This window comes from Hyphococcus luteus, from assembly GCF_002943565.1.
GTDB classification, from domain to species: domain Bacteria; phylum Pseudomonadota; class Alphaproteobacteria; order Caulobacterales; family Parvularculaceae; genus Hyphococcus; species Hyphococcus luteus.
Genome location: NZ_PJCH01000001.1, coordinates 286,411 through 344,081 on the forward strand (window position 1 = coordinate 286,411; position 57,671 = coordinate 344,081).

At 60.2% G+C, this 57,671-nt stretch carries 44 protein-coding genes and 1 tRNA gene (2 of these 45 only partly in view); 21 read left to right on the forward strand and 24 right to left on the reverse strand.

The genetic code is table 11. From position 1 onward, the window contains the following. The 9 genes from CW354_RS01240 to CW354_RS01280 form a co-directional block, all read left to right on the forward strand. On the forward strand, positions 1–624 hold the 3' portion of the coding sequence (locus tag CW354_RS01240) for an outer membrane lipoprotein-sorting protein (RefSeq protein ID WP_104828226.1). 168 nt of this gene lie to the left of the window's left edge; the window shows 624 of its 792 coding nt (coding positions 169–792); its start codon lies beyond the left edge, outside the window; the stop codon is at positions 622–624. Between the two features lie 19 nt (positions 625–643). Beyond that, on the forward strand, positions 644–2,098 hold the full coding sequence (locus CW354_RS01245; protein ID WP_104828227.1) for a hypothetical protein: 1,455 nt from the start codon (positions 644–646) through the stop codon (positions 2,096–2,098). A 42-nt stretch (positions 2,099–2,140) separates the two neighbouring features. Beyond that, positions 2,141–3,415, forward strand: coding sequence for an NAD(P)/FAD-dependent oxidoreductase (locus tag CW354_RS01250; protein ID WP_104828228.1), 1,275 nt, complete (start codon positions 2,141–2,143; stop codon positions 3,413–3,415). A 2-nt stretch (positions 3,416–3,417) separates the two neighbouring features. Continuing rightward, complete coding sequence (locus CW354_RS01255; protein WP_104828229.1) at positions 3,418–3,834, forward strand: ferritin-like domain-containing protein; 417 nt, start codon at positions 3,418–3,420, stop codon at positions 3,832–3,834. A 185-nt stretch (positions 3,835–4,019) separates the two neighbouring features. Beyond that, positions 4,020–4,403 carry a rhodanese-like domain-containing protein gene (locus CW354_RS01260; protein ID WP_104828230.1) on the forward strand — a complete coding sequence of 128 codons (384 nt, stop codon included), beginning with the start codon at positions 4,020–4,022 and terminating at the stop codon, positions 4,401–4,403. Positions 4,404–4,516: 113 nt separating this feature from the next. Next, entirely contained in the window at positions 4,517–5,929 is a 1,413-nt protein-coding gene (locus CW354_RS01265) for a cytochrome ubiquinol oxidase subunit I (protein WP_104828231.1), read from the forward strand. Next, positions 5,922–6,923, forward strand: a complete 1,002-nt coding sequence (gene cydB, locus CW354_RS01270; RefSeq protein WP_104828232.1) for a cytochrome d ubiquinol oxidase subunit II — start codon at positions 5,922–5,924, stop codon at positions 6,921–6,923. Before CW354_RS01265 ends, cydB begins: the two co-directional genes overlap by 8 nt. Further along, positions 6,923–7,054 carry a DUF2474 family protein gene (locus tag CW354_RS01275; RefSeq protein ID WP_104828233.1) on the forward strand — a complete coding sequence of 44 codons (132 nt, stop codon included), beginning with the start codon at positions 6,923–6,925 and terminating at the stop codon, positions 7,052–7,054. Before cydB ends, CW354_RS01275 begins: the two co-directional genes overlap by 1 nt. A gap of 106 nt (positions 7,055–7,160) precedes the next feature. Then, the gene (locus CW354_RS01280) at positions 7,161–8,264 is read left to right on the forward strand and encodes a dipeptidase (protein WP_104828234.1); all 1,104 of its coding nucleotides are present in this window, start codon (positions 7,161–7,163) and stop codon (positions 8,262–8,264) included. A gap of 86 nt (positions 8,265–8,350) precedes the next feature. Here CW354_RS01280 and CW354_RS01285 read toward each other — a convergent pair whose 3' ends face one another. Further along, positions 8,351–10,687 (reverse strand): TonB-dependent receptor, encoded by a 2,337-nt coding sequence (locus CW354_RS01285; protein ID WP_165793466.1) that lies wholly within the window; start codon positions 10,685–10,687, stop codon positions 8,351–8,353. Between the two features lie 182 nt (positions 10,688–10,869). Here CW354_RS01285 and CW354_RS01290 point away from each other — a divergent pair, with 182 nt between their 5' ends. Continuing rightward, positions 10,870–11,568: a TetR/AcrR family transcriptional regulator gene (locus CW354_RS01290; protein ID WP_165793467.1), complete on the forward strand. Its 699-nt coding sequence runs from the start codon at positions 10,870–10,872 to the stop codon at positions 11,566–11,568. A 45-nt stretch (positions 11,569–11,613) separates the two neighbouring features. Here CW354_RS01290 and CW354_RS23270 read toward each other — a convergent pair. The 5 genes from CW354_RS23270 to CW354_RS01310 form a co-directional block, all read right to left on the reverse strand. Further along, a tRNA-Sec gene (locus CW354_RS23270) sits at positions 11,614–11,709 on the reverse strand. After that, positions 11,710–13,662 (reverse strand): selenocysteine-specific translation elongation factor, encoded by a 1,953-nt coding sequence (gene selB / locus CW354_RS01295; RefSeq protein WP_104828237.1) that lies wholly within the window; start codon positions 13,660–13,662, stop codon positions 11,710–11,712. It lies immediately after the preceding tRNA gene. Then, a complete protein-coding gene (selA, locus tag CW354_RS01300; protein ID WP_423793519.1) occupies positions 13,659–15,047 on the reverse strand; it encodes an L-seryl-tRNA(Sec) selenium transferase in 1,389 nt (462 codons plus the stop codon). The genes selB and selA overlap by 4 nt, the downstream gene beginning before the upstream one ends. A gap of 59 nt (positions 15,048–15,106) precedes the next feature. Next, positions 15,107–16,048 (reverse strand): NAD(P)/FAD-dependent oxidoreductase, encoded by a 942-nt coding sequence (locus CW354_RS01305; protein WP_104828239.1) that lies wholly within the window; start codon positions 16,046–16,048, stop codon positions 15,107–15,109. A 335-nt stretch (positions 16,049–16,383) separates the two neighbouring features. Continuing rightward, complete coding sequence (locus tag CW354_RS01310) at positions 16,384–18,042, reverse strand: UGSC family (seleno)protein (protein ID WP_341476475.1); 1,659 nt, start codon at positions 18,040–18,042, stop codon at positions 16,384–16,386. A 627-nt stretch (positions 18,043–18,669) separates the two neighbouring features. On the opposite strand from CW354_RS01310, the gene CW354_RS01320 reads away from it, so the two are divergent. Beyond that, positions 18,670–21,759 carry a TonB-dependent receptor plug domain-containing protein gene (locus CW354_RS01320; RefSeq protein ID WP_104828242.1) on the forward strand — a complete coding sequence of 1,030 codons (3,090 nt, stop codon included), beginning with the start codon at positions 18,670–18,672 and terminating at the stop codon, positions 21,757–21,759. Here CW354_RS01320 and CW354_RS01325 read toward each other — a convergent pair. The 3 genes from CW354_RS01325 to CW354_RS01335 are packed head-to-tail and all read right to left on the reverse strand — an operon-like array spanning position 21,756 to position 22,820. Continuing rightward, the gene (locus CW354_RS01325) at positions 21,756–21,968 is read right to left on the reverse strand and encodes a hypothetical protein (RefSeq protein WP_104828243.1); all 213 of its coding nucleotides are present in this window, start codon (positions 21,966–21,968) and stop codon (positions 21,756–21,758) included. The genes CW354_RS01320 and CW354_RS01325 overlap by 4 nt on opposite strands. A gap of 12 nt (positions 21,969–21,980) precedes the next feature. Beyond that, the gene (locus tag CW354_RS01330; RefSeq protein WP_133162108.1) at positions 21,981–22,505 is read right to left on the reverse strand and encodes a hypothetical protein; all 525 of its coding nucleotides are present in this window, start codon (positions 22,503–22,505) and stop codon (positions 21,981–21,983) included. 57 nt (positions 22,506–22,562) lie between these two features. Next, positions 22,563–22,820: a hypothetical protein gene (locus tag CW354_RS01335; RefSeq protein ID WP_104828245.1), complete on the reverse strand. Its 258-nt coding sequence runs from the start codon at positions 22,818–22,820 to the stop codon at positions 22,563–22,565. A gap of 25 nt (positions 22,821–22,845) precedes the next feature. Here CW354_RS01335 and CW354_RS01340 point away from each other — a divergent pair, with 25 nt between their 5' ends. Continuing rightward, complete coding sequence (locus tag CW354_RS01340) at positions 22,846–23,280, forward strand: MarR family winged helix-turn-helix transcriptional regulator (protein ID WP_133162109.1); 435 nt, start codon at positions 22,846–22,848, stop codon at positions 23,278–23,280. 100 nt (positions 23,281–23,380) lie between these two features. Next, positions 23,381–25,012: a thiamine pyrophosphate-requiring protein gene (locus CW354_RS01345; RefSeq protein ID WP_104828247.1), complete on the forward strand. Its 1,632-nt coding sequence runs from the start codon at positions 23,381–23,383 to the stop codon at positions 25,010–25,012. 8 nt (positions 25,013–25,020) lie between these two features. Here the strand turns inward: CW354_RS01345 and CW354_RS01350 are convergent, their stop codons facing one another. Beyond that, a complete protein-coding gene (locus CW354_RS01350; RefSeq protein WP_104828248.1) occupies positions 25,021–26,568 on the reverse strand; it encodes an acetolactate synthase large subunit in 1,548 nt (515 codons plus the stop codon). A 256-nt stretch (positions 26,569–26,824) separates the two neighbouring features. Here CW354_RS01350 and CW354_RS01360 point away from each other — a divergent pair, with 256 nt between their 5' ends. From CW354_RS01360 to CW354_RS01370, 3 genes are all read left to right on the forward strand, one after another. Beyond that, on the forward strand, positions 26,825–28,708 hold the full coding sequence (locus CW354_RS01360) for a PHA/PHB synthase family protein (RefSeq protein ID WP_104828250.1): 1,884 nt from the start codon (positions 26,825–26,827) through the stop codon (positions 28,706–28,708). A gap of 85 nt (positions 28,709–28,793) precedes the next feature. Continuing rightward, positions 28,794–30,194, forward strand: a complete 1,401-nt coding sequence (locus CW354_RS01365; RefSeq protein WP_104828251.1) for a bifunctional enoyl-CoA hydratase/phosphate acetyltransferase — start codon at positions 28,794–28,796, stop codon at positions 30,192–30,194. After that, on the forward strand, positions 30,191–31,369 hold the full coding sequence (locus tag CW354_RS01370; protein ID WP_207764607.1) for an acetate/propionate family kinase: 1,179 nt from the start codon (positions 30,191–30,193) through the stop codon (positions 31,367–31,369). The genes CW354_RS01365 and CW354_RS01370 overlap by 4 nt, the downstream gene beginning before the upstream one ends. A gap of 3 nt (positions 31,370–31,372) precedes the next feature. Here the strand turns inward: CW354_RS01370 and polX are convergent, their stop codons facing one another. From polX to CW354_RS01395, 5 genes are all read right to left on the reverse strand, one after another. After that, positions 31,373–33,088 carry a DNA polymerase/3'-5' exonuclease PolX gene (gene polX / locus CW354_RS01375; protein ID WP_207764608.1) on the reverse strand — a complete coding sequence of 572 codons (1,716 nt, stop codon included), beginning with the start codon at positions 33,086–33,088 and terminating at the stop codon, positions 31,373–31,375. A 99-nt stretch (positions 33,089–33,187) separates the two neighbouring features. Beyond that, positions 33,188–35,182 (reverse strand): tetratricopeptide repeat-containing sulfotransferase family protein, encoded by a 1,995-nt coding sequence (locus CW354_RS01380; protein WP_104828253.1) that lies wholly within the window; start codon positions 35,180–35,182, stop codon positions 33,188–33,190. Positions 35,183–35,264: 82 nt separating this feature from the next. After that, positions 35,265–37,811, reverse strand: a complete 2,547-nt coding sequence (locus CW354_RS01385; protein WP_104828475.1) for a TonB-dependent receptor — start codon at positions 37,809–37,811, stop codon at positions 35,265–35,267. Positions 37,812–38,182: 371 nt separating this feature from the next. Then, positions 38,183–41,245: a TonB-dependent receptor plug domain-containing protein gene (locus tag CW354_RS01390; RefSeq protein ID WP_133162110.1), complete on the reverse strand. Its 3,063-nt coding sequence runs from the start codon at positions 41,243–41,245 to the stop codon at positions 38,183–38,185. 80 nt (positions 41,246–41,325) lie between these two features. After that, positions 41,326–42,966, reverse strand: a complete 1,641-nt coding sequence (locus tag CW354_RS01395; protein WP_165793468.1) for an arylsulfatase — start codon at positions 42,964–42,966, stop codon at positions 41,326–41,328. Between the two features lie 386 nt (positions 42,967–43,352). On the opposite strand from CW354_RS01395, the gene CW354_RS01400 reads away from it, so the two are divergent. From CW354_RS01400 to CW354_RS01410, 3 genes are all read left to right on the forward strand, one after another. Continuing rightward, positions 43,353–43,964, forward strand: coding sequence for a TetR/AcrR family transcriptional regulator (locus CW354_RS01400; protein WP_104828256.1), 612 nt, complete (start codon positions 43,353–43,355; stop codon positions 43,962–43,964). Between the two features lie 670 nt (positions 43,965–44,634). Next, on the forward strand, positions 44,635–45,516 hold the full coding sequence (locus tag CW354_RS01405; protein WP_104828257.1) for a methylenetetrahydrofolate reductase: 882 nt from the start codon (positions 44,635–44,637) through the stop codon (positions 45,514–45,516). 93 nt (positions 45,517–45,609) lie between these two features. Further along, positions 45,610–45,984 (forward strand): c-type cytochrome, encoded by a 375-nt coding sequence (locus tag CW354_RS01410; RefSeq protein ID WP_104828258.1) that lies wholly within the window; start codon positions 45,610–45,612, stop codon positions 45,982–45,984. A gap of 10 nt (positions 45,985–45,994) precedes the next feature. On the opposite strand, the gene CW354_RS01415 is transcribed toward CW354_RS01410, so the two are convergent. The 9 genes from CW354_RS01415 to CW354_RS01455 all read right to left on the reverse strand — a co-directional run bounded on the left by CW354_RS01415 (position 45,995) and on the right by CW354_RS01455 (position 56,241). Then, positions 45,995–46,900: a VOC family protein gene (locus CW354_RS01415; protein WP_104828259.1), complete on the reverse strand. Its 906-nt coding sequence runs from the start codon at positions 46,898–46,900 to the stop codon at positions 45,995–45,997. A gap of 32 nt (positions 46,901–46,932) precedes the next feature. Then, positions 46,933–48,870 (reverse strand): outer membrane protein assembly factor BamB family protein, encoded by a 1,938-nt coding sequence (locus CW354_RS01420; protein WP_104828260.1) that lies wholly within the window; start codon positions 48,868–48,870, stop codon positions 46,933–46,935. 243 nt (positions 48,871–49,113) lie between these two features. Then, positions 49,114–49,371 (reverse strand): hypothetical protein, encoded by a 258-nt coding sequence (locus CW354_RS22850; protein ID WP_133162111.1) that lies wholly within the window; start codon positions 49,369–49,371, stop codon positions 49,114–49,116. Positions 49,372–49,590: 219 nt separating this feature from the next. Continuing rightward, positions 49,591–50,406, reverse strand: coding sequence for an alpha/beta fold hydrolase (locus CW354_RS01430; protein WP_104828262.1), 816 nt, complete (start codon positions 50,404–50,406; stop codon positions 49,591–49,593). Positions 50,407–50,450: 44 nt separating this feature from the next. Continuing rightward, positions 50,451–50,984, reverse strand: a complete 534-nt coding sequence (locus tag CW354_RS01435; protein ID WP_104828263.1) for a VOC family protein — start codon at positions 50,982–50,984, stop codon at positions 50,451–50,453. A gap of 50 nt (positions 50,985–51,034) precedes the next feature. Beyond that, on the reverse strand, positions 51,035–51,637 hold the full coding sequence (gene wrbA, locus CW354_RS01440; RefSeq protein WP_104828476.1) for an NAD(P)H:quinone oxidoreductase: 603 nt from the start codon (positions 51,635–51,637) through the stop codon (positions 51,035–51,037). 39 nt (positions 51,638–51,676) lie between these two features. Then, the gene (locus CW354_RS01445) at positions 51,677–53,935 is read right to left on the reverse strand and encodes a TonB-dependent receptor (protein WP_104828264.1); all 2,259 of its coding nucleotides are present in this window, start codon (positions 53,933–53,935) and stop codon (positions 51,677–51,679) included. A gap of 184 nt (positions 53,936–54,119) precedes the next feature. Further along, on the reverse strand, positions 54,120–54,935 hold the full coding sequence (locus CW354_RS01450) for an IclR family transcriptional regulator domain-containing protein (RefSeq protein ID WP_104828477.1): 816 nt from the start codon (positions 54,933–54,935) through the stop codon (positions 54,120–54,122). Between the two features lie 157 nt (positions 54,936–55,092). Next, on the reverse strand, positions 55,093–56,241 hold the full coding sequence (locus tag CW354_RS01455) for a CaiB/BaiF CoA transferase family protein (protein ID WP_104828265.1): 1,149 nt from the start codon (positions 56,239–56,241) through the stop codon (positions 55,093–55,095). A 271-nt stretch (positions 56,242–56,512) separates the two neighbouring features. Here CW354_RS01455 and CW354_RS01460 point away from each other — a divergent pair, with 271 nt between their 5' ends. Further along, complete coding sequence (locus CW354_RS01460) at positions 56,513–57,292, forward strand: citryl-CoA lyase (RefSeq protein ID WP_104828266.1); 780 nt, start codon at positions 56,513–56,515, stop codon at positions 57,290–57,292. A 19-nt stretch (positions 57,293–57,311) separates the two neighbouring features. Continuing rightward, on the forward strand, positions 57,312–57,671 hold the 5' portion of the coding sequence (locus CW354_RS01465) for a uroporphyrinogen decarboxylase family protein (protein WP_104828267.1). The gene runs 663 nt beyond the window's last position; 360 of the gene's 1,023 nt are visible here — the first part of the coding sequence; the start codon lies at positions 57,312–57,314; its stop codon lies off the right edge, out of view.

Here is a 57,671-nt window from a genome sequence, read left to right on the forward strand (position 1 = left end):
CGCGAACGCACGCGCGACTTCGTCATCCTCAGGAAAGACATCGGCGATGTCGACAACGGCGAGCAGCGTTTCTACGTCTTCTTCGAACGCCCGGCCGATGTGAACAAGACGGCTTTCCTGGTCTGGAAACAGCCGCACGCCGACGATGATCGCTGGCTCTACCTGCCGGCGCTCGACCTCGTCAAACGCATCGCGCCGTCCGACGAGCGCACCAGTTTTGTCGGTTCGCACTTCTTCTATGAGGACGTTTCCGGCCGCAATCCGGACGAGGACAATCATGTTCTCGAAGAAGAGACGGACGATTATTATGTCGTGCGCTCGACGCCGAAAGACGCGTCGGATGTTGAATTTTCCAGCTACAAAAACTGGATCCACAAGGCGAGTTTCATCCCGGTGAAGACCGAATATTACGATGAAAACGGCGAGGCCTACCGCACCTATACGGCGCTCGGCGTTGAAACCATCGACGGCCATCCGACCGTGGTGAAATCCTCCATGGCCGATGAGCGCATCGGCGGCGTCACGGAGATGACCTATTCCGAAGTCGCTTACGACACCGGCTTGCCGGAAGACATCTTCACCGAGCGTTATCTGCGCAACCCGCCGCGGCGCGAGCTGCGGTAAAATAAAGAGGGTGGCGGCGATGAAGTCTCAAGCGACATTATTGGCGGTCCTCATGAGCCTTGCGTCCGCCCATGCGCAAGAGCCGCCGCCCCTGCCCGCCGGTCTCGGATCATCCAGCGCCGAAACGCAGGACGATAAAGACGAAGAGCAATCAGGCGCGCCGGCATTGCCGTCAGGGCTTGGCGAGTCGCAGGCGCCGGCTCTCCCCGCCGGCCTTTCCGGCGAAGAGCAGAGCGAAACGCAACTTGCCGAGCCTGACGAGCCTTTCGAGGCGCCTTTCGGGCTCACCGGCTTCATTGAAGCGCGCGCCGGCGTGCGCATTGTCAGCGATCCTTACGAGAAACAGCTTTCCATCGGCGAGGTGCGCGCCCAGCTTGGCCGGGACATTGAGACCCGCCATGCGACCTTCCACGTCGTCGGCGATCTCTATTATGACCAGGTGGAAGACGTCAGCGACGTCAATCTCGAGACCGGGCGCGGTTTCTTCGACCTTCGCGAAGCCAATGTCCTGGTTCGCCCCCTCGATTTCCTCGATATCAAGGCGGGCCGCCAGATCCTGACCTGGGGCGTCGGCGATCTTGTTTTCATCAACGACCTTTTCCCGAAGGATTATCGTTCCTTCTTCATCGGCCGCGATGATGAATATCTGAAAGCCCCGTCCGACGCCGTCCGCGCTTCCGTCTTCAACGACATCGCCAATGTCGAATTCGTTTACACGCCGCGCTTCGACGCTGACCGCTCCATCACGGGCGAGCGCCTTTCCTATTACAATCCGGCGCTCGGTCGCATCGCCGGGCGCGACGCCGTCATCAACGCCATGACGCCGGACGACTGGTTTTCGGACGATGAATTCGCCGCGCGCGCCTATCGCAACATCGCCGGCTTTGAAGCCGCGCTTTACGGCTATATGGGATACTGGAAGACGCCCGAAGGACAGACTCCTCTCGGAACGCCTTTCCACCCGAAGCTTTCGGTGTTCGGCGGAAGCCTTCGCGGCCCCGTCAAAGGCGGCATCCTGACCGCCGAATTCGGCCGCTATTTCAGCGGCGACGATAAAGACGGCGACAATCCTTTTATTCGCAATGGCGAAACCCGTTTTCTGGTTGGGTATGAGAAGGAAATCGCAAACGAACTCACAGCCGCCATCCAGTACAACGGAGAGGTCATCTCCGATTACGCCGCGCTCAAAAGCTCCCTCCCCCCTGGGGCGTCGGCGCCGGACCGGATGCGCCATGTGGTGACGCTGCGACTGACAAAGCTCATGCTCAACCAGAATCTGACCCTCTCCGGATTCAATTTCTGGAGCCCGAACGAAAAAGACGGTTATTTCCGTTTCCGCGCTTCTTACAAGCTGACCGACGCCTGGCTGGCTGAAGCCGGCGGCAATATTTTTTACGGCGCGGACAACAACACGTTTTTCGGCCAGTTTGAAAACAACACCAATCTCTTCGTCGGCATACGGCGAAATTTTTAAACGCCCGGCGTCCCGCCGAGGCGACCATACAAGGAGGAAATCATGGCGCATATAGTCGTACTCGGCGGAGGCCTCGGCGGCGTTATTATGGCCTATGAGGCGCGGGCGGCCGCCCGCAAGGAAGACAAGGTCACCGTCATCTCCGACAAGCCGACCTTCGATTTCACGCCGTCAAACCCCTGGGTCGGCGTCGGCTGGCGCGAGCCGGACCAGATCAAGGTCGAGCTCGAAAAACCGCTCGCAAAAAAGAATATCGACTTCATTCCCGTCGCCGCGGCGAAAGTCCGGCCGGAAGAAAACGCTGTCGAGCTGACCGACGGCAGGAAAGTAGTTTACGATTATCTCGTGATCGCCACGGGACCGGAACTCGCCTTCGATGAGATCGAAGGACTCGGCCCCCATGGCGGACACACCCAGTCGATCTGCACCACCCCGCATTCAAAGCTCGCTCACGACGCGTTCGAAGCGTTTGTGAAAAACCCCGGCCCGATTGTGGTTGGCGCGGTTCAGGGCGCCTCCTGTTTCGGCCCGGCCTATGAATACGCCTTCATTCTCGACCGTGAACTCAGGAAACGGAAAATCCGCGACAAGGTGCCCATGACCTTCGTCACGTCGGAACCTTATATCGGCCATCTCGGGCTCGACGGCGTCGGCGACACCAAGACGCTGCTCGAATCGCAGCTTCGCGAACAGCACATCAAATGGATCACCAACGCAAAGATCAAGAAAGTCGACGCGGACAAGGTCTTTGTCGAAGAAGTGGACGAGAGCGGCGCGCATAAAGCAGACCACGAACTCGCCGCCGATTATTCCATGTTGCTGCCCGCCTTTCGCGGGATCGAAGCGGTGCGCGACGTGGAAGGCCTCGTTAATCCGCGCGGCTTCATCATTGTCGACAAACATCAGCGCAATCCGACTTTCAAAAACATCTTTTCCGTAGGCGTTTGCGTCGCCATCCCTCCCATCGGCCCGACGGCGGTTCCCGTCGGCGTGCCGAAAACCGGCTTCATGATCGAATCCATGACCGCCGCCACGGCGGAAAATATCGGCAAGCTCCTTCGCGGCGAGGAACCTGCGAGCGAAGCGACCTGGAACGCCATGTGCCTCGCCGATTTCGGCGACGGCGGCGTCGCCTTCGTCGCCATGCCGCAAATCCCGCCGCGCAATGTCAACTGGGCCGCGGACGGCAAGTGGGTTCATCTCGCCAAGGTCGCCTTCGAGAGATACTTTCTCGGCAAGGTCCGGAGCGGCAATACGGAGCCCTATTACGAAAAGGCGGTTCTGAAACTGCTGGGACTTGAAAAACTGAAAGCCTGACCATGACGCACGCCCTGACGATCGCGGCGATGACCGAAGCGATCGAGGATGAATATAAGGCGCAGGCCGCTTATGAGGCCGTCATTGAAAAATTCGGCCTGGTGCGCCCGTTTATCAATATCGTCGACGCGGAAGCGCGCCATGCAGACGCCCTGCGCCGGCAATTCGAAAGACTTGGCGCCAGCCCGCCGGCAGATCAATGGAAAGGCAAAGCGCGCGCGCCGGCGACCTTGCGGGAAGCTTGCGAACAGGCGGTCGCCGGCGAGGTTGAAAACGCCGCCATGTATGACCGCCTGCTCGCGCAAGTCGAAGATCAGGCCGTGCGCCAGGTGCTTTTCAATTTGAAAGACGCCTCGCAGAGCCGCCACTTGCCGGCTTTTCGCAGAGCCCTTGCGCGGGAAGCCTCACGACACCGCTGACGCCGGATCGCCGGCGCAGCTTTTCTTGCGTTACCTGCGACATTCCGCTCGCCGCAAATCGCCCTTATGGCCGCTATGCGGCTTGCTTAATATTCGTTTTTTCGTATATTCCAATTTATAGATATATTACATGCGCGCCGCTTCTTTTTAACGGCGCGGCCCCGAGCACAGCAGGAGCGAAAATCATGGCTGAAACGAAAGCAAACCCAGCGCAGGCTGTTCTGCACGAATTGGAGCCCAAAGAGGTGCTCGCGCTTTTGGAAAAACACGAGTGCCTCCTCATCGATGTCCGTGAGCCGGGCGAATTTGAAGCCGAGCGCATTCCCGACGCGATGTTATATCCCCTGTCCGAATTTGACGCGTCGGCGATCCCTTTTGACGGCAAGCGCCGCATCATCTTGCAATGCGGCACCGGAAAACGCTCTGCAAAAGCCGCCGGACTCGCCCATCAAGCGGGGATTAGCGACGTAACGCATCTGAAGGGCGGCTTGCAGGCCTGGAAAGCGGCCGGCATGCCCGTGATCGCGTACGACCCTTCCACCGGCCAATCGCGCGAACGCTCCGCCTAACGCGAATTGACGCAAATTGACGGGGCTCCCTTGAAACGAAGCTCCAGAAAGCGCAGGAAGGACGTCGTCACGCGTATCAAGTGAAGACGCCCGCCCAGCGGGATTAAGGACGCATGATGGAACTCGACGCTCATCTGCTCGCGCGCATTCAGTTTGCGTTCACCGTCAGTTTTCACATTATCTTTCCAGCGTTCACCATCGGCCTCGCCAGCTATCTCGCCGTGCTTGAAGGGCTGTGGCTCAAAACCAAGAACGAAACCTATCTGACGGTTTATAAATTCTGGCTCACCATTTTCGCTGTCGCGTTCGCCATGGGCGTCGTCTCCGGCATCGTCATGAGCTATCAGTTCGGCACCAATTGGGGACCGTTCGCGGAGAAAACCGGACCGGTGCTCGGACCGCTTCTCGCTTACGAGGTGCTGACGGCGTTTTTTCTCGAGGCGGGTTTTCTCGGCGTCATGCTGTTCGGCCTCAACCGGGTCGGGCCGAAACTGCATTTCACGGCGACCTTGCTCGTCGCCATCGGCACGCTCATTTCCGCCTTCTGGATTCTTTCCGCCAACAGCTGGATGCAGACCCCCGCCGGCTACATGATCGAAGACGGGCGTTATGTCCCCGCCGACTGGCTTGAGGTCATCTTCAATCCCTCTTTCCCTTACCGGTTCATCCATATGGTGCTCGCCGCCTATCTGACGACGGCCTTTGTCGTCGGCGCGGTCGGCGCCTGGCACCTTCTGAAAGACAAGACCAACCGACCGGCGCGCGTCATGTTCGCCATGGCGGTGATGATGGCGGCGGTCGTGGCGCCGACGCAGCTTTTTGTCGGCGACATGCACGGGCTCAACACGCAAGAGCATCAGCCCATGAAAGTCGCCGCCATGGAAGGCCATTTCGAAACGCAGCAAGGCGCGCCGCTGATCCTGTTCGGCCTGCCCGATCTTGAGGACGCTGAAACGAAATACGCGGTCGGCGTGCCCAAGCTCGGCAGCCTTATCCTCGAACACGACCCGAACGGCGAAGTCACCGGGCTTGACGCCTTCCCCCGCGAAGACTGGCCGAACGTCCCGCTCATCTTCTGGTGCTTCCGGATCATGGTCGGCATCGGCGTCTTGATGATCGCCTTCGGCCTTACAGGCGCCGTCAATGCGCTGCGCAAAAAGCTTTTCGACGCGCATTGGCATCATTACTGGGCGGTCGCCATGGGCCCGCTCGGCTTTATCGCCATTCTGGCGGGCTGGTTCGTCACGGAAGTCGGTCGCCAGCCTTATGTGGTTTACGGCCTTATGCGCACAAGCGAAGCAGCCTCGCCTATCGGCGCCCCGGGCGTCGCCGGATCGCTGCTCGGTTTTCTCATTGTCTATTTGATCGTTTTCTCGGCCGGCGCATTTTACATCCTGCGCTTGATGCGCCGCACGCCGGACGCGGATCCCGAAAAACCGCTTAAGGAAGGACCGTTGCGCCCCAGCCATTTGGCCGATGAGCTTGGCGATGGCGGCGAACAAACCTCAGGAGCAGACAATGTTTGATCTGCCGACAATCTGGGCCGCCCTTATCTGCATCGCGCTTCTCTCTTATGTCGTGCTGGACGGCTTCGACCTCGGCATCGGCATTCTCTTTCCGCTCGGCCGCAACAAAGACGAGCGCGACGTCATGATGAACTCTGTCGCGCCGGTCTGGGACGGCAATGAGACCTGGCTGGTGCTTGGCGGCGGCGGCCTCTTTGCGGCCTTCCCCCTCGCCTATTCCGTCCTTCTCACCGCCTTTTACGCGCCGGTGATCGCCATGCTGCTGGCGCTTATCCTGCGCGGCGTCGCTTTCGAATTCCGCTTCCGGACCGAGCGCGGGCGCAAATATTGGGACTGGGCGTTCATTGGCGGATCGACCGCCGCCGCATTCTTTCAAGGCGTCATGGTCGGCGCCTTCGTGCAAGGCGTCGTTGTCGAAAACGGCGCCTATGCAGGCGGCTGGTTCGACTGGCTTTCGCCGTTCAGCCTGCTTTGCGGCGTCGGGCTCGTCGCCGGCTATGCGCTGCTCGGCGCGTCCTGGCTGGTGATCAAGACCGAAGGTGACATACAAACACGCATGCGCGCCCTGCAGCTGCCGCTTGGCGCCGCCGTCATTCTCCTCATCGGGCTGATCAGTTTCGGCACGATTTTCGAAAGCGAATGGGTGCGCGAACGCTGGTTCAATATCGGCTCCTATTTCTTCCTGTGGATCATTCCCGTCGCCACCGCCCTCGTTTCCGGGGCCTTTTTCCTCGCCGTGCGGGCGAAAAAGGAAATCACGCCCTTCGTCCTCGCTCTCGGCCTTTTCGGCATGTCCTTCGCCGGACTTGCGGCGAGCCTGTCGCCCTACATGATCCCGCCGGCGATTTCTTATTATGAAGCGGCCAACGCCGATTCGAGTCTCGCCTTCATGCTTGTCGGCGCGCTCATTCTTCTGCCGGTGATCCTCGGCTATACCGGCTACGCCTACTGGGTCTTCCGCGGCAAGGTGAAAGTGGGAGAAGGGTACCACTGATGCGCGCCGGCGATGACAGCCCCTTATGGAAAAAGCTTGGCTGGTTTGTTCTTTTATGGATCGCCGGCGTCAGCGCCGTCATGCTGATCGCTTCAATCCTGAAACTCGCCATGGCCGGCGTCGCTTCATAACGCCGCTTTCGTCAAAGGCGCTTTCCGCCGTTGTTCGCTGGCGGGAGTCTGCCTTTCTGATATACTCTGCAGATTGGAATTCAGCAGCACGAGTGAAAGCGCAGCAATGGCGACCCGACGCAATTTTCTTTTAGGCGCAAGCACCACGCTCATGCTGACGGCATGCGGCAAACAGCCGGAAGCCGATACAGCCCTCATAAAAAAAGCAGAGGCCCTGATTACCGCACGCCCTTCGCTTGACCTGCACGCCCATCCGGGACGCACTTTTGTTCGCGGCTCAAGCCATCTCGCGCCAGCGCTTAAAGCCTATGCGCTGGCTGGCGCTTTCGAAGACCGCGCCATCGCCGACATGCGCAAAGGCGGCGTCAGTGCGGCGGTGTTCTGCGCCGTGTCGGATTTCCAAATCCTCGATCTCGCCGGAGACGGGCTTGCCTCCGCCCGCGCCTTTAAAAAAGGCGAAGCCCTGGCGAGCTACCGCACGCAAATCAGCCATTTGAACGCCCTTTTTGATGACAGGGAAGTCGCCAGAATCCTGGCGCCCGCCGATGTGATGCAGGCGAAAAAGGAGAACAGGGTCGGCGCGCTGCTTGGCGTTGAAGGCGGCGATTTCCTTGAAGGCAGCGCGGAGCGCGTCGGCGAAGCATACGCGGACGGCGTGCGGTGCATCAATCCGCTGCATTATCACACGAACGAACTCGGCGACATCATGACGGAAAATCCTGTTCATGACGGACTGACGCAAGCCGGCGCCGCGGTCATCAAAGCGATGAACGCCAACGGCGTCATGATCGACGTCGCCCACGCCTCCGAAAAGACCGCCTTCGGCATTCTGGACGCCTCTGAAAAGCCGGTTCTTTGTTCTCACACGCATATCCGGACGCCGAACTTCGCGTTCCCCCGTTTCATCAGCCTTGACCTTGCAAAACAAATCGCCGCGGCGGGCGGCGTGATCGGGGCATGGCCGGCGGGCATCGGCATTTCGGATCTGACGGGATATGTCGACAGGATTTTCGAACTGATCGACGCGGTCGGCGTCGACCATGTCGGGCTCGGCTCCGATATGGACGCCAATTACAAGCCGGTCTGGGACAATTACAGTCAGTTCCCGGAGATTGTCGCCCTGATGCTGGATCGCGGCCTCAGCGAAGAGGAGGCCGCGAAAATCATCGGCGGCAACGGGTTGCGCGTTTTCCAAGCGGCAAGCGCCTGAACCCCGCTCTTTGCCGCGCACGCATCGAGAAGACGTGCAAGAAGGTCTCGCACATCAGGTCAGAAAACCTGATGTGCGAAAGTTTTTTAGAAATTCACCGCAACGCCGACGCCATAGGTCCGCCCGATATTCGGGTGGTTCACATAGGTGTTGAAGAAGTCCCGGAAGTCATCAATGAGACCGTCTTCATCGGTGAGGTTGCGGCCCCAGAAATAGAGCTCGAGCATTTCATTATTGGTGATGACGCCAACGCGGCCATTGAGCTGCGTCATCTCGTCGATATAGCCGAACGGAATGGTCGCCATGCTCGGCAATGTCGTGGTTTTGACGTTGTCAGCCGTGGTGAAATATCCGCCCGTATGGGTCAGATCGGCGCGCAGCAAGAAAGTGCTGTTGAGCGAGGGAATCTCTTGCGTGAAAACGCCGCCGATAGCCGCCGTGAATTCCGGCGCATTGACGAGCCGGTTGCCGGAAGCGTCTGAGCCGCCGCTGCCGCCGCCCGGAAATTCGTCGAATTCCGCATCGAGCAAGCCCGCCGAGCCGTAAAAGACAAGATTATCCGTCGCTTCAAGATTGAACTCAGCCTCAACGCCTTTGGTCTTCACCTTGGCCGCGTTGGTGATGCGGATCGATGTATTCCCGCCGCCAAGATCGACGAACTGGTTGACCTGGTAATCTTCATAATTGGAGAGGAAGGCGGCGAGATTGAGCGTGAAACGACCGTCCCAGAACGCGCCCTTGAACCCAACCTCGTAACTGTCGACCGTCTCTTTGCCGAACTCCAGGCCGGTGTTGGCGGCCAGTTCGTTGGCGTTGATGTAGTCGAGATTGAAACCGCCGCTCTTATAACCGGAAGAATATTTGGCGTAGACATTGGCCTCATCCATCACGGCGTAGCTGAGACTCACTGCAGGCGAGAAAAATTTGTCCGTCCGGTCATTGATCAATGGCGAAGGAACGCCCGTCATCGGGTCGGGGTTTGTCGACCCGATTCCGAAGAGTCCTGAATTCCTGCCGTCGAGCAGCCAGTTCACATCCTTGTTCTCAACACTGTAGCGCCCCCCAAAACCGAGAGTGAGGCGGTCGGTGATATCGAAACTGCCATTGATATAGCCGGCAAAGCTTTCCGTCTTCACTCTGCCGCTGTTGTAAACCCTCGATCCTTCAGGGCCGAACCCGACAAACGCAGAAATAAACGCAAGATCAGCAGGGGTCAGGTTGTTGGGGTCGAGCATCAAAAGCGGCGCGACGCTTGGCGCGACAACCGGGGCGATAAAACTTTCATGGAAGCTGTCGCCCAGAAAAACGTCCCGCTGCGTGTCCGAGTCCTGATTGTAATAGTAAAAGCCGAGCATATAGGTCAGGCGTTCGCCGGGAGGCGAAATCGCCTGGAACTCCTGGGTGAACTGTTCGAATTTGTCGCTGTATTCGATCGAAACCACCGAAACCGGCGAGTAGTCCGTCGCGTTGGTGTAAAAAGCGTCAGTGTTGCGGTAGCCGCTGATGGATTTGAGCGTAAACCCATTATCGAGGTTGTATTCCAGATCCATCATGCCGCCGTATATGTCGCGGTTTTCCGAAGGATCAAATTCAAACGCGACGCGTCGCGGCTCCGGCGCGACAGGAACGGGCCCGATGCCGAGCATATCCGTCAGAGGTTCGCCGACAAGAATCTTGTTGTCCGTGTTCAGCCCGTCAAAGGCGAAATTGGCTTCGAAATTATCGGTCGGCGTTATGCGCAGCTGCGCGCGATAAGCCCATACATCCTTGGTGTCGAGCTTGTTTCCGGTCGTAATGTTATCGATATAGCCGTCGCGATCAGTTTTCGCGATGGAGAATTTCGCCGCCGCCATCTGGCCCAGCGGCACATTGACGATGCCTTTGAACTCTCGGTAATCGTAATTGCCGATATCGGCCGTCACGCGGGCGGAAAACTCGTCCGCAGGCTTTTTCGTCACAAGGCTGACAGCGCCGGCGACCGTGTTTTTCCCAAAGAGCATGCCCTGCGGCCCGCGCAGAACTTCGACGCGTTCAAGATCCAGCAACTCCTGGTTCACCGCCGGCGACTGGCCCATGTAAACGCCGTCGACATAGACGCCGACCCGGCTGTCAAAGCCGATATTGCGCGAGTTCGAGCCGACGCCGCGTATGGTGATCACCGACCGGAAATCATTGTGGCCTGAAATCTGGACGTTGGGGATATATTCCGACAATTCGGAAAGTTCGCGAACGCCGGTCTGGTCGACGTCGTCAGCGCCAAATACGGAAATAGCGATAGGAACTTCCGACAGTTTCTCAGCACGCTTGGTCGCAGTGACGATAATTTCATCGCCCCCTCTGGCTTGCGCGTATGCTTGCGACTGCCCGGCCAGCGCCGTAAGCGCCATACAACTGACCGTCAGGAAGATCTTGGATTTTTTCATGCCCCGCCTCGAAAAACTGTTTTTATGAAATCGGCCCCTGTCGAGCCTTGCCTCGCGAATGTTAATTCGCTTAACTTTCATTTGTCAACGGAGCAAAACACTGGCCTAATCCCTTCCCGGACCTTGTAAAAAACCGGTCTACGGAAAGTCGGATGGGCCCGTAGAATGAGGGGAGCGATTTGTTGGACGCCGCGCTGACAAGGCCGGAAGAGATCCAGAAGAAATCCGGCTACCATCATGGCAATCTCAGGAGCGCGATTTTCGACGCGGTCGCGCAGCTTATCGGGGAACGAAAATCGCTGGCGTTCCATTTAAAAGACGTGGCCGCCCTCGTCGGCACGTCGCAACCGGCGATCTACAAACATTTTGAAAACAAGCAATCGCTTCTCGTCGAAACCGCTGTCGCAGGTTACGGGATACAAAAAAAATTTCGCGATTATGCGCTCGATATTTCAGGCCCCTCGCCGCTTCAGCAACTTCTGGCTGTCGGCTACGCCTATGTGCATTTCTCGCGGACCTATCCCGGTTATTTCCTCTTGATGAAAAATCTCGAGACGGACGAAATTCTCTCTTCTCCGCAATATCAGCGTCAGCGAGACGAAACGCTGCATCTCGTAAGAAGTCTTATTGCGGAATGCATGGAAACCGGGCTTTTTCACAAGACCGACCTCAATCTCGTCATGACCTCGCTGCAATCAACGGCGCTGGGCCTCGCCAACATGTATCTTTTAAACCAGCTGGAAGTCGTCGCCCGCGATCTTCACAAAGACAAACATCTGGTTTCCCGCATTTTCAAAGTCAGCATTGAAAGCTTTCTGACCCCCGAAGGAAAACGGCATATCCGCAACGCCGGCGCAAACCCTTTTGAAGACACCGATTAAAAGTCGATTGTTCTCTGCGATCCGGGGCGATCCTCACACGAAAAGTGGCGGAAGAGAGTGGGTGTCGAACCCACCTGAGACTGGCTGACAGCCCCACCCGGATTTGAAGTCCGGACGTTCCACCGGGAACGTTTCTCTTCCTCACGAGGCCGCGCCGGCGAGGCGCGCATCCCCGACAAAGCGTTGAAGCCGCTGCGAGTCGATATGGCGAAGGTCGCCCCGCCGCAAGGTCACGCCCTGACGGTCGAAATAGTCGAGGATCTGGATTGAAAGCTTGCGCCCGTTCTCCAGCCTGTCCCGCAAGGCGGCGGCGGCGAAAAAACCGTCCGGCGCCGTGCGCGCAATCTCTTCAATAATGACGGCGACTTCATCGACAGCCTCGCGCAGGAAAAAATGATCAGCGACGATTTCAACCGCCTCGCCCTGACGCGCCATGGTTTTCAGCACCCGGCGCGCATCATCTTCTTTCAGATGCAAGAGCTCGGCCATCTCGTTGACGCGCGGCGGACGAAAGCGCTCAGCGCCTTTCAAATGGGGCAGCATGCGCGCGCGCAGCGCCGCGTCGCGCCCGCCGAGTTTGAGCTTGTGGTCGGGCAGACGCAGCGCCCCGCCATGAAGAGAAAGAACGCCCTCTTCCGCCAGCGCGTCGATGACGCTTGCCGCGACCGGCGCCGGCATGCGCGGCTCCAACATTTCGGCCAGGCGCTTCGCCGTCACGCCCTTCTCGCCGGGATTGTTTTCGTGAAAGGCTTCGAGCGCGCGCCGGGCGCTGTCGCGCAAGGAGCCCCATGTCTTTTTGGAAATGAGAATCGTCTCCGCCCCCTGACCGATGCTCACATGGGAGAGATTTTCCAGCGCCTTGTCCAAAGCCTCCTCGCTCAGCGCATGATCGCGGGCGAAAACCGTCCGGACCACATAAAAAGGCTTGCACGCCATCAGAGCGCTGAGACGGTCGACCGGATCGGCGCGCTCCAGCGCATCCAGTTTTGCGAGCCGCTCCGGCGTTTTGCGGCGGCGCTGCGGCGCCCTTAGATCGACAAAGCGTCCCCCCCCCATGGTGCGCGCGCCGGACGTGTCGCGCAGGATGAAAAAATCGCCGGCGCCGGCGGCGATCGGCCTATCCAGCACGAGCTGCACGCGGCCCTCCCCGCCAGGCGCAATCGGCTCCTCCTGAAGCAGCGCGACGCGCGCGCTTGCTTCAGCGGCGCCGTGATGCACGCGCGCGGGCGTCCAGTGCTTTAAGCTTCTCGGTTCGTTATCCAGAAGGTTCAGCCGGCAATCGATCCGGTCCGACGGCGCATGCAGCAACGGATCGAGAACGACATCGCCGCGCGCGATGGCGTCGCGGCTGATGGCGTCGCCCGTCAGGTTCAGCGCGCAGCGCTCGCCGCAGCGGCCGGTTTCAGCGGGACGGTTTTGCGCATGAATAGACCGCACGCGCGCGGAAAACCCCTGCGGGCTGACCGTCACCCTATCGCCGACTGAAACCGAGCCGCTCATCACCGGGCCGGTCACGACTGTGCCCACGCCGGAGATCGTGAAACAGCGGTCGACGGCGAGCCGGAAACGGCCTTGCGCGGCGCGCGGCGCCCCATGAGCGGCGAGGTTTTGCAACGCTGCGCGCACCGCCTCGACGCCCTCGCCCGTTTGGGTTGAGACCGGCAGGATCGGCGCCGACGCGAACGCGGTCGGGGCCAGCACGTCGCGCACTTCCCCGATCATCGCCGCGCGCCAGTCATCGGGAACAAGGTCGGTCTTGGTGAGCGCGACGACCCCCTCTTTGACGCCGAGAAGATCGGCGATGGCGAGATGCTCGCGGGTTTGCGGCATGACCCCGTCATCGGCGGCGACGACCAGCATCAGCGCATCGATCCCCGTCGCGCCGGCAATCATATTGCGAATAAAACGGCTGTGGCCCGGCGCATCCACAAAGCCGATAGTCTCGCCGTTTTCGCAAGGGATGTAAGCAAATCCAAGATCGATGGAGATGCCGCGCGCCTTTTCCTCTTTCAGCCGGTCGGTGTCTATGCCGGTGAGCGCGCGCACCAGCGCCGACTTGCCGTGATCGATATGACCGGCGGTTCCGACAATCACTTGCGCGCCGCGCCGCCGGCGCCCTCTTCGATGTCGAGCGAAGACAGATTGTCGACAAACCCCGCTTCGTCTTCGAGACAGCGCAGATCGAAGATCAGCGCCTGGTCTTTCACCCGGCCCACCACCGGCGCCGGCAAAGACCGGAACGCCGCCGCCAAACCTCCAAGCGCCTTGCCTGCGCTTTGCGCCCCGACGGGACGCACGGCGAGACCAAGGCTTGGCAGCGTCGCCGTCGGCGCCGCGCCGGAGCCCACCTGGCTTTCGCAATCGGCGATAGAAACAGAAAAATCTTCGCCAAGCTTGGCGGCGACAGCCGGAAGAAGCCGGTCGGCGCAGGCCCTGATATCATCGAGACTGCGCGCCAGCGCGCGATAGGTCGGCAGGCGCTCGGTCAGGCGATCCGGATCCTGATAAAGACGCAAGGTCGCCTCGATGGCGGCGAGACGGATTTTATCGGCGCGCATGGCGCGCTTCATGGGGTTCTTGTTGATCTTTTCGATCAGGTCGCGCCGGCCCACCACAAAACCGGCCTGCGGCCCGCCCAGCAATTTGTCCCCGGAAAAGGTCACGAGATCGGCGCCGGCCTGAAGCGCTTCGGAAACGGTGGGTTCATCGGGCAGGCCGAAAGGCGAAAGCCCGACAAGCGTGCCGGAGCCGAGGTCGTCCACCAGCGGAATGTTATTCTTCTTCGCCAGCGCGGAAAGCTCCCGCGCAGGCACGGCTTTGGTGAACCCTTCGATGCGGTAATTGGAGGTGTGAACTTTCAACAGCGCGCCGGTTTCCGGACCAATGGCGCCTTCATAATCGCGCAGATGGGTTCGGTTGGTCGTGCCCACCTCAGTAAGGCGCACGCCCGCAGAGGCCATGATGTCCGGCATGCGGAAAGCGCCGCCGATTTCGATCAGCTCGCCGCGCGAGACGATGACGGACCTGCCGGCGGCCAAGGTGTTCAGCGTCAGGAGCACGGCGGCGGCGTTGTTGTTGACGAGCGTTGCGTCCTCGGCGCCGGTGAGTGCGCATAAAAGACCGCGGATTATGTCGTCGCGTTCGCCCCGGCGCCCGCCGGAAAGGTCGTATTCAAGCGCCACCGGATTGCGCATGGCCCGGTTTGCAGCCTCCACCGCCTCTTCCGCCAAAAGCGCGCGGCCGAGATTGGTGTGCAGGATCGTGCCGGTGAGGTTGTAGACGGTTTTCAGCTTGCTGGCGCTGGCGGCAGCGAGATGACAGGCGGCGGCCTCGGCCGCTTCGTCCTGCGTCAGCGGGCGCTTTTCCGTGCGCGCGTCTGCGATCGCCTTGCGTAAGGCATTCATTGTCGGCTTGCGCCCATATTGCTCGGCGAGTCTGCAGGCCAGCGCCGTCTGCGCTGCGACATGAACCGAGGGCAAATGCGGATGCGCCTCAGGCGTCGTCGAACCGGGCTCCGAAGGCGCGCCGTTGTTTGATGTCAACTCAGAGCGGGCCATTCGCCCGTAGCCAGATAGTGATCGGCGGCCAGGGCCGCGCCCGCGCCGTCGCCCATGGCGCCCGCGGCGCGGCAAGCCGATGCGGCGCGCACCGCGCCCGCCGCCAGAACGCCTTTCGCCGATGTTCGCATGGAAGCGTCCGTCACAATGCGTCCCTTTTCATCCAGCGGAACCGCATCTTTCAGGAAAGCGCTGTTGGGAACAAGCCCAGCGAAAACAAAGACCGCGGCGGTTTTGACCTCGACTTCATCGCCCGACGCCGCATCCTTGACCTTGACGCCGGCAACGCCGTTGTCGTCGCCGAGAATTTCCGACACCGTCTTGCCGAACTGGAGCTCGATCTTGTCGCTCGCCTCTACCTTCTCCTTGTAAGCGGCCTGGCCGTTCAGCGCCGCGCCGCGCTCGATCATGATGACTTTCTCCACATGCTCGGCAAGGGCCAGCGCCTCCTGCATGGCGGAATCGCCGCCGCCGACCACCAATGTCGTTTTGCCGCGCAGCAAGGGACCGTCGCAGCTGGCGCAGTCACTGACGCCGCGCCCCTGAAATTCTTCTTCTCCGGGCGCGCCGAGTTTGGCGAAGGACGATCCCGAGGCGACGATGACGGCGCCTGCGCTCACCGGCCCGCTCGCCGTGGCGAGGCGCCATTTGTCGCCATCGGCTTCGAGCCCGTCGCAGGCGTCCTGCAAAAACGCGACGCCGGCCGCATCGCATTGCTCCTGCGTCATAGGGCAAAGGTCGTAGCCGGGCACGCCTTCGGGAAAGCCCGGCACGCCGTCGATATGTTCGATGCTCACCAATTGCCCGCCGGGAAGGCCGCCGGTCAGAATCGCCGTCTTTCGTCCGAGACGCGCGCTCGTCAATCCTGCGCTCATGCCGGCAAGGCCGCCGCCCACTACAACAACATCATATTCGTCGCTCATGGACGGCTCCCTTTGTTTCCATGCTACCGTTTTCAGCCCGGAATCGCCAAAACAGATAACATATATAATTATTAGAATCGAAATGAATAATATTTAGGATCGGACGTAGCCAGTGTCCAGCCCTGCACGGCGCGGCGTGCGCATCCGACCAATGGCGTGCGCATCCGGCCAATAAAGACTTCATTTTCATGCAATGACACGCGCCCGAAATTGTGCAGCGCACAAGAAACCGGCGCGCGACCGGCCGCCCGAACAGCAAAAAAATGGCTTCGCCACAAAAGTGCGCCAGAGCGCGTGGCGAAGCCGAGGAAGGAACTGAAAAGACAGCCGGCGGATTAGCGCCAGATATCGACGAGCCCTGTGGGATTTCCTTTATTATCAGTACCCGGACCGCCGCCCATATAGCGGCCGCTGATCATCTTGAAAGCGCCCTGGGTTTCTCCTCCCAAGACGATGATATTGAGATCTTCAGGCCGGAAGATGCTGATCAACTCGTCAGGCTTGGCTTTCAGACGGCTCGCAAAGGGTTCGACGCCGGCGACCGCGTGAGGCTTGATGAGCGTCGTGACCCATTGATCGTCCCAGTAATTGCGCGCCGGCATTTTGGCGTTTTCCGCGCACCAGTCGATCAGGGACTGTTTCGAAAAGCCCATGGCGTCGAACTCTCGCGCGACGAGCGGATCCATGACGATGACGGGCGGGCTGAAATGATCCGTGGCCGTGAGGCAACGGATGAACTTGTCTTTCCATGTCTCGCGCGGCCCGAACCCGGACTGGGTGTACCAGCCGCCGAAGAAGACGCTGACGGTGCTGTCTTCCGGCTTAAACCCCTTGTCCACATGGAAGGGCGTCCAGGGGCTGCGTTCTTCGGCTTCCGGGAAACAGGCGGTGTAGGCCCAGTTATTGCCGAGCGCGCCCATATAGGTGTCGCCGGGAACCGATCCGCCCTGCACGTTCTGGCTGACGAGGCCGTAGGCCCGGCCGATGGTTGCATTGGCGTGGTTGTAAGGACCCATGGCGCCGATGCCGCTGTTCATGCCGATTTCATCGCGAATGGGGCCGTTGACGAAAGACAACGACGCCCAGGATGTGGTGCTGCTCGAACGCGCCGAGACGCCGCTCGCGGATAGCGCCAGGATCACCGGCATATAGTCCGGCCGCGCGCCCGCCATCACGGCGTTGACGGCGACTTTTTCGACGTCGAATTCCCACGCTTCCCGGAACGAGGTGGGCCGCATGGTCCCGACCACGTAATCCGCCGCCTTCGACGTGCCCTTCAGCATTTTCTCCACCCGCTCTTCGGTGGGCAGAATGATCGGCAGATAGTCCGTCCAGTGATTTTCAATAAAGAGCTGGCGCAGATTGTCTTCCGTATCGGGCTCGAGGAAGCGCGGCGTCGAGCGTTCGAAACTCGCGCCTTTCATGTCCTCTTCCGTGAGCGGTTGGGTGAGTCCGTCCAGCACGCATTGCATGAAGGGGCGTTTGTTCACCGGATCGACGCCCTCGATATAGTCGCGCAGTTCCGACGGCGTGCGCCCGACCACGGGCTGGGGCACGAAACAGTTGCGCGTCGTCGGCATGCCCGCTGACAGCGCCGTCGCCTTGGCGAGGCGCGCAAAGACATGGGTGCTGACCGGGATTGTCGGGACCCCGTCCTGCTCAAGCGCTAATGCGAACCCCACGACCGTGGGGCAGCAGGTGCTTCATAAACCGACGCCGATGATCGCCGCGTCGCCGTCGGCGACAACGCGGGCGCGCATTTCGGGGTCGTCGACCCAGCTTTCCTTGGGCCGGATGATGCGCGTTTCGACGCCCGGCAGATGCTCTGCGAACCACAGCCGAAGCTGCTCCATGAAGACATCCGCATTGTCGAAAAGACAATCGATGAGATAGAGCACCTTGCCGTCGAGGGTCTCGGTCCGGTTCGCGAGGCGTTTGCCTTCGACTTTCGGCGGATAGCCGCGTGGATCGTGAACGGTGATTTTCTCGGCCATCGTCGTCTCCAGAGCATTTGCGGCTTAGGACCCTGTCCCGCCAAGCCTATGCTGTTTGAACGCTTCCTCAAGAGGATTCATTTGAATTCTAATTAATATTGCAGACCGGCGCCTGTCAATCCAATCCGCCTGGCCCGCCCACTCTGACAAGCCGGGGCCCTGTGGCGCGCCGGATTTGCATCCGCCCTCCGCTTTCTAAACCGTGCACGGAGCACCCCCCTTTCCGGCAAGCGCCGGCGCGCTCGGCTATTCAAGTAAAGCGTCATTATTTGCTGCGATCGCGAAGCCTTTGTGCGATGCGGCGTAAACATTCTACTCGGTGTTTATTCCGGCTTCTGAGCGGATGACGCGTTTGGGCGCGGGTTTCTTATTGCATATCACAATTATTCGAATATCATTTATTAATACCTGAATGATTCTGGAGGGAATAACTTTGGAAGGAATGAATTGAGGGGGCGGCTCAATAAGATGGATCGAATGGTTTCGCTGCTGCATCGCATTGACGTCAGCTGACGCAATCAACGCCGCAGCGTTTCGTTTGACCGGATAAAACTCACAGCTCCCCTCTCCGGCTTCAGGGCCACCAAGCGGCGATGCGCCGCGCTAAAGCATTCAAGGGAGGGTGCAATGAATTCACGCTTATCCGTAACCAACGGCCGACAGATGCTGCTGGGCGCGACAGCGCTCAGCTTAGTCATGACCGCGCAAGCTGCGGCGCAGGACGAGACAGCTTCCCCCAGCGCAACCGAAAGCGCCACGACAGACATGGTGATCGTCACCGGATCGCGCATTGCGCGGCGCGACGATTCTTCGGACAGCCCGCTTTACACAGTCAGCACCGAAAACCTTCTGTATACATCGGAAACCAGCATCGACCAGCAGCTTAAAAAGCTGCCGCAGTTCGGCGCCAGCGCCGACCAGATCACCAGCGCCACTGACGTTCAGCCGTCGCCGACATCAAGCCCCGGCATCGCCACGGTGAACCTGCGCGGCCTTGGATCGAACCGGACGCTTGTCCTTATCGACGGGCGCCGCACGCAGCCGGCCAATGCGAGCCTTGTTGTCGATCTCAACACTATTCCGGTCTCGGCGATCGACAGCGTCGAGATCATCACCGGCGGCGCCGGCGCGACCTATGGCGCGGACGCGGTCGCCGGCGTCGTCAACTTCAAGCTGAAGGATGACTTCCAGGGCGTCACCCTCGACGGCCAATATGGACAAAGCTTCCATGACGACGCCCGCCAATATCAGCTCTCGGCGCTTATCGGCGCGAATCTCGACGACGGCCGCGGCAATGTGATGGCTTCGTTCAGCTATACGGACCGCGACGCCGTCGGGCTGATGGATCGCGATTTTTTCCTCAAAGCCTATACGGATCCGAACACGCCGGGCCGCGGCGCCTGGCCGAATTTCGGCGGCTATTCCGGCGGTTCGTCCCAGGCCGCCATTGACAGCGTCTTCACGCCCAAGGGCTATGCGGCGGGCGACGTCGCCGACAACGCCGTCCTTTATTTCAACACAGCGCCGACGACGGATGCAGCCACGCTGTTCAGCGTGGCGCCGGGCGCCGTGTCCGGCGATCCCGCCCCGGGATTTGAAGGCGAGCTCTTCCCCAACAACAAACTGCTCAGCGACGGCAGCTTGTCGCCGAACTCCGTGCCGGGCTTCCTTTCGCTGCCGCTCCAGCGCTACTCGGCTTTCACGAAAGGGCATTATGAGCTGCACGACAATGTGACCTTCTATGTTCAGGGACGGTTCGATCAAACCGAAACCAGCACGGAAGTTCTCGGCTACGCGCCGGCCTTCAACCAGTGGTCTGTGAGCATACCTTATGACTCAGACCATCCGGTGCCGGACGAACTGGCGACCATCCTAGACAATCGTGACAATCCAACGGCGAACTGGCAGCTTTATAAACAGCTCGATTATCTGGGGCCCCGCCAGATCACGACGACCTCGACCACCTATGAATTTCTCGGCGGGTTCAGAGGCGACATCGGTTACAAGGACTGGACCTATGACGTTTTCGGGTCGCATGGCCGCACCCGTCAAAATGCGGAATATAGAGGCTTCACCGATCACGCCCGCTATCAGGATCTGATCGCACAGCCCGATTACGGCGCCGGCGCCGTGTTCGACAATGGCCGGCTCGGTCGTCTGGCGAGCTGCACGAGCGGCATCAACCCGTTCGTGAACACGCCGATCAGCCAGGACTGCCTCGATATCCTGAGCGCTCCGATCAACACGATCACGGACATCGAACAGGACCAGGTGGAGCTGAACGTCCAGGGCTCGCTGGCCGAGGTTCCGGCCGGCGATCTGCGCTTCGCCGTCGGCGCCGCGTATCGCAGCAATTCCTTCAAATTCCAGCCCGACCCGGCGATCTCCACGACGAACACAACCTCTTTCACGGTCGGTCTGTTCGACACGACGGACACCGAAGGCAGCACGAATGTGAAGGAGTTTTACGCCGAGATCCTTGCGCCGCTCCTGTCGGATATGCCGATGGTGCAGTCGTTCACGGTGAACGCCGGCTTCCGCTATTCCGATTATAATACGACGGGCGGCGTCACCACATGGAAAGCCACGGCGGATTGGGAGGTGACCGACAGCTTCAAAATCCGCGGCGGCTATCAGGTTGCGAACCGTGCGCCGAACATCGCCGAACTCTTCCAGCCGCCGGTTTTCGCAACGGTGCCGTGGCCCGACCACGATCCGTGTTCGATCCTGACCCGCGCCGATTACGGCAATGTCGCCTCCAACCCCGACCGCGCCCAGGTCCAGGCCTTATGTACGGCGCTGGCGCAAGGCTTTACGATCGACGACACCTATGTCGGCAACGTGCCGGTCTACTTCCCGCTCGGGCGCGACCGGCAGACCGGCAACCCCGATCTCGACTCGGAAAAAGCCAAGACCTGGACGGTCGGCGCCGTTTTGAACTCGCCCTTTGAAAGCGGCGTGCTCGAAAGCCTCCGCTTGTCCGTCGATTATTACAACATCACGGTGAACGGGGCGATTGCGCCGGCGTCGACGCAGCTTGTCTACCAGGAGTGCTTCAACGATCTGGGCAACAATCCAAGCTATGATCCGAACAATGAGTTCTGTCAGCGGATCCTGCGTCAACCCAACGGCTTGTGGATTGCGACAATCGCCAATTATGAAAATCTCGGTATGATCTCCACCGCCGGCATCGACGCTCAATTCGATTGGAGCATCGAAGCGCCCGGTTTTGGCGGAGAGGCCGGGACGTTCTTCACCAATGTGGTGTTCAACTGGCTTCAGAAATATGAAGTGCAGAACAATCCGGGGGGCCCGATCTTCGATTATGCGGGGTCGGTCGGATCGGATATTTCCACGCCGCCTTACGGCGCGCAATTCGATTGGAAGCTCAACACCACATTCGGCTATCACTTCGGACCGGCTTCCATCAGCCTGAACTGGCGCCATCTCCCGGGCGCGAAACACATCGCGCTTGTCACCAATGACACCGCGAGCCAGGAGCCGCTCGGATCATATGACATTTTTGACCTGTCGACCCGCTGGTCAGTCAATGACGTCATGGAGCTTCGCGCCGGCATCGACAACCTGTTCGATAAAGACCCGCTGCGCTACGGCGTCATTGAAGGCGTCACGGCGGCGGCCGGCGAAACAGATCCCTCAGGCGCTTATGACGTGCTTGGACGCCGCTTTTATATCGGCGCCAAAGCGCGATTCTAATGAAGAAAACGGCGGAACAGGATGACTGTTCCGCCGTTCATGATCCGCCGGCGACAATAATAACAACGCCGCAGTTTGAACCGCATTCGATGAAATTCGCCGTACCTCCCTTCCTGCTGTTCTCCGGCCGTTATTTCTTCCTTGCCTGCGTCCGGAAGCAGCAGGATTTTTTTATTTTGGAAAAAGCCGCCAAGCAGGCAGCCGAACAACCTAAGGCGCCGTCAAAACTGACGCTTGCAGCGGAATATCGACCATTTGCCGATCTTGCATTTGAATCCGCCAAGAGCGGCCTTTTTGATGACCATCGTCTGGCCGGGCTCGGGCGCGGGCCGGATGGCGTCGCCGCCAACCTGTTTCCAGACCGCGCCTTCCGCCGTTGTCACTGTGACCCTTTTCGTGCGGCTGAGATCGACCTGGGCGAGGACGACTGAAATTTCGTCTGGGTCTTCGACGATTTCTGCGGCGGTTATGGCCGGCGCCTCGTCCGGCGCCGCTGCTTTCGCCTTCTTTTCAGGCTCTTCAAGACCAAATTCCTGTTTTCTTTGTACGGACAGTTCAGCCGTGGTGAGAATCCCTGCAGAGATCAAAGCGGCGTCGGCGCAGGCATGCCGCGACGACGCATCCTCCAGCCCTGCGCACCGCGCCATCGCCTCCCAGAGCGCTTCGGCTTCTGGTTTTTCGCCGCCGAACGCCGCCGAAGGAGTTAAGGCGGCGCCGACTGCAGCGGCGGCAAGGCGTCGAATCATCTTCGTCCCCGCCATAAGAATCGTCCCTTTGCAATGCTCTCATCAGATCTTTCTTTATTACACGGCGAACCCATCGAACGCCATAGGCGGGGCGCGCTGAATTCCATCATTCAGCCGCCGGTAAGGCTTGATAAGTTCATGATAGGTTTGACATAATGGACGTATATTGCAGGCCTTGCAGAAGGCCGAATCTCCGGTGTTGCTCAGCGTGAAGCCGGATACAGAAACAGGAAGACCGACCTTGTCAAAAACGATCCCAGCTCGCGTTGAACCGAAGAAACCGGCCTCGCGACGAACCGCATTGCCGTCGCGCAAGGATTTTCCTCATCCGGATCTGCGGTTGACGATCTCCATCGTTCGCACGGGACGTATCTGGCGCTCCATTGTCGACGAACATCTCCGCCAGCTCGGACACAGCGCATCGCGCATGGAGGTGATGGCGACGATTTATTTTTCGCCGCCTTTTACGACCCAGATTCAGATTGCAAAGCGGGTCGGCATTGAAGGGCCGACATTAACGCGCACGCTCGACATGCTCGAAGCCGACGGTCTCGTCGAGCGCCTGCCCGACCCGTCCGACCGCCGCAACAAACATTTGCGCGTGACGGAAAAAGGCGTCGACGCGCTGAACGACATCATGGAGATTGCCGAGAAATTGCGCGCCCGCCTGCTTGCCGACATGTCGGCCGAAGACGTCAATGTCGCCAATAAACTGCTTTCCCTCATGCAGGAACGCCTGGACGAAGGGCTGCCGCCGTTAGAAGGCGAAGAGTAAACGGCGTCTCTTCCTCTAAAAGGCGCGGCTTGCCCCAGCATCGCCGCCGGAACAGCCGAAAAATTTAAGGAGCCGGCGCTTTGGCGTTGGAAATTTGCCCATGAAAGCTTGTGACGCGATCGCCGAAATCCTGAAACGCGAGGGCGTTGACGTCTTGTTCGGCTATCCGCGCAATGCGCTTTTAGAAGCAGCGGCGCGCGCCGATATTCGCACCATCATTCCGCGGCAGGAACGCACCGGCCTTCATATGGCGGACGCGCTGTCCCGTCTTACCCGCGGCGAACGCATGGGCGTTTTTTGCTGCCAGCACGGGCCGGGAACAGAAAGCGCTTATGGCGGCGTCGCGCAGGCCTTTTCGGAATCGGTCCCGCTGTTGTTTCTGCCGGGCGGCTATCCGACGGCGACCGCCCATGTGGGGCGCAACTACAACGCCGCGCATAACATGGCGAGCATCACGAAATCGGCCGAACCCTTGACCGCGCCTGCACAAACCAGCGCCGTCATGCGCCGCGCCTTTACGCAATTGCGCAACGGAACGCCGGCGCCGGCGCTTGTGGAGCTGCCCTTCGATCTTCTCGAGGCGGAGGGCGCCGACGCCAATTACACGCCGGCGGTTCGCGGCCGCTACGGGCCCGACGGTGACAGCATCGCGCGCGCCGCTGAAATGTTATGCGCCGCGAAACGCCCGGTGCTTTATGCGGGACAGGGCGTTCACTGGGCCAACGCCTATGACGAGTTGCGTGCGCTTGCGGAACTGCTCGCCATTCCCGTCTGCACAAGCCTGCCGGGCAAGAGCAGTTTCGATGAAACGCACGCCCTGTCGCTCGGCTCCGGCGGCGCGGCGATGCCGTTTACAGTGCGGCGCTTCCTCGATGAAGCGGACGTCATTTTCGGCGTCGGTTGCAGCTTTACGGCGACGCCTTTCGGCGTGCGCATGCCCGAAGGAAAGCGCGTCATTCACGCGACCCTGGATCCGGCGGCGCTCAACCGCCATGTCCCGGCGGATGTCGCGCTTGTGGGCGATGCAAAGCTGACGCTCGCCGCCTTGCTCGAAGCTTGCCGCGCGCGCGTCGGCGCCGTCCCCCGCGACCGAAGCGCTGTCGTCAGCGAAATTGAATCGGTCTCGGCGGAATGGATGAAGCAGTGGCTGGCGAAGCTCACAAGCGATCAGACGCCGATGACGCCCTATCGCGTGCTATGGGACCTCCAACAAACCGTCGATGTCGCAAACACCATTATCACCCATGACGCCGGCAGTCCGAGGGACCAGCTAAGCCCGTTCTGGAAAACCAAAACCCCGCTCAGCTATATCGGCTGGGGCAAGTCGACCCAGCTTGGCTACGGTCTCGGCCTCGCCATGGGCGCAAAGCTCGCCTGCCCCGACAAGCTCTGCATCAATGTCTGGGGCGACGCCGCCATCGGCTTCACCGGCATGGATTTCGAAACCGCGGTGCGCGAAAAGCTTCCGGTTCTCTCGATCCTTTTGAATAATTCCTCGATGGCGATGGAGCTCAATGTCATGCCTGTCGCCACCGACAAGTTCCGGTCGACGGACGTGTCCGGCCATTACGCCGATTTCGCAAAAGCGCTCGGCGGCCATGGAGAGCGCATTGCCAAAATCGAGGATATCGTTCCCGCCATCAAGCGCGGCGTCGAAGCGACGGAGCGCGGCCAGCCGGCCCTGCTTGAATTCATGACCTCGCAGGAGCTCGACTTTTCTCGCTATCCATAAGCGCGACCTTAAGGGACAATCGCCTCAATCAGGCGCGGCCCCTTCTCCGCCATGGCGTCGGCGAAAGCTTTATCAAGATCCTCGACCGTTTCGACCTTGACCGCCGGCACGCCGAAGCCTTCGGCAATCTGCGTCCAGCTGATGCTCGGATTGCTGAGATCGAGCAGCGACATGGCCTTGGGACCCGGATTCTGAGCGCCCACGCGCTGCAGCTCGATGTTCAAGATCGCATAGCTTGAATTATTGATCAGCACCGTGACGATATCGAGTTCTTCACGCGCCATGGTCCACAGCGCCTGCACCGTGTAAAGCCCGCTGCCGTCGGCCTGCAGACTGACGACCTTGCGGTCCGGGGCCGCTATCGCCGCGCCGATGGCGAGCGGCAGTCCCTGTCCGATGGCGCCGCCGGTGAGCGTCAGCCAGTCATGAGGTTTTGCGCCCGCCGTCATCGGGAAAAGCGCAATGCCCGCCGTCGCGCCTTCATCGGAGACGATGGCGCCTTCGGGCAGATGCGCGGCGATGACAGCGCCCAGCCCCATGACATTGAGCGGGCCGCTGGGGATCGGCGGCAAGGGCGCGGGCGATGCGGACTGGGGCTGTTTCGGCGCCTCGAGCGCGTCGGCAAGGGCGGTCAGCCCCGCCAGCGCGTCTTCCCTCGGCGCGGCAAGGGTCAGGCATTCCGCGTCTTCAGGCACGAGCACGCTCGGCTTGCCGGGATAGGCGAAGAAGGCGACAGGCGCGTCGGCCCCGGCGAGCACCATGTGGCGCACGCCCTGAAGCGCATCGAGCGCCGCTTCGCCGAAATAAGGCAAGCGCTCCACCAGCGGGCGGGCGCCCCCGCGCTGCAGGCGCGCGGGGAACGTTTCGCAGACAAGCCTTGCGCCCGTCGCTTGCGAGATGCGCGCCGCTTGAATCAGCGCCTCTTCCGTCAGCGCGGGGCCTCCGAGAAAAAGCACCGCCGGTTCGCCGGCCATCAGCGCGGCGCGCGCGCTTTCGACGCGCGAATCCTCAGGAACTGGCGGCGCCGGCGGCGCCACCGGCGCAGCCGGAACGCCCGCCTCGCCCCAGGCCGCATCGGCGGGAACGATCAGCGTGGCGATCTGACCTGGAAATTCGCGTGCGGCGGCCACCGCGGCGGCGCCGTCGACGGCGAGTCCTTCCGCTGACGGCGACGCATGCACCCAGTCGGAAACGGGGCCGGCGATCCCGGCGATATCGGAGGTCAGCGGCGCGTCATAGTGCAGATGATAGGTGGCGTGATCGCCGACAATGTTGACGACTTGCGAGCGCGCGCGCCGGGCGTTGTGAAGATTGGCGACGCCGTTGCCGAGCCCGGCCCCGAGATGAAGAAGCGTCACCGCCGGCTTGCCTGCGATGCGGGCGTAGCCGTCGGCGGCGCCCGTCGCCACGCCTTCGAAAAGGCACAGGACGGCGCGCATCGATGACGACCGGTCGATCGCCGCGACGAGTTGCATCTCCGACGTGCCGGGATTTGCAAAACACACCTCGACGCCGCTCTCCGTCAGCGTTTCAAGCAGGGCTTCGGCTCCGTTCATGGCGTTTTCTCTCCTTGCGAGCGCGGGGGCCGCCGGTCCGCTTGCGGCTTTGTCCCGATTATATTGGCTCATCGGCGCGATGCGAACCGCTATCAGCAGCACGGGGGGTGCGGTCGCGAGGATGCATCCGGTTAATAAATTTAACCCAGATCAAAAGCTTATGCTTCTATTCTTTTACGAAGACGACCCATTGTCGGAATTCCGCCTGGTTTCTATCTAGGCTAAAGTCACTCAGAGCGTATCCAAGAGGCCTATAATGGCGAACGCCGGAAATGTTGTTCCCTACAAGACCGCCGCGGCGAAAGATCGGGCCAAGGATGCGAAGCGCGCGTCCGAGCCCCACTGGCCGCAACCGCCTCACAGCTATATGCCGAGCGCGCTGCCCTTCCCTCGCTGGTCGGACGACTCCTATGCGTCGACCGCGTTTTTCGAACTGGCGGACCGCTCAGTCGACGCCATGATCGGGCGTTACACCTATGGGCTTTCCCCCTCCGCGCTTATGGGCCTTTACATCGACTGGTCCATGGGACTCGCTTTTGCGCCCGGCAAAAGGGCGCAGCTCATCGACAAGTTCTTCCGCAAGAATCAGAAATTCTTCTCCTATCTCCTGCAATATATGTCAGGAGAAGAACCGGCCCCTTGCATTGATCCCCTGGAGCAGGACCGCCGGTTCCGCAGCGAGAACTGGCAAAAGCCGCCTTTCAATTTCTTCTATCAGGCGTTCCTCTTCAACCAGCAATGGTGGCACAACGCCACGACGGGCATAAAGGGCGTGACGCCGGCGGAGGAAAACGCGATTGAATTCACCGCGCGCCAGCTGCTCGACATTTTCGCGCCGTCCAATTTCCTGCTGACCAATCCCGACATTCTCCAGAAGACCATGGAGACCGGCGGCGCCAATCTGTTTCAGGGCTGGAAAAACTTTGTCGAAGACTGGAACCGGGCCGTCGCCGGCCATGGGCCGGTGGGCGGCGAAGAGTATGCCGTAGGCGAAAATCTCGGCGTCACGCCGGGCAAGGTGGTTTACCGGAACGCCCTCATGGAGCTGATCCAGTATGAACCCGCCACAAAAGACGTTTACGCCGAGCCGGTGCTGATCACGCCGGCCTGGATCATGAAATACTACATTCTCGATCTCTCGCCGCATAATTCCATGGTCAAATATCTCGTCGATCAGGGACACACGGTGTTCATGATCTCATGGAAGAACCCGGACGCCGCAGACCGCGACAAGGGCATGGACGATTACATGACGCTCGGGCCCCTGGCCGCGCTGGACGCGATCGACGCCATCATGCCCGGCCGGCAGGTTCATGGCGTCGGCTATTGTCTCGGCGGCACGCTGCTTTCGATCGCCGCAGCTTTCTTGGATCGCGACAATAAAAGCCCTTTCAAATCGCTCTCATTCCTCGCCGCCCAGTTCGACTTCGAGGAAGCGGGCGAGCTGATGCTGTTCATCAATGAAAAACAGCTTTCTTTCCTTGAGAACATCATGTGGGAGCAGGGCTTTCTCGACACCAAACAAATGGCGGGCACTTTTCAACTTCTCCGGTCGAACGACCTTATCTGGTCGCGCATGCAGCGCGAATATCTGATGGGCGAGCGCCAGAGCATGAACGATCTCATGGCCTGGAACGCCGATGCGACGCGCATGCCGTTCAGAATGCATTCCGAATATTTACGCCGCCTGTTCCTCAACAACGATCTGACGGAGGGCCATTACTATGTCGACGGCCGACCGGTGCTGATCAATGAAATCCGGCCGCCGATATTCGCCGTCGGCACAGAAAAAGACCACGTCGCCCCCTGGCGTTCGGTTTATAAGTGGAACCTCTTTGCGGATACGGAAGTGACTTTCCTGCTCACCAATGGCGGCCACAATGCCGGCATTGTCAGCGAACCCGGCCATCATCACCGCCATTACCAGATGGCGACGAGACAAGACCATGACAGCTATGTCGATCCCGATCTCTGGGCCTCCCAGACGCCGACGGAGGAAGGCTCGTGGTGGCCGGCCTGGGCCGCCTGGCTGGCGGAGCGCTCAAGCAAGGAGCGCGTCGCGCCGCCGCCGCTCGGCGCGCCGGAAAAGGGATATGAACCTTTGTGCGACGCGCCGGGTCAATATGTCTTTGGCGAATGAGTTGGGCTTGCGCCTTCAGTCGCGCTGCGGCGTTTGCAGCGACCATGATTAGCCGCATAATGCTGTTTCGCCCCGTGAGGATTGCATGAATTCGCTGCACTATATCGAGAACAGGACTTTCGATGAGATCAAGATCGGCGAGAGCGCGGAGCTTCAACGCACGCTGAAGCCGGAAGACATCAGCCTGTTCGCCGTCTCTTCGGGCGATTTCAATCCGCTGCATATCGATCCGGACTATGCGCGCTCCAGCCAGTTCCATGAGGTCATCGCCCACGGCATGTGGGGCGGCGCGCTGATTTCCGCCCTCCTTGGCACGGAGCTGCCCGGGCCCGGCGCGATTTATCTCGACCAGGCGCTGAGTTTCCGCCACCCGATCGAGATCGGCGACACGGTCACCGTGCGCGCCGTCGTGAAAGAGAAGACCCCGGAAAACAATCACGTCACGCTCGACTGCGAATGCGTCAATCAGGACGGCGTCACGGTCATCACCGGCCAGGCGATTCTGATTGCGCCGACAGAAAAAGTCCGGCGCCCGCGCGCCAGCCTGCCCGAAGTTCATCTTCATAAACACGGCGAACGTTTTCAGGAGCTGATCGAAGCGACGCGCCCGCACGATCCGATCAAAACCGCAGTCATTCACCCGTGCGATTCGCTCTCCCTTGAAGGCGCGCTGAAGGCGCGCGACGAGACCATCATGGAGCCCGTCCTCGTCGGACCGAAAGCGAAAATCGAAAAGGCGGCGGCGGACGCCGGGCTCGACATCGCCGGACTTGAAATCGTCGACGCCGCGCACAGCCACGCCGCAGCGGCGGCCGCTGTGGCGCTCGCCCGCGAAGGACGCGTTTCAGCGCTGATGAAAGGCGCGCTCCACACCGACGAGGTCATGGAAGCCGTCATCGACCGCGACGCCGGGCTCAGAACCGAACGGCGCATGAGCCATATCTTCGCTTTCGACGTGCCAAGCTATCCGAAACTATTGATGATCACGGATGCGGCCATCAACATTTACCCGGCCATCGACGACAAATGCGACATCGTCCAGAACGCCATCGATCTGGCGCAGGCGCTCGGCGTCGCGACGCCGAAAGTCGCACTTCTCTCGGCGGTCGAAACCATCAATCCCAAAATCGCCTCGACCGTGGACGCCGCCGCGCTCTGCAAGATGGCCGACCGCGGCCAGATCACCGGCGGCGTTCTCGACGGCCCCCTGGCCTTCGACAACGCGATTTCAAAAAGCGCCGCCGCGACCAAGGGGATCGTATCGCCCGTGGCCGGCGACGCCGATATATTGCTGGCGCCCGATCTCGAAGCCGGCAACATGATCGCCAAACAGCTTATTTATCTCGCCGGAGCAGACAGCGCCGGCATCGTCCTCGGCGCGCGCGTGCCGATCATGCTGACCTCGCGAGCGGATGACGCCGGCGCGCGGCTCGCCTCCGCAGCGCTGGCGCAGCTCTATGTCCATGCAAAGATCGCCCGCCCGTGACCGGCCGCATCATCCTCGTCATCAACGCCGGCTCTTCGAGCATCAAATTCGCTGCTTATGACGCAGCAAGTCTAAAGCTGCGATTGCGCGGCGCAATCGAGGAGCTGCGCAACACGCCCGCCTTCTCCATCCATGCTGAAGACGCGGCGCTCAAAACCGCTTTTGAAGATTTTCCGGCTTCGGGCGATCATGCGCGCTACACGGCCTGGATCCTCTACGCCTTGGAAAAGATCTTCCCGGACGACGCCGTCGCCATTGCGGGCCACCGCGTGGTGCATGGCGGCCTTCATTACGACGCGCCGGCGAAAATCGATGACGCCGTGCTGGAAGACCTTCAATCGCTTTCGCCGCTGGCGCCCAATCACCAGCCGCACAATCTGGCGGCGATCCGGGCGGTCGCGGAAAAATCGCCCGCTCTCCCGCAGATCGCCTGTTTCGACACAAGCTTTCACCGCACCCAGCCGAGACTGGCGCAGCTCTTCGCCCTGCCCCGCGACCTCATCGACGAAGGCGTGCTGCGCTACGGCTTTCACGGGCTTTCTTATGACCATATCGTCCACGAGCTGCCGACCCATCTCGACGCCAAATCGCGCCGCCGGGTGATTGCCGCGCATCTCGGCCACGGAGCCAGCATGTGCGCGCTTCAGAACGGGCGCAGCATCGCCACGACCATGGGCTTTACAGCACTTGACGGCCTCGTCATGGGCGCGCGCTGCGGCGCGCTCGATCCCGGCGTCGTCATCCATCTCATCAGGCAAAAGGGCATGAGCGCCGATGACGTCGACAAGATGCTGCACTCGAAGTCCGGCATGCTCGGCGTTTCCGGGATCAGCGATGATGTCAGAGCGCTTTTAAAATCCGATGATCCGAAAGCGGAAGAAGCGCTCGACCTGTTCGCTTACCGCGCCGCCCGGGAGATCGGCTCCCTCATGGCGGCGCTCGGCGGTCTCGACGCGCTCGTCTTCACGGCGGGGATCGGCGAGAACTCCCCCGACATGCGCAAACGCATTTGCGCGCGCGCCGACTGGACGGGTCTGAAACTCGATGAGGGCCTGAATGAGCAAAACGCGGGCCGCATCAGCGCGGCAAGCTCCGCCGTCGAGGTTCTGGTCATCCCGGCTAATGAAGAACTGGTGATCGCCCGCGCCTGCAAGACGGCGCTTGAAGAACGTTAAGCCTCAACGCTTCAAAAGCGATTTCAGCTCCCGCCAGGAGCGCGTGTTGATGACGTCTTTCTTGCCGACCCAGCCGCGCCGGGCCTGATCCACGCTGAAACGCATGAAATCGAGCTGATCCGTCGAATGGGCGTCGGTCGAGAGCGCCAGCTTCAGCCCGCGCTCGCGCGCCATGCGGCAATAAACATCGTTGAGATCGAGCCGCTCCGGCTGGCCGTTGACTTCGAAATAGCATCCCCGCTCCAGCGCCGCATCCATCAGCGTCTCCATCTCGACGCGCATGGGATCGCGCTCGCCGATAAGCCGGGAGGTCGGATGCGCCAGAATGGAGAAGGCCGGATGGTCCATGGCGCGGATCAGCCGCTCTGTCTGCTTTGCGGGCGTGAGATCGAAATCGAAATGCACCGCGCAGACGGCGAGATCGAGCTTTTCGAGAATGACATCGGGCAAATCGAGCGAGCCGTCGGCGAGAATGTCGACTTCGGCGGATTTGAGGATCCGGATCCCGCTCAGTTCTTCGTTGAGGCGATCGATCTCATCGAGCTGCTTTTCAAGCCGCGCCTTAGTGAGCCCGTGCGCAATGCGCACATGTTTGGTGTGATCGGTGATCGCGATATAGGCGTAGCCGCGCTTCTTTGCGGCGAGCGCCATCTCGCGGACCGAATGTTTGCCGTCCGTCGCCTTCGTATGGGCGTGCAGATCGCCGCGAATATCGCCGATCTTGACGAGGCTCGGCTGCTTGCCCTTTTCCGCCGCTTCGATTTCTCCCCGGTCTTCGCGCAATTCGGGCAGGATGAAGGGCAGATCGACGGATGCGTAGACATCCTTTTCCGTGCGCCCTGCAACCGATTCCTTGCCTTTGAAAACGCCATATTCATTGACTTTGAGTTTGCGCGCGAGGGCGCGTTTTCGAAGCTTGATGTTGTGCGCTTTCGAGCCGGTGAAATAGATGAGCGCCGCCCCGTAAGAATCCTTCTCCACAATACGGCAATCCACCTGCATGCCGGAGCGCAATCGCACCGTGGAGCGGGTTTTGCCCTTTGAATCGATTTTGCTGATCTCGTCGAAGTCCGTGAAATGATCCATGACTTTTTCAGGACTGGCGCTGGCGACCAGAATATCGAGATCGCCCACCGTTTCCTTGCGCCGGCGAAAGCTTCCGGCGACTGTGATGTCGTTTTTGCGCGCGACCGCGCTTAAATGCTCCACAAGCCGGTCCGCGATCTTTTCGGCGTCGAAAAGCCGGATGCGGTCGTCCTGCGACCGGTCCGCCTTGAAATAGGCGAGAAGTTTTTCCTCCATCTTTTCGCCAAAGCCGGGCAGTTTCTGGAGTTCGCCTTTTTGCGCCGCCTTGCGCAATTCATCCGGCGTGCGGATGTTGAGGTCATCGTAAAGTTGCTTGACGCGTTTGGGCCCGAGCCCCGGCACGCGCGTCAGGTCGGCGAGCCCCGCCGGCACTGACTTTTTCAGATCCTCGAGCGCCTTCAATCGCCCGGTCTTATTAAGTTCGCCGATTTTCTCGGCGAGGTCCTTCCCGATGGTCGGCAGTTTGCTCAGATCCTCGCCGCGCTTGAGCATGTCCGCAGCCTCTTCGGACATGCCGCGCAACATGCGCGCCGCATCGCGATAAGCCCGCACCCGGAAGGGATTGGCGTTATCGATCTCAAGAAGGTCCGCCAGTTGTTCGAAAACGGCGGCGATTTCATCATTGTGCATCATAAGCCCGCACTCGTTTAAAGGCGCGCCGGCCCGGCGAAGGGCCTCTTTATGCATAGCAACATGACGGGCCCGGCAAAAGGTCCCCCGCAGTTTGCGCGTTTAGCGGTAATTCTTCAGCGCCGGGCCAAGCGCCTCTTCTAAAGGACCCAGATAAGGCTCGAACCGCCGCCACTGATCGACGCCGGTCTTGGTGATGGGCTGGCGCACCTGCTCCGAACTCGCCGTGCGGACAGAGCGTTCGGTTTTGTAAAAATCGAGGCAGCCCTGTTCGAAAGGCAGTCCGCAAAAATCAAGGATGCGGCGCACCTGCCCTTCAAGGTCGTCAAGCACGTCTTCATGCTGCACGCGCAAGACCTTGCCCGGCAGAACCGCGTCCCAATGGCGCATCAGCTCGACATAGCCGCGGTAATAGCGGCCGATATTTTCAAGGCCATAGGTGAATTCCTGGCCTTCCGCGAAAAGCTGTTTGAAGCCGCTGAAGCAGCACGCCATGGGTTCGCGGCGCGCATCGATGATCTTGGCGTTCGGCAAGATCAACTGAATAAGCCCGATATGCCGGAAATTATTCGGCATCTTGTCGATGAAAAACGGCGCGCCGGCGCGATGGATGCGCGTGTCTTCAATATATTTCGCGCCCATCTCTGCAAACTTCCGCGCCGTCAGATCATGCAGAATCTTCGGATAATCGGACTCGCCCGATACGCGCCGGCGCCCGCGCAGGCTTTGCGACAAGGAAAGAATGTTCGGGAGCTCAAGCGTACCGTCCACTTGGGAGTGAGACGCTAAAATCTGCTCCAGAAGCGTCGAGCCCGCGCGCGGCAGGCCGACGATGAAAATCGGATCCGGCGCCGGGTCGCCGGCGCCCTTATGTTTTTCGAACAAATCGGGCGTGCAGATTTCCGCCTGCGCTTGCAGCTCTTTGTCCATGTCGCCCGCGCGGTAAGAGCTTTTCAGGCGTTTTAACTCATTGCCGCGGGCGTAATAGGAAAAAGAGGTTTCATAATCGCCGCGATCCTCGAAGGCTTTTCCCAACGCAAAACAAAGGTGATACCGGTCCTGATAAGCGATGTCGCCGCGCGCCTCCTGCTCGCGCATGGCGGCGATCTCTTCATCCGTAAATTTATAGGTCTTGAGGTTGGCGAGGCCGTAATAAGCGTCGCCCTGGCCCGGTTTCGCAGCAAACGCCGCGCGGTAAGACGCGATCGCCTCTTCCCGGCGGCCCCACGTCTTCAGCGCATGGCCGCGCGAGGTCAGCGTCGCCGGATCGTCAGGCAGCAATTCCAGGACATGGTCGAAAAGCGCAAGGGCTTTTTCGAAGTCGCCGGTTTGCAGGCTTTCAATCGCGTAATGGGACTGGAAAAGCGGATTTTCGGGGTCGCGCTCGTAAAGCGCTTTCGCCTGGTCGAGGGCTGCCTGGAATTTCTGCCGCTTGCGCAAAAGCTGGATGTAGTCGAGGCGCAGTTGAATATTGTCTGGCTCAAACTCGATAGCGCTTTCCAGGAGAAAATCCGCGTCGTCGAGCACGCCGAGGCGCGCGCCGATGTCAGCCAGGAGGCGCATCGCCTCCACGTGATGCGGGTGTTGCTGCAGAAAATGGCGGCAAAGATTTTCCGCCTTCAAGAGCTTTCCTTCGTGAATGAAATTCGTGACCGCGAGGAGCTCGCGCGGCAAACCTGCAAGCCGGTCGGCTTGCGCCTTCGCCTGCGCCGCCTCTTCGGCTTTGCCAAGCTGAAGGAGCACGTCGCTTTGCGCGCGCCAGCTCGCCTCAAGCCCGGGATTGGATTGGACCGCGCGGGCATATGCGCTCAGCGCTTTTTCAAACTCGCCCTTTTCACGATGAAGATGGCCTTCCTCCTGAAACCCCCGCCCGAAATCCGGCGCGGCGCGCCTCAGCGCCTCAAGGAGGCTGGCGGCGTCGTCAAAGCGCTTTTCGTAACGGGCGCAAACCGCCGCCATATAAAGGAGATCAGGATGGTCCGGCGCCGTCTTCAAGGCGCCGTTGAGCGCAGCCGCCGCATCGGCGAACCGTCCTTGCGTGATCAGCGCCTGCGCGCTTTTCAACGCCTCCGCAATTTCATTTTCCGTCAAAGCCATCACGCCCGCAGTCTATCATCATTTGCAAAAAGGCGCCCCGCGAAGGGGCGCCTTTCTAAGCCGCTGCAATGGCCGCAGCCTGTTACTCAAAATCCACCGAAACGCGCATGCCGAAGGTGCGCGGCCGGTTGATCGTGATCCGGTAGCGGTCATAACCAAAGAAATTGTTCAGATCTGCCCGCTTGTTCGTCAGGTTGTCGGCGAAGAAATCGAGCCGCCAATTGTCTTTGGAAACGCCCGCGGAGAAATTCACCAGCATGTAGGCGTCCTGTTTCGCGCGGTTGATCTCCACGATGTCGCTCCAGGACGAGCCGGAGTAAGTCACCTGCGGCATGACATAGGCGTTGAGATCGTCGCCGACCGGCCATTCGTAGCGGGCGCGGATATTGCCCTGGAAGGCCGGCGCGTGGGCGAGATCGCTGCCCACCGGCGCGATCGCCGTCGTCGCGGTGAGGATCTCCTCGATCTCCGTATCGAGCACCGAGAAAGCGCCCGCAATGGTAAGGCCTTCGACCTGATAAGGCGCCCAGATAAAGTCGCCTTCGACGCCTTTCACCTGCGCGTTCGCCGCATTATCCGAGAAGAACAGGTTGACGATGTTCGGGTCGAAGATCGTCGTCTGCAGATTGTCGATATTCATGATGAAGGCGTTGCCGTTCAGCTGCAGCGTGCTGTCGAACAGCGTCGTCTTCCAGCCGACTTCCCAGTTGGTGAGGTCGTCCGTTTCCACAAGGCCCGGCACGATGCCGCCTGCGCCCGCCGGGCGGTTGAGAAGCGGCGGACGGAAACCTTCGGAATAGGTGAAGTAGAAGAGAAGATTGTCCGTCGGCGTGAAGGTGAGATTGCCTTTGAAGATGACGCCGTCAGCGCTGCCTTCGTCAGGCAGGTCAACCGTTTCGCCGTCGATGACAACGGAACTCGTCCCGTCATAGAGCGCCGTCAGATTGGCGCCGCCAAGTTGAGAGTCTTCCTCAATACCCTTGTTGTAGAAGGAAGAGTTTGCCGACCCTTCAAGATCAACGCTGATGTCATACCAGCGAATGCCGCCGGTCACCGCGAGCAGATCGGGCACGACCTCGAACGTCGCCTCGCCGAATAGGGCGAATTGCTCATCGGTGCGCGTAATGTCGTTGCGGAAAATGACGCCTTCCGGGAACGGGCCCGGATCGGTGACGAGCGAACCCGGCAGCGGGAAATTCGGCGCAAAGCCCACGCCGGTAGGCGTCGCGCCTGCTGGCGTAAAGGGACCGACGCCGGTGGCGAGGATCGAACCCGGATAGGTGAAGTCGTTGCGCTCTTCGATTTTCTGGTCGCTGTAAAAGCCGCCGAAAGTTGCGTAAATGCGCTTGTCTTGCGGCGTGTTGAAGCGCAGCTCCTGCGTGAACACCGTCGTGTTGGTGAGCGAATTCACATAAAGGTTCGGCGCCTGACAATTGCCGCTGGGCGCGGCCATGCCGGGATAAGTCACCGACGCGTCGCAGATGTAATAGGGAAGATACTGGCCGACAAAGAGATAGTCGGAATAATCGACGGTTTGTTCAGTATTGCGGTCCAGATAAGCGCCGGTATAGAGCGCTTCGAGCGCGCCAAGGCGGCCTTCGAGCGTCCAGGCGGTCGAGCCGTAGCTGTCGTCCAGTTCATCATCGGAAAAACGCTGGATCGAAAGCTGATCGGGATCCGGCAGTTCCGGATCGTAGGAAAACACGCCGTCGGATTCGATGCGCTGGCGCGCGTGGCTTGCGGTCAGGCGCCAGTCGTCGTTGAACTCGTAAAGCGCGGCGATCCGGAAACCGAGATAATCGGTGTCGTTGAAATCGTCTTCGACATATTCAAGATTGTCGGCTTCAATGAAATTGACGCCGGAAAGATCGGCGCCCGCCTGGAAACCATTCTGCGAAGAGTCAACAACAACGCCATTGCGGCGCACCGTGCCCGCCGGCCGGAAACGGCCGGATTCGGACGCGTCACGCGTGCCTGGAACATTGTCAATAAAACCGCCGCGCTGGTCGGAATAAAAGACGCCGCGCAAGGCCAGACGATCCGTCACCGGAAGATTGACGACGCCTTCGACTTTATTCGACATCTCTCCACCTTCGGTGAAGGAAACGCCGGCGCTCAAATGCGCGGAAAAGCCGTCAAGATTCGGTTTGTTGGTGATGAGGCGGATGGTGCCGGCTTGCGAGCTAGAGCCGAAGAGCGTGCCTTGCGGCCCGGAGAGCACTTCGACACGCTCAAGATCGACGGCGTAGACATCGAGATTGCGGCCGACCTGCGTCACTGGCTGTTCGTCAAGATAGAGCGCAACGTTCGGCGCCAGACCGGCGACGCCGGCGACGGTCAAAGTCGGCGTGGAGGACGCGACGCCGCGAATATAAATCGTGCCCTGTCCCGGTCCGCTGCCGCCGGCGGTGACCCCGGGAAGCTGCTGCAAATAATCAGTGAAAACATCGACATCGAGCTGATCAAGCGATTCCTCGCCCAAGGCCTGAACCGCAATCGGAATATCTTGCGCGCTTTCCGTGCGCTTCGTGGCGGTAACCACGATCTGGTCAACCTGGGCGTGAACCGCGGTGGCGGATAATACGGTGGAAACGGCGATCAACGACGCGCCGGTCAAATAATGTTTCACGGGCAACCCCTCGGATATTTGCGTCCGCACTTAGCTCGCGGACTTTAAGCGCCGGGAGGCGAAGACGCGGGATAGCGCCTCAACGCGAACTCATTCCGGCAAATTCATGGTGATGCGAGGGTTATAAAGAATATTTTGAAAAACGAAACAAGGGGCAAGGGCAGCTCTTCGCAACCACAAATAAAAGGCTGATTTTCCAATGCTTTTTCAAAAAACAACGTTGCATAAAGAACACAGTCTCTATTTTTATTAGATTTTCGATAAACAGCCGCGCCGCTCCCTTCGCGCGGCGAGCGTCCCATAAAAAGCAGCCGCCAGCTCCGTTTTCGCGGACGCCGGCGGCTGTAAGAATTAGACGCTGTTTTTAGTCCTTAGAAGTTCACTCTTGCGCCAACCACAAAGCGCCGGCCAAGAACGTCGAACAGGGCGGGATTGGCCTGCACCGAATAGCCCCAGAACGCGCTGTAATAAGGCGTCACCGGCGGGTCCTGATCGAGCAGGTTGGTCATTGTGCCGTAAAACTCAATCCCCGACCCGCTGTCGAACTCATGCCGGTAGGTCAAGCCGAGATCGAGATAGAACGCGCTGTCGACATGATTGCTGCCGATATCGACGCCTTCCTCGAGGCTGTTCTCGGTTGTGCCGCTGCCGATATAGCGCCCTTGCAGGAACGAGGTGAACGGCCCGTTCGCGTAAGTCACGTTGGTCGTGAATTTGAACTCCGGCAGGGCATAGGCGATGCCGTCCGATTGTTGAATGCCCGTCTGCCCCGCTCGGTCGATCTTGTTAGTGCCGGCAAGGGTTTCGGAATTTTCATCGAGCCATGTGCCGAAAAAACGCCAGCTGAGCGACTCATCCCCGCCGAACAGGCTGACATCGCGCTGGTAAGAGGTTTCCAGATCGATGCCGCTGATCTTGGCCTGATCGACATTGACGAAGACGTCGCCAATGAGAACGATCCGGTCCGTCACCGTATCGCGGGAAATCAGATCGCAAAGATCGACAGCGCCCTCTTCACAACGGTCGGCAACAGCCTGCACGCCGAGCTGGCCGATCGCATCGTCGATCTTCACCTGATACCAGTCCATTGAGAGCGAGAAGCCTTCGACAAAAGACGGCTGATAAACGAAACCGACCGTGATCGTGTCGGCTTTTTCCGGAGAGACTTCCGGGTTGCCGCCTGTGAAGAACGTCACATTGATGACGCCGTCGCCGGGATAGCGCGGATCGGTGAGCGTCCCCGACCCGCCGGTTTTGTCGAACCGCTCGGACAGATTGGCCGCGCGCACGTCGCGCGAATAGGTGCCGCGCAGGCGGAAATCTTCCGTCATCTGCCAGTCAAGGCCGCCTTTCCAGGCCCAGATGCTTCCCGACCCGGTGTAATCGGCCCAGCGGGCCGCGCCGTGCAGCGTGACCTGCTCCATCAGAGGCTGATCCGCAATCAGCGGCACGAGCAATTCGGTGAAACCTTCAGTAACCTTGATCTTGCCGTTGATGTTCGAGACTTTCGAATATTGAAGTCCGACCGTGTTGCCGCAGTCCGGCGCGCTGACCCCGCGCAGACCGGCGGCGATCGCTTCGGGATCGGAATTGCAAAGCACGGGATGGCCGTCTTCATGATCGGACGGCGGATTGGTCGGATCGCGAACGATCTGCCGGATCTTCTCCTGCCGGTGCGACATGCCGATCGCCATGGAGATCGGGCCGGCGCCCCAGCCTTCATAGACTTCACCGTTCGCCGACAGCTCGAAGAGATGCTGGCGCATATTGGTGATGTTCACCTTCGCTTCCTGCGTGGTGTAAGTGTCCATCAAACCGAGATCATAGCCCGTGTCCGCGAAAAAGAGCGGCGTGGTGATTGTCTCACCCGGTTCATAGCCGACAACCCAGTCGACCGCTTCGGGCGAGGCGTTGCCCCGGCCGAAAAGATTGAGCGGTTCGCAGCCTTCGAAATAATCGTTGAAGAGCGACGTCCGGCAAACGATTTCATTGGTTACCGGATCGCGAACCGCGTCCACCGCAGCGTGGATGCGGTCGACACGCAGGCCCACCTGATACCATTTCCGGGTGTTGCGGCCATATTGGTAATAGCCGTCAACGGCCCAGTCATTCAGGAAGCCGCCATTCTCAATTTGCCAGTTGAACCCGCTGGTGATCGAGTGAAGCACGCTGTCGTCAGAGATGCGCATGTCGGCGCCGATATCCTGCAGGCTGCCCATGCGCTTGAAGGTGAACGACTCGATGTCCTCGTCCATCATGGTCTGCCGGACATCGTCAGGAAGAAAGGCATTGTCCTGGAAGATCGTGATCGCCGTCGGCGTGCCGTGCAACGACCCGCGCGGATAGTTGTATGTCGATGTCTTGTTCTGTCCACGGATATATTGCGCGAAGACCGTGAAATTATCCGCAGCTTCATAATCGGCGTAAGCGAAAATATTGTTGCGGTCGACATCCGGATAGAGCGACGGCGCCTCCGCGCCGAGATCGTCGCCGCTGCCGCCATTCGCAATGGAGTGCCGCGCCGGCGGAATGCCGAAGGGAAACTGCGAGGGCGAGCCGGTCACAAAAGGCTGAATGCCTGAGCCGTCAGACAGGAATTTCGACTGATCGAGCGAGGTCCCCGGCGCAACGATAAGGCCGTCAAAACTGGAATTACGGGAGACGACGTTCGGATAGAGCTGCGGAACGCCGCCCGCATCGTTGATAAGGCCCCAGCCCTGATACCAGTCGCGGTCTTCATAGCTGAAGACGCCGTCCTGCGCGAACAACTCGCCGGAGACCAGAATATGGCCCCGATCGCCGACATCCGCGCCGAAGGAAGCGGAAATTTCATAATTGTCGCTGTCGCCGCGGGTTGTTGAGCCCCACTGGGCGTGAGCCTGGCCGCCGGTGAAATCGGTGTCGAGAATGAAGTTGGTGACGCCGGCCACCGCGTCGGTGCCGTAAGCGGCCGACGCGCCGCCGGTCACGGTCTCCACCCGGCTGATCATGGCTTCCGGGAACGCATTGATGTCGACGCCGCCGAACGCCGTCGACGAAATCATCCGCCGGCCGTTGAGCAGGGTCAGCGTTCGGTTGATGCCCAGCCCGCGCATATTGAGGTTGCCGTAGCCGCCGCGCAGAAACCAGCTCTGCGGTGAGTTCGGCGTCTGGTTGTCGAAAAATTGCGGCAACTGGCTGACGCCTTCAATGATGTTGCCCGGCGCCATGGTCTGCAGCATGTCCGCATCGACCGCCGTCACGGGAACCGGCGTCTGCATGCCGGTCTGGCTGATCCGCGTGCCCGTCACCATGACTACGTCGTCGGCGTCCCCCGCTTCATCCTGCGCAAACGCCGGCATGGCGTTCAGTCCCAGGACGGCGCAAGCCAGGCAATAAGGCAGCTTATGGCCCCTGCCCGCCGCCTTTGTCGTTTTCGCTTTGCAATTGCTCATTTGTTCCTCCCATCGCAAAGTTGATTTGTTGTTCTTGTTTTTATTCGTCGCGCTTTCAGCGGACCGGTCCCGGCTGTCATTCAGGGCTGCAATCCATTTTCCGCGTGATATTGCTTCCAAAGCGAGATCAGCGCTTTCAGGCGCTGAGGCTCGGCTTCGCTCAAATCGCTTTGTTCTTGCGGGTCGTCCGCCAGATTGAAGAGCGCCCAGGTCGCGTCATCGCCTTCGGCCGCATCCCACACGAGCTTCCATTCGCCCTGACGGATGGCGCGGTGACCGAACAACTCCCAGCCGACATAGCCGGAGGCGTCGTGAACCGGCGTTTCAGCATTTTTGAGCGCCGGCAACATGGAGCGGCCCTTTACGGGCAGTATCGGCCGGCCTTCATAGGTTTCTTGAGGATGCTCCGCGCCCGCCAGATCCAGCAGCGTCGGCAGCAAGTCCATGACGGTGCTGAATTGATCATTGCGCCCGCCGCCTTCGACATGGCCCGGATGATAGGCGAAAGCCGGCACATGAATGCCGCCTTCAAAGCCGGTGCCCTTGGCGCGGTAAAACGCTGTCGAACTCGCGCGCGCCCAATTCGGCCCGTACATCACATAGGAATCGCCGTTGCCGAGATTTTCGTAGGAATTATCGCAGCATTCCGCGACCCAATCGGAGAGCGGCGCGGCCAGATCGCGACGCTGCGCTTCCGGACCGTTGTCCGACATGAAGAAAATAAACGTGTTGTCGAATTCGCCGGTGGATTTCAGATAATCGATGACCTTGCCGATATAGGAATCGAGATCGCTGACCATCGCGGCATAGATTTCCATCTTCCGCGATTCGATTCGCTGCTGTTTTTCCGTTAAGTCATTCCATGCCGGCTGGCCGGCGACCGGCGGCAATCCCGGCGCGTCCTCGGGAATAAAGCCCAGCGCCTTCATTTTTTCGAAACGCCGCCTGTAGAGCGCCTCATATCCGTCGTCATACTGGCCGGAGAATTTTTCGATGCTCTCGCGCGGCGCCTGCAAAGGCCAGTGCGGCGCCGTGTAAGCGAGATAAGCGAAAAACGGCTTCTCATCTTCGCGGCCGCTCTCGATGTAATCGATCATGCGGTTCGTATAAAAACGCGTCGTATAAAAATCCTCGCCGACCGTGACGAGTTCGTCGCCGTCACGGTAAGGCGCAAGACCCGGACCGTTCCAGGAGAGCCCGCCGAGATGGCTGGCCCCGTCAATGGAGATGAAGGATTTTTCAAAACCGCGCGCGCGGGGCCCGGTTTCAACCGTGTCGCCGAGATGCCATTTGCCGGCCATATAAGTGTGGTAGCCGGCGTCTTTCATCAGGTTCGCAAGACTAGCGACCCGAAAGTTCAGATAGCCTTCATAGCCGGGCTCGCCCTGTTGGACAGGATTGGACGGACGTCCCATAACGCCAAGCCCCGCCAGATGGCTGTCCGTCCCGGACATCAACATCGCCCGGGTCGGCGAGCAGGCCATGTTGGCGTAGAAATTCGTCAGGAGCACGCCCTTGCGCGCCAGCGAATCGATATTGGGCGTCGGAATTTCACTGCCGAAAATGCTAAGATCGGCATATCCAAGATCGTCTGCGACAATAAGCAGTATGTTCGGCCGCGGCGTTTCCGCCGCAAACTCTGTCGACGGATCACCCCCAGCGGATTGTTCGCCGGTCTGCTGACAACTCGCGACAAAAGCCGCAAGACAACATGCGACCAAACGTATGCCATTTGCTCGAGACAGAGCGCCCCTCCCCAATGTCGTCTGGCGCGATTTTTTCGCGCTCTTGACAATTCATGATGTTTAGACCCGCCCATTGCAGCGCAGCCGACAGCATTCAGGCGAAGCCACGGGCTTGGCCTGCGAAACATCTCTCCCCTTACGTGCATTCGGAAAGCAAACCGCCAGCTCTGTCAGCGCCGGCTGTTTGTCGTGATAAAGCCCAGTCCCCAGCTCGCCCCGATTTACATGGATGGCCAAAGTGAAGCAGAAACGCCTTCCTGCGTTTCAAAACGCCGCATCAATATGAGGCCATCCAAAATATGAACCTGAATATATATTATGATTTCATGTTTTAACTGTCAAGCAAGGAAAGCCCCGGCCCGATGATGGATAAACTCAGCCGCTCGCCTCAGCAGGAAAGGAGCCGCCTCACCACGAAACGGTTCGTCGAGGCTGCGCTCAAACTTTTGGAAAAACAGACTTATGCGGAGCTGTCTTTGGTCGACCTGGCGAAAACCGCGAAACGCTCCGTCGGCACCTTTTACCAGCGTTTCGGCAGCAAGGACGAGTTCTTGAAGATCCTGCTTACGGACTTCCTTGAAGCCAGCATCGAGGAAGGGGTTGAAAAATGGCGGGGGAGAACGCCCAAGGACATCTTGCTCCTCTTTCTGAGCGACACTTATGAGCATGTGCGCCGGAACCGCAATCTCTGGCACGCCGCCCTCGAGCGCTCGGCCGCGCAACCGGATTTCTGGTCCAATTTTACTGATCTGCGCATGCAGCGACTGACGCTTGCCGTCGAAGCAATGGAGGAGAGCCGCGGCAAAAAACTCAGCCCCGCCGAGTATCGCCGCCTCACCGTCGCCATTCAGGTGTTCAACAGCGTCGTCAACAACCAGGTGATCAACAGTCCGGGGCCCTTGTCGCTTGATGACGATAAATTTCTTCCGACCATGACAAAAATCGCCCTGGATGTGGCCGGCTTCGGCAAATAGCGCATCCTTCGGCGCGCCGCCGCAAGCGCCTGCGGCGATGAAACGGCCAGGCGCCGCCGATGCTTCCAGCAATCGCGCTGAAAACGCCTTTTCATGCGCCCGCCTCGTTTCATCACTTGCACTGTGACGGTAAAACGTAACGGCGATGATTTCGCAGACGCCGTTTTCAATCTCGCAGCCATGGAAAACCGCTGGCAGGGCCCAATCCGGCCGGAACGCGGATGACATCTCGTGCAGGTGACGGCGAAAAGCGAATCCCGCACGCCGATGCTGGAGGACGTCCGCGCGGAGGTCGAAGACATGGAGGAACTCTATTCCACATGGGGTGGCAAATGCTTATTATATCTTTCTGTATACGAAGTATATTGCCACGCTTAGCTTACGACAAGCCACCGCCCGCCTTCGCCATCGCCGCCGGATGAGGCGCCCCCTAGGGTGGTAGCGGGAGTGATCGACAAGCCCCGTTCGCGCCCCGCCAATGATGAATGACGTCAGGAAGCGACCCGGCCTTCCGTCTTTCCCCTTGGACGCCGCCCGTCCGTCTCGGCTGGCCCGTGATGGAACAGAATTTTTGCGCGAAATGCGGCGCACGCCGCCGCAAAGGCGGTATCTAGGACGGTCGAAAAGAGCGCCTGCGCGCGTAAAACGTCTCGGTCGGAGGAAACCCGTTATGTCTTATGCCGAAATTCACCCGAACTGGGAGACCCTGTCTTCCGACATGCTGGACGGCTATTCTCTGGAGATCACCGCCAAGGACGTCCCGTCGCTGCGCGAAGCCGCGCCCATGATCGCCCCGCAAACGCCCATCGCCGTCACTTTCCTGCCCGGCGAAGAGATGGAAGACCGCATCAATGCGGTGAAGGCGGTGCGCGAGCTTGGCTTCGAACCGATGCCTCATGTGTCGGCCCGGCGCATCCAATCGCAGGCGATCCTTGAAAACATGCTCGAGCACGTGACGGGCGAATCCGGCGTCAAACGGATCTTCCTCATCGCCGGCGACCCGCCGCAACCGGAAGGCCCCTTCGCCGATTCGCTCCAGATCATCAGAACCGGCCTGCTTGAAAAAAACGGCATCAAGGCGATCGGCATCGCCGGCCATCCCGAAGGCCATCCCAATGTCTCAAGAGACGACCTTTGGGTCTGGATGGAAAACAAGATCGCCGAAATCCGCGACCGCGGCATGTTGCCCATCATCGTCACCCAGTTCGGCTTTTCCGCCGATCCGTTCCTTGAGTGGCTCGAAGAAATGCGCGCGCGCGGCATTGACGCGCCGGTGCGCATCGGCGTGCCGGGCCCCGCCGGCATCAAGCGCCTGCTCGGCTTCGCCGCGCGCTGCGGCGTCGGCGCCTCGGCGGCGGTGATGGCGAAGTACGGCGTCTCGCTGACGAAACTGATGGGCACGGCCGGCCCGGACAAGCTGGTCGGCGCCATCGAAGACGGGCTCGACTTCAAAAAACACGGGCGCGTCCGGCTGCACTTTTATCCGTTCGGCGGCCTTTCGAAGACTCTGGAATGGATTCACGAACATGAGAAAAAACGCGGCCTAACATAAGCAGGCCGCGGCGCCAGCTTCAACAAAGCGGCGAACCGCGGTAAAATGGCCATCGGATAAGGCCTGAACTGCACAGAAAAGGATGGCGGCGTTATGGCTCCTTTGCGATCCCGGATGGATTTGAAAGCGGCGGGACTGGGGCTTGCTTTTGCGGCGATGATCTCCAGCGCTTTTGCAGCGAGCGAGACGAAAGCCGACGCGCAGGCGCCGAGTCTTACAGACGAACAGGTTGAAAGCGCCCGGGATCTGTTCCGGACCTGGTCCTGCGCCAGCTGTCACAAGCTGGCGGACGCGCAAGCCATGGGGCCCATCGGTCCGTCGCTCGATAACAACCCCAATCTCACTTATGAATATGTCGTCAGCCGCATCACCAACGGTCAAGGCGCCATGCCGCCTTTCGGCGGCCAGTTGACCGAAAAGGAAATCGCCGACCTCTCCGCCTACATCATGCAGGTCGCGAAGAAATAAGCCTCAGCGCTCACTGATCCGGATTGCCGCCGACCTGCGCGAAGTAATTCGTCACGCCGTCCGGATCGTTGAGCCAGACAAAACGCAAGTCAAAGCCCGGCAGACTCCCGAGCGGCGTTTCCACCGTGACGTCGCGCGCTTTCGCCGTCGCATCGACGGCATCGACGTCGCTCACCACATATTGCACGCCGGCGCTGCCCGTATCGGCCGGCAAATCCTCGCCCGCCGACCAGACATTGATGGTCGTCGCGCCATTGCGATACGGGTATTTCGTCACGCCGAGCAGCTTGTCCTCAACCGGCGGCAATTCATCGAGCCCGACAAAATCGCGGTAAAAGCCGCGGCTCGCCTCGAGATCAGACGCATTGACGCCGACTTCGACCTTTTCATAGGTCTCCCGCGGCGCGTCCGGTTCAACCACAAGCTTCAAGGTAAAGCCGCCCGGATCTTCGACCAGCGCGGCGCGCGCGCCGCCGCCGATATCCGTGAATTGCGGCGCGTCATAGCCATGCTCTTCAAAGCGGGCGGCAAGCGCGGCTTCGTCGGGGAAAAACAGCGTGAAAAGGCGAATGCCCGTGCCGTCCTTGACGCCGCCGAGATGATATTGCCGGCCTTCTTTCAGACCCGAAGCGAGCTTGATCTGGGCGCCGCCGATCTTGAACAGGATCATCTGCATGCCGCCGCCAAGATCGATCGGCTGCAGGGGGGCGAGATCCAGCACTTCGTCGTAAAATGCGACCATCTTTTCGCGATCTTCGGGAACGAAGCGCCGATAGACATTCATCGAATCCTGACTGATCACGGAGCGCACGGAACTCGTCGTTTCGGCTTTTTCCGCCGCAGGCTCTTCAGCGAAAGCCGACGGCGCCATCAGGGACAATCCGAGAAACAGGGCCGTCTTGAACCGCATCGGCATGACATCTCTCCACTTTATTCCGGCCCGCTTTATTATTCCGGCAAGGCGTAAACAACGAGGGATTCGTTGTTCAGCGGCTTGCCGTCGGGCCCGCGCGCGCCGACGCCGAAACTGGCCGCCATCACCGCCACATATTGCCGGCCGTCCTCGCCGAGATAGGTAATCGGCACGGCCTGCGCGTGATTATCGAGCGTCGCAGTCCACAACTCTTCGCCGGTCTTTGAATCGAAAGCGCGGAAACGATGGTCGCTCGTGGCGCCGATAAAGACGAGCCCGCCGGCCGTCACGATCGGCCCGCCGAACGTGTTGTTCGCGCCCGTCGCCCATTTGTCTTCAGGCAGCCCTTCGCTGACGCCAAGCCGCGTCTCCCAGGCGATTTCGCCGGTATTGGCGTCGATGGCGAAGAGGCGTCCCCAGGGCGGCTTGATGCAGGGCAAGGTCACTTCCTCGCCGTCTTCATTCGTGAAACTGGCCCTGAAGCCCGTATAGGCGCCGGGCCCGGAGAGGCTGGCGCGGTCATAGGCTTGCGTAGAGCCCCCCGTGCCGCGGCCGTAATCGGCGCCTTCCTTGCGCTTTTCGATAAAGCCGATGCTGCCGCCGGTGCTGGAATTGACATAGACATAACCGGTCGTCGGATCCGCTGCGCCGCCGCCCCAGTTGGAGCCGCCATTTTGCGGGATGTTGATCGACGCCTTCAGCGGTTTGCCTTCCTCGTAAAGAAAAAAGGGCGTGAACGCGCCGGCGTTGAAGAACGTCCCGCCATAACTTTCGAGCAATGCATGACAGGCCGCGACATGCTCTTCATTCGTGTCTTCGGGCGTCACGATGTCGTCCGGCGTCCAGTCGCTGCGCGACAAGCGCGGCGGCTTTATCGGAAAGGGCTGCGTCGGAGAATACCATTCGCCGGGAACGTCGGCTGAGGCGACGGGCCGTTCTTCAACGCCGAAAACCGGTTCGCCGGTGTGACGGTTGAGAATGTACATGAAGGCGGCCTTGCCGGTTTCCGCAAGCGCCGGGATCGTCTTCCCGTCGACTTCGATATCGACCAGCACAGGCGGCGCCGGCAGATCCGAATCCCACAGATCGTGATGGATCGTCTGGAAGTGCCATTTATACTCGCCGGTCAGCGCATCCACCGCCACGACGGAATTGCCGAACAGATTGTCGCCGGGCCGGTCGCCGCCATAATAGTTCGCAGACGGACCGCCGACCGACATATAGAGCGTGTCGGTTTCCTCATCGACGGTCATGTACCAGATCCAGACATTGGTGCCGGACCGCCCCTTCCAGCCGTCGTCAAGCCATGTTTCATGACCGATTTCGCCGGGGCGCGGCACGGTGTGAAACGTCCAGAGCTTTTCGCCGGTGCGCGCGTCGAAGGCGCGCGTGTCGCCCGGGTCGCCGATCTGCATTTCCGAGGTGTTGGCGCCGATGATGAGCACGTTTTTGTAAACGGTCGGCGGCGAATTGTAGGCCACGTCCAGTTCGATGGCGCCGTCCTCGCCGAACCTCTCATCGGTCTCGCCGGTCTGCGGATTGAGCGCGACAATGGTCTTGCCGGTCGAATAAAAGAGGCGCGCGCCATAGTCGTCGTCGCCGGGCCAGTAAGAGACGCTCCGCCGCGCCAGGCCGCCGGAGACGGGGTGACGCCAGATTTCCGCGCCGACATCTGCTTCAAGCGCGACGACGGCGTCGCCGATAGGCAGATAGAGCACATTATCGATGACGATGGGCGTTGCGGAGCTGACAAGCATGCCGCCGCCTTCGGGCTTCACGCGGAAAGACCAGGCTTCAGTCAGCCTGGAAACGTTCTCCGTATTGATCTCATCGAGCGGGGAATACCGCGTGCCTTCAAGATTGCCGGCGTAACGCGGCCAGTCGCCTGTTTCGAGCGACGGCCCCCCGGAATTGGCGCAGGCGCCGAGCATCATCACTGCGGCGGCTGAAACCGATGCATTTCGAAATCCCATGCAAGACCCTTCCCGGACTCGACTTTAATCATGGGGCGCGGGGGCCCTTACCCGCGTGAGACTATCGGCGGTTTCTTGCAACCGCAAATCATTCGAAAATCAATTAATTGCACATACGGGAAGTTTGGTTGTTCCGCCTCGGCGCCGCACCGCAAAGCCGGGGAACAGTGAAACAGTCAAAGGAGTGACTTATGCGAACGGCGTCTCGGCGGCGGCGCTGAAAACGCCGCCGCCGTGCGGGGGTCAGTTAATCTCCGGGAAGCACTGAAGCCCGATTTCTTTCATTTCGTCCGAAGCGTCGCTCTCCCAATCGGAGACATTGTTGACATAGTCTTCCGCCTGTTCATCGGTCATGGCGTCGACAAAACAGGCGCACTGGCCTTCAGGATCGGGAGACCCAAGCGGCTCCACCACGGAAACGCATTTGTCCATGGCCTCGCCGGCGAAGGCGCTTGTCGAAAACAAAAGCGCGCCGGCCACGATTGCGATTTTTCTCTTCATTGGATTTCCTCCCTGTTGGATTTTGTCAGGCCTTTTGACGCCGCCGCCAAAGATGGCGAACGCCGGGTTTAAACGATGTGGCGGCAATGAAAACGCAACAGAAATTCGATATTCGAATTTAATTTCGAATGTCGCAATCGTATGCCGCAGGACTGCGGCTGTCAAACGACGCCTGCGCGAAACGGGTTGTTTTACAGATTATCTGTACAGGAATTAATGTCAGCCAAGCGAATCGAGAAACGCTTCCAAAACGGCGTTATACTGACCGGGATTGCACAGATTGCACAGATGCCCGGCCTTTTCGATCGTCGCACGCCGCGCATTCGGCGCGCCCTCGGCGATGGCGTCGGCGACTAACCGGCGCGAGACCGTTTCCTGATCGCCCGTGACCACGAGCATCGGCGCGCCGATGCGGGTGAGCGCGTCCGGTCCGACGGCGAGATACGATGCAGGCGCCAGCAAGTCGCGGCCGTCATAGTCTTGCAGAATTTCATCGACAATCTCGCCCGCTTTTGCATTCGTCACATGCATGAGCGGATGCGCGCGCCACGCCTTACGCAATTCGGCCAGTTTGCCGGCCCGAGCGAGGTCGCGGTAAGCGTCGACAGGAATCGCCTCCGCTTCGTTCATCGCAGGCCTGAAGCCGTCGATCTGCGCCCCCTGCAACACAAGCGCCTTCACGCACTCCGGGCATCGAAGCGCAAAATCGAGCGCGACGCGGCCGGCCTGGGACATGCCGACGAGGATGCAAGCCTCGATCGAAAGCGCATCGAGAATGGCGGCGATGTCGCCGGCTTCCCTTTCGAGGCCCGCCGGCGCCGTGGAGCGGCCAAAACCGCGCCGGTCAAACGCAATCACCGGGTAGCGCGCAGACAGGGCCTCCATCTGCGGCGCCCACATGCGCCGGTCCAGCGTCCAGCCATGCAAAAACAGGACGGGCGGGCGGGCATGATCATAACCGCTCTCCCGCAGCTCGGCCTGCAGCGCGCCGCCGTCAACGGGAATTTCAAAAATTTGCGTCGGCGCGCCGGGCATCGGCTTCACGCAAGCATAAGAGAGGAAAGACGCATGCGCGTTTACTAGCGATAATCGTTGTTGTTTGTGTGATCGCCTTCAAGCCAGCGTTTCAGTTCCGAATGCGCCCTTGCCCGCCATTCGTCGGCGCGGGACACGGCGTCCGGAAGGTCGAGAACGAATTCCACAATCATGCCGTTCGGATCGACGACATAGACCGAGCGGCAATAGCCGTGTTCCAGCACATAGGTGTCCGGCTCTTTATAGCCGGCTGCGGCGATGCGCTCTTCCATGGCTTGTTGCGTTTCCGCATCCACATCCAGCGCAATATGATGAAACGGAGAAGCCGGCATTTCAGGCCCGAATTCTTTTTGGTCTTCGGGATCGGCGAACTGGAAAAAAGCCAATGCGCTGCCGTCGGCGATGCCGAAAAAACAGTGGATATAGGTGCGTTCTTTCCCAAAAAGGATGTCCTTTTCACACCAGGTCGCGACGAGCGGAAATCCGAGAACATCTTCATAGAATTTCCGCGTCGCTTCCATATCGCTGGTGACATAAGCGGTGTGATGCAGCCGGTTCGGCAGGGATGCTTTCGCCATTCTTTCGCGTCTCCTCTAATGCGATAATCGCCTGAATGCGCCGGCGCGCCTTACGAAGCCAGACGCGCCGCGATCTTGGCCACATGCCGGCCCTGAAATTTCGCGCCTTCAAGCTCATTGTCGCTCGGCATGCGCGAGCCGTCGGCGCCGGTGATCGTCGAGGCGCCGTAAGGCGTGCCGCCGCTCAGCTCGCTCATGATCGAAGCGCCTTCCCATTCATAGGGCAAGCCCACAATGACCATGCCATGATGAAGAAGCGTCGTGTGGAACGACGTGATCGTCGTTTCCTGGCCGCCATGCTGGCTGGCGGTCGACGTGAAGACGCTGCCGACCTTGCCCACAAGCGCGCGCGACATCCACAACGGCCCCGTCTGGTCGAGGAAATTGCGCATCTGCGCGGCCATGTTTCCGAAGCGCGTCGGCGTGCCGAAGATAATGGCGTCGTAGTTTTCGAGTTCAGCCGGGTCGGCGACAGGCGCCTCCTGGTCGAGCTTCAGGCCGGATTTGACGGCGACCTCCTCCGGCACGATTTCAGGCGTGCGCTTGACGTCGACCGTGACGCCGGAGACGGAGGACGCGCCCTCCGCCACGGCTTTCGCCAGCACCTCAACATGACCGTAACTCGAATAATAAAGCACCAGAACCTTGGTCACCAATGTCTCCTTTGTTCGGCTGCGCGGGACACAGCCTCGTTAGAAACGCACGGTCAGGTCAACACCCCACCGCATGGGCTGCGCCTTGAACAGGAACCCGCCGGGAGAATATTCCGTATTATATTCCTCGTCGAACAGGTTTTTCGACCAGAACATCAAGGACCATGTATCGTTCATGATTCCGGCGCGAAGATTGACGAGATCGACCGGATCGCGCGCCACTGGCGTGGCGTCCAGCGCAAGCTCGGGCGCGCTGAAGGGGATCGTGAAGATCGTGTCGCCCAGGCGGTTGTAATCGACGCGCACCAGCCCTTCGATGTCGCCCCAGAGCGGCGTCCGGTACTCGGCGCCGATATTGAGCGTATATTCCGAGACCAGCGGCGCCTGGGCGCCGATGGCGACAGGGTCCGGGAATTCAGTGATTTCGCTGTCGGTGTAGCCGAAACCGGCGTTGAAAGCGAAGTTGTCCGTCACTTGCGCGTTCAGCTCGACATCGAAGCCCTTATACTCGACCTCATCGATATTGCCGAGATTTTGCGTCGAGTTGGCGGCGATGAAGACGAAAAAGTAAGTGCCCTCGGCTTTGGTGAAATAGCCGCTCGCATTGAGATTGACCCGGCCGTCCATGAAGGCGGATTTAAAACCCGCTTCATAAGTGTTCGCCGTTTCCTGGTCGAAGAGATCGCCGACATTGAAAAAGCCGCTTGCATCCGCCAGCCCGCCGACGCCCGTCTGGTTGAAACCGCCGCTGCGGAAGCCGCGGCTGTAGCTGGCGAACAAATTCAGGTTGTCCGTCGCCGCATAGCTGAGGATCGCCTGCGGCTGCCAGTCGTCCCATGAGTTTTCGCGCACCAGGCCGGAGCTGCATTCGGGGCCCGGCGTGCAGGGCAGGAACGCCGTCGGCGTGAGCGTCGTGTTCTCGCGCTTGTCATGGTCGTAACGCAGATTGAGGGACAGCTCGAGATCGTCCGTGATGTCGTAAGACGTATTGAGATAAACCGCCCATGCGAACTGGTCCTGGGAATCCGCCAGGAAGGTCAGCTGCGGATGAGCCGGATCGGTGCTCGGTTCGCGGTAAACCGGGATCACGCCCATGCCGGTGTCGATCTGGTTGCCTGTCGAGATGTATCGGTCGGTCGCATAAATCTGTCCGCCGACGATATAACGAAAACGGTTTTCCGAGGGCGACGTGAACCGCAGCTCCTGCGTGAACGTGTCAACGTCCAGAAACTGGGTCTGGCTGTAATTGAACCCGACCCGGTTGATCGGAAACGGACCGAAGGGATCGAACGGATAGCCGTCGCCGGTCAGCAATTCTTCAACGCTGTTGTAGCCGGTGATCGAGGTAAACGCGCCATAGTCGGTCTCATAAGTCAGCTTGAGCGCGGCGTCGTAAATGTCGCGCTCATTCTTGCCTGAGTTGTTAAGATCGATCGGGCGGTCCGTGTAATTGGGGTTGTTGAAATTCGGATTGGAGAAATCCGGGATCACATAGTAAAGCGCGCGGGTATCGAGAAGGTCGGCCGACAGCCGCAGATCGGCGGTGAAATTATCCGTCGGCTCATAAAGGAACGAAAGCCGCGCGTTTAAATCCTCTACCGGATCGACGTTCTTTTTAGCGCTCGCGTCGGTCGTGTTGACATTGGTGAGATGGCCTTCGGTGTCGAAATAGGAAATCGCGCCGCGCATGGACAAATCATCGCCGAGCGGAACGGTCACCGCGCCCTGAAGTTTGTAGCCCGGGCCCGATTCATAACCGCCGGTGAACTTCCCCTCGAATTCATCGCCCGGTTTTTTCGTCGTGATGACAATCGCGCCGCCAATGGCGTTGCGCCCGTAAAGCGCGCCCTGCGGGCCCTTCAGGACTTCGATCTGCTCGATGTCGATCAGCGCCTGATTGAACTGGGCAGGCTGCGTCATCGGCACGCCGTCGACGACGATCGCCGCGGACGGTTCGCTGTTGCGCGCCTGTGAGATGCCGCGAATGACGAGAAAGCTCGTGCCGGCGTTTTGCGTTTCGACGAAGGTGACGTTCGGCACCTGTTCGATAAAATCCGCAGGCCGCTCAATGCCGCGATTCTGGATCGCCTGTTCGTTCAGCACAGTCACCTGCGCCGGCACATCCTGAATGGATTCGTCGCGCCGCCGCGCCGTAACGACGATCCGGTCGCCCGACGCCGCCGCGCCATCGCCGGTCTCGTCCGCTCCCGCCTGCGCCATCGCCAGTGAAGGCGTTAAAAAAGCCGCTATAGCCGTCGCCGACAGCAACGCGCGCGCATGTCTTGATGCAATGCCCATCCCTATTTCCTCCCTAAAGCATCGTTCTTCGCCGGGCGGTTTTCCGCCTCTTCAGGCCAACGATTCTTGCCGCTTCATCGTAAATCTTCGTAGATCGAAGTCAAGTTCGATATTCGAAATTTGAAAACTGGCGCAATGGCGGAATGCGGGCTTCCCGTCCGCCGCCGCCTGATTGAGCCGCCGATTAGTCGTCGCTGCTAAGAGAGTGGGAAATATAAGGATGTCTGGCGAGCGCCGTCTGGATCTCCGAGGCCGCGCGCCGGAGCACCGGCACATGGGCGCTGATCAATTCGTCGACCGACACCCGAGTCGTTGAAGTGGAGCAGTTAACGGCGGCCACGATCCGCCGCTCGCGGTCGAAGACCGGCGTGGAGACGGAGACGATGCCGTAATCGAGCTCGTCGAGGGCGGAAGCGAAGCCGTCCTCGCGCACCTGTGACAGGACTGCGCGCAATTCGTCAGGCGAGGTGATGGTGCGCTCAGTGTACCGGGTCAGCGGCGCCGTTTCGAAATACGCCTCAAGGGCCTCGTCGCTCTGGAAAGCCAACAGCACTTTGCCGAGCGACGTCGCATGCGCCGGGAATCTTGTTCCCACATTGGCGCTGAGGCGGATGGGGCGCAGGGTCGACACATGCGCCACGTAAAGAACGTCGCGCCCGGAAAGGACGGCCATGGACGAGCTGTCGCCGGTTTCGTCGCGCACGGCCTGCAGGAACGGCAATGCGACGGTTTCGAGATTCATGGAGGAAATATAGGACCAGCCGAAGGCCAGCACTTCCGGACGCAACAGGAAGCGGCGGCCGTGTTTGGCCACATAGCCGAGCTTGACGAGCGTGTTGAGGCAGCGGCGCGCGACGGCGGGGCTCAGATTGGTGACGGCGGCGACTTCGCTCAGCTGCATCTCCGGCCGGCTCTGGTCGAACGCCCGCAACACCGAAAGCCCGCGTTCCAGCGTCGAGAGATATTCCGGCTCCTTGTCGGAGTTTTTGGCCCTGGCCATGTGCGGCGCCTCAAAGATCAAGCGCCGTGACTTATCGTGCTCCGGCGGCGAAATCCAGCCTGAGAGGCATCGGTTCCGCAGCTCTCGGGGCGCCGGCGCATCCTCTTTCCTGACTGCGCCGCAAGCTTTGAGTGCAAGACTGTATGCCCCGGATCGGCTATTCCGCCGCGCCTTTGGTTTTTGCGCGGCCTAGAATTTCACCATTATGCTCGCCGAGGGTCGGCGGCGCTTTCACCTCGCTCGGGCGCGCGCCGTCGAAGCTGAGGGGCGAGCGAACGGTGCGGAATTCGCCCATTTCCGGATGCGTATCTTTCAGCTCCAGCCCGAGATGGCGGGCCTGCGCGCTTTCAAGAACTTCCGGCGGATTGCGCAGGGGCGAATGCGGCACCTCCCCTTCCGCCAGACGCGCGCACCATTCATCAAGCGAGCGCGTCTTGAAGATCGGCGCCAGAAAATCGTTCACCCCTTCATAATTCTCGATGCGCGCATTGCGGTCGGCGAATTCGGGACGGTCGAGCATATCCGGCTGGTCCACGGCCTTCGCCAGATTCTCCCAGAATTTCGGCGGCGAGGACATGTGAAGCGCAAGCCAGCGCCCGTCGCCGCACTCGAAGACATAGGACTGCGAAACATGGGGGCGGCTATAAGGCCCCATGATCTCACCGGCGGAAAGATAATGCGTAAAGTCGTCGAGATTGAAATGGCACATCGCCTCGAACATCGAGGTTTCCACAAGGCGGCCCTTGCCGGTGCGCGCGCGCTCATTGAGCGCGGCGAGCGTTCCGAACGCGGCGTAAAAGCCGGTGACCGCATCGGCGATCGCCGGGCCGACGACGCGCGGATGCTCCGGATTGACGAGCAGCCTTAAAAAACCGCTGGCGGCCTGGGCGACGCTGTCGAAAGCGGGACGCTCCTTGTCCGGACCATCGGGGCCGAAGCCCGAGATCGAGCAATAAACGAGCTGCGGATTGATCTCTTTCAGGCGCTCATAATCGACATTGAGACGCCCTGCGACGCCGGGACGGAAATTCTGGATGAAGACGTCCGCCTCGGCGACGAGCCGGTCCAGCGCCGCCAGATCCTCGGCGTCCTTGGTGTTCAGCGTAATGCTGCGCTTGTTGCGGTTGTAGGTCTGGAAATGCGGGCTGTAGAGCTCGCCCTTGAACGCCCGGAACGGATCGCCGGAGCCCGGCTGCTCGATCTTGATCACATCGGCGCCGAGATCGGCGAGCAACATGCCCGCCGCCGGGCCGGTGATGAAGGTGCCCATCTCGAGCACGGTGATGTCGCTGAGCACTTTCGCCATAAAGCAGCTCCTAAAACGTTGGAGGCGGCGCTTCGCCCCAGCTTTCCCGCAACGGGTCTTCGCAACAGGGCTTTGCGCCTATTATCAAGGCCTGACCTTCAAAATGCGGCGCTATCCTTGACATCGCTATAGAAAATTCGAATAACGAAGACAAGTTCGGAATGCGAAAATTTTGCGTTGATTGGCCCAATCACGCGTGGCAGGCCGGCGCAAATATGCGATTTCACCTGAGGGGCGGCCCCGCCCGGCTCGGATGAAAGGATCAAGACTTATGCGCATCGGAAAACAGGATAAGCCCTACAGCGCGATTTGCACTTCGACGGCGGAAAACATTAGCGTCCGCGGACGCGACCTCTGCGAAGACATTATCGGCAAGCTCGATTTCACGAGTTATTTCTGGCTCCTCGTTACCGGCGATGAGCCAACCGCCACGCAGAAAAAATTCGCCGACGCCGTCCTCGCCGCGATCGCCGAGCATGGCCTCGTGCCGAGCGTCGTCGCGTCGCGCATGACTTACGCCGCTGCGCCGGAAGCCTTTCAAGGCGCCGTCGCCGCCGGCCTTCTCGGCTGCGGCTCGGTCGTGCTCGGCAGCGCTGAAATCGCCGGCCGCTTTCTCGCCGATATTGTCGCCGACGGCGACGATGTCGACGCCGCCGCCGAACGCGCGGTCAAACGCCTGCGCGAAACGAAAACGCCGGTGCCGGGCTTCGGCCACCCGCAGCATTCGGGCGGCGACCCGCGCGCCCATCGCCTGCTCGGCATGGCGCGCGATGACAACGCCGCCGGCGCGCATATCCGCGCGCTCGAAGCCGTCGAGAAAGTGATCCCCAATGTCATCGGCCGCACGCTGCCGATCAATGTCAACGGCGCCATTCCGGCGGTGATGCTGGATGTCGGCTTTCCGCTCGGCGCGCTCAAAGGCATTTCACTGCTCGCGCGCACGGCGAGCCTGATCGGCCATCTTCAGGAAGAAACGGAACGGCCCATCGGCTTTATCCTGTCGGGCAAAGCCGCCGAATCCATCACCTATGACGGGCCGGACATGAAATAAAAAATTAAGGGAGACGCCCATGATTTTACTGCCAACCTCGCTTGTCGGATCCTACCCGCAGCCGGACTGGCTGATCGACAGAGAAAAACTGGCCGGGCGCTTTCCCCCACGCGTGCGCGTCAATGAATTATGGCGCGTCGCGCCGGAATGGCTCGAACAGGCGCAGGACGATGCGACGATCCTCGCCATTCGCGACCAGGAGCGCGCCGGCCTCGATATCATCACCGACGGCGAAATGCGCCGGGAAAGCTATTCCAACCGCTTCGCCACCGCGCTTGACGGCGTGGATCTCGACAATCACGGCGAAGCCCTCGACCGCAGCGGACATCCCAATCCGGTGCCGCGCATCGTCGGCAAGATCAAGCGCCGCCATTCCGTT

Bases quoted from the DNA above. Each gene is read 5' to 3' on its own strand.
- CW354_RS01245 (WP_104828227.1), top strand. From the start codon at position 644: ATGAAGTCTCAAGCGACATTATTGGCGGTCCTCATGAGCCTTGCGTCC.
- CW354_RS01250 (WP_104828228.1), top strand. From the start codon at position 2,141: ATGGCGCATATAGTCGTACTCGGCGGAGGCCTCGGCGGCGTTATTATG.
- CW354_RS01255 (WP_104828229.1), top strand. From the start codon at position 3,418: ATGACGCACGCCCTGACGATCGCGGCGATGACCGAAGCGATCGAGGAT.
- CW354_RS01260 (WP_104828230.1), top strand. From the start codon at position 4,020: ATGGCTGAAACGAAAGCAAACCCAGCGCAGGCTGTTCTGCACGAATTG.
- CW354_RS01265 (WP_104828231.1), top strand. From the start codon at position 4,517: ATGATGGAACTCGACGCTCATCTGCTCGCGCGCATTCAGTTTGCGTTC.
- cydB (WP_104828232.1), top strand. From the start codon at position 5,922: ATGTTTGATCTGCCGACAATCTGGGCCGCCCTTATCTGCATCGCGCTT.
- CW354_RS01275 (WP_104828233.1), top strand. From the start codon at position 6,923: ATGCGCGCCGGCGATGACAGCCCCTTATGGAAAAAGCTTGGCTGGTTT.
- CW354_RS01280 (WP_104828234.1), top strand. From the start codon at position 7,161: ATGGCGACCCGACGCAATTTTCTTTTAGGCGCAAGCACCACGCTCATG.
- CW354_RS01285 (WP_165793466.1), bottom strand. From the start codon at position 10,687: ATGAAAAAATCCAAGATCTTCCTGACGGTCAGTTGTATGGCGCTTACG.
- CW354_RS01305 (WP_104828239.1), bottom strand. From the start codon at position 16,048: ATGAGCGACGAATATGATGTTGTTGTAGTGGGCGGCGGCCTTGCCGGC.
- CW354_RS01320 (WP_104828242.1), top strand. From the start codon at position 18,670: ATGAATTCACGCTTATCCGTAACCAACGGCCGACAGATGCTGCTGGGC.
- CW354_RS01330 (WP_133162108.1), bottom strand. From the start codon at position 22,505: ATGATTCGACGCCTTGCCGCCGCTGCAGTCGGCGCCGCCTTAACTCCT.
- CW354_RS01345 (WP_104828247.1), top strand. From the start codon at position 23,381: ATGAAAGCTTGTGACGCGATCGCCGAAATCCTGAAACGCGAGGGCGTT.
- CW354_RS01350 (WP_104828248.1), bottom strand. From the start codon at position 26,568: ATGAACGGAGCCGAAGCCCTGCTTGAAACGCTGACGGAGAGCGGCGTC.
- CW354_RS01360 (WP_104828250.1), top strand. From the start codon at position 26,825: ATGGCGAACGCCGGAAATGTTGTTCCCTACAAGACCGCCGCGGCGAAA.
- CW354_RS01365 (WP_104828251.1), top strand. From the start codon at position 28,794: ATGAATTCGCTGCACTATATCGAGAACAGGACTTTCGATGAGATCAAG.
- polX (WP_207764608.1), bottom strand. From the start codon at position 33,088: ATGATGCACAATGATGAAATCGCCGCCGTTTTCGAACAACTGGCGGAC.
- CW354_RS01380 (WP_104828253.1), bottom strand. From the start codon at position 35,182: ATGGCTTTGACGGAAAATGAAATTGCGGAGGCGTTGAAAAGCGCGCAG.
- CW354_RS01390 (WP_133162110.1), bottom strand. From the start codon at position 41,245: ATGAGCAATTGCAAAGCGAAAACGACAAAGGCGGCGGGCAGGGGCCAT.
- CW354_RS01400 (WP_104828256.1), top strand. From the start codon at position 43,353: ATGATGGATAAACTCAGCCGCTCGCCTCAGCAGGAAAGGAGCCGCCTC.
- CW354_RS01405 (WP_104828257.1), top strand. From the start codon at position 44,635: ATGTCTTATGCCGAAATTCACCCGAACTGGGAGACCCTGTCTTCCGAC.
- CW354_RS01410 (WP_104828258.1), top strand. From the start codon at position 45,610: ATGGCTCCTTTGCGATCCCGGATGGATTTGAAAGCGGCGGGACTGGGG.
- CW354_RS01415 (WP_104828259.1), bottom strand. From the start codon at position 46,900: ATGCCGATGCGGTTCAAGACGGCCCTGTTTCTCGGATTGTCCCTGATG.
- CW354_RS01420 (WP_104828260.1), bottom strand. From the start codon at position 48,870: ATGGGATTTCGAAATGCATCGGTTTCAGCCGCCGCAGTGATGATGCTC.
- CW354_RS22850 (WP_133162111.1), bottom strand. From the start codon at position 49,371: ATGAAGAGAAAAATCGCAATCGTGGCCGGCGCGCTTTTGTTTTCGACA.
- CW354_RS01430 (WP_104828262.1), bottom strand. From the start codon at position 50,406: ATGCCCGGCGCGCCGACGCAAATTTTTGAAATTCCCGTTGACGGCGGC.
- CW354_RS01435 (WP_104828263.1), bottom strand. From the start codon at position 50,984: ATGGCGAAAGCATCCCTGCCGAACCGGCTGCATCACACCGCTTATGTC.
- CW354_RS01445 (WP_104828264.1), bottom strand. From the start codon at position 53,935: ATGGGCATTGCATCAAGACATGCGCGCGCGTTGCTGTCGGCGACGGCT.
- CW354_RS01450 (WP_104828477.1), bottom strand. From the start codon at position 54,935: ATGGCCAGGGCCAAAAACTCCGACAAGGAGCCGGAATATCTCTCGACG.
- CW354_RS01455 (WP_104828265.1), bottom strand. From the start codon at position 56,241: ATGGCGAAAGTGCTCAGCGACATCACCGTGCTCGAGATGGGCACCTTC.
- CW354_RS01460 (WP_104828266.1), top strand. From the start codon at position 56,513: ATGCGCATCGGAAAACAGGATAAGCCCTACAGCGCGATTTGCACTTCG.